The sequence below is a fragment of the Microcoleus sp. N9_B4 genome, from assembly GCF_036701635.1.
Classification (GTDB): Bacteria; Cyanobacteriota; Cyanobacteriia; order Cyanobacteriales; family Microcoleaceae; genus Microcoleus.
This window is the reverse complement of the sequence record NZ_JAUBRC010000010.1, coordinates 10,142-67,812: the sequence shown is the minus strand read 5'-3', so window position 1 is coordinate 67,812 and position 57,671 is coordinate 10,142. Positions and strand designations below refer to the sequence as shown.

Sequence of the window (57,671 nt, the reverse complement as noted above, 5' to 3'; positions counted from 1 at the left end):
ATATACCTGAAACTCACCTTGTGCCAAAGCGTGGCGCAGCAAAGCTTCGAGAGCAAACTTTTCAGGAGAGAGAGTCGTAACCTTGGTGGAGTCGTTAACTAAATCTTTGAGTCTGGCTTCTGCTTGGTGAAGCGCGACTGTCAAGGGTTGAGTAATAGTTTGCCGTTTCAAGACGCGAGAAGCAATGGCTCCGAGCAATTCAGCCTTGGTAAACGGCTTTGTCAAGTAATCGTCGGCCCCCAATTCCATCCCGCGACGAAAATCGGTTTTGTCACTTTGAGCCGTGAGGAAAATAAATGGAATTGTTCCAGCTAGCGAGTTTTGCCGGAGAGTCCGCAACACGTCATAACCGTCTACTTCCGGCATCTGCACGTCGCACAAAATTAAATCTGGTATCTCCGAAAGTGCCATCTGCACCCCAACTCGACCGTTTTCTGCCGCAATGACCCGGTAGCTGTGAGATTCCAGGAGTTGCAGAAGAGTTTCCCGGATTAATTCGTCGTCCTCAATTACCAAAATTTTGAGCATGATACTTAGATAACAGATGGCACTATATATCTGAACCTGACTAACTCTAGCATACTCAAACTAACGAATTACTGAGTCGGCCAATTAGCCAATAAACGATTAGCCAAATGGCTGAATATTTTCCCTCGGTTCTTAAGTCACCATAAAAGCACTGGGAAAATAGGGAAGAGTTCGATTTGTTTCAAGAGCAGAAAACTTCTGCGCCCGACTCGTTTGATAAATTTTCATTACAAAATAGCCGGTGTTTCTCATAAAAAAAATCAGCCAACAGTTTCAGTGCGCGGATGGGGGAAATCACTCAGACAATCACTTAATATTATAGCAATCCTTCCAGGAGTCGTAAAGTTTTTCCCCCACCCCCAACTCTCCCCGAACCTGCGGGGAGAAAGTAAGAAATTCACAAATTATTTACGATTGCTATATCAATAGTCCGGACAGTTTTTCTCTGGCCCAATGGCTTATTCTCGCTTGACTTTGAGGCGAGCGTGAATAATTAAATCAATGTCACCTCTACCCCTGACTTGCATTTAATTCGACTTTTTTATGATCCTTGCCCCGCGTAAGCTTGTAGTATCGTTCCAAAAACTGTCCGGAGTATTGCTATATGATGTGCGGTTAATTGTTCCTAATTAAGCCGTGTTTGTACCGACAACTAGAGTTTTATCTCTCTGGATGAATCAGGACGCTGCGTCCTGATTCATCCAAAAAATGGTACTTGCTTTCAGACAACAATCGTGGAGAGATAAAAAGTTTAGATGAAGGTTCAACCTGCCAGATTCATCTGTGAAGTGAATCTAAAATCGACTAAAGGAGAACTTAATTATGGTTCTATAACCGGAAATCATATTATCCACGGCCTTAATTCAGTGGCTTAGTGGAATTAGCGCAAAACTTTTCATCTACAATTGCAGAAGTGATACTCACAGCGTGCATTGATGATGACGGAATTATCCGGTCTTGCGGAACTACCACGGTCTTTTTACAAACCAGCTCGCTACTGCCTACAGAGGCAAAGTTCCAAGCATAAAATTCGGGAGTGCTGACTGTCGCATTGGCCGGATGTAAACCTAGTGCAGTCACTAATACTAATCCAAAAGTCACTAAAGCTACGATCGCGAATCTCAGCATATTCTTTGTTTGAACCCGACAACTTATCTGATTGGTATTACCTTATTATTGCCTGGGTTGATCGAGAGCGTCAATAGCAATTATTCCGCCGTCAGGTTCAACTCGTAAGCGATCGGCTCAGATGCTTGAGAAACTACCACGAATTCATAATAACCAGTATCATCCAGCAATCCCGACCAACTAAGCCCCTCTGCATCTTCCAGCAACGCTCGCGCGCCCTTTGTCCGCCCCGGAGTATAAATTGACAGTAGAGTAGATTGGCGCGGTGCTTGCAAATTCACGCGCAAAGTTTGATTTTGAGCGAACCGGGCAATGTAAGCTTTCCCTTCTCCGGGTTTGAGATTGCCTGTGAGGCTTTTGCTCTTCGATAGGCGGTCAAATTCAACGCTTTCGACAGTTGCTCCAGCTTGTAAGGCTTCGAGTTCGTCGGCAGTAATTGCTTGCCAAATTTGTCCGATCGGCAAACCAATGATATTGCGATCGCGCGGCTGTTGTGGAAACCAATAAAAGAACCTAGCATCAGCCAAATCGTACAAAGCCCGACTACTCAAATTCAGCTTGTTAACCTCAGTTTTCCAGCGATCGATATCTGTGGTGTCGTAACTGCCCAACCGCGCTCTAGCGTCGCTGCTGAGATTTTCCAGCTTGTCGAGCAACTCGTCGCCGATTTTCTGCCACCTTTCGCGCCACTGGCGATCTTCATCGCCTTCTTTTAACAATCGTCCCCCCAATTCCGGGTATTTGGCATAGAAAGTCTCGTCCACAAGGTTGACGTAACCGCTATAGAATCGATCGGCAATTTTGAGCTTTACAAAACGATCTTGCAAAGCATCTTCTTGCTGCTGCTTCGGGTTTGGAGACTGGGGAACTTTCTGCACTTTTGATTGCAGATTTAACAAAGAATTGCCCGCAAACCAGCCAACTCCCCCCATACTTAAGAGCACCGCCACCACAAACAAAACCATTTTCCAAGCAGGCATCTTTTGCTGATTGCCAATAGCAGCAACTCGCACCGGAGTTCCCGGCAGTTTTGGCGTGGGGGCGGGCACGGGTATAGGCGAGAAATCCGGCGGCTGCGTGATCCCAAAATCCGGGGCTGGCGGCAAAGGTGGCTGTAAAGGCGGATTGCCGGAGAGAGCAAGCATTACCTCGCGAGCCGAGGAGTAACGCTGACTCGGCTGTTGAGCAAGCATTTTATCCAGCACCAGGGACAAATTCGGAGACAGAGAACATTCCGCCCGCCAGTTCCAATTCAGGGTATGGCTGTCGAGCAATTGATGCGGTTCCTTCCCCGTCAGCAACACCAAAACCGTGGCCGCCAGAGCGTACAAATCGCTGTGGGGAGAGACGATACCCATCTGCATCTGTTCGACGGGAGCGTAGCCGAGCTTGCCGATGCGAGTCGCGGGGGCGGGAGTGCCGTTAGCCTCAGCGAACAGAGACTCTACGGTGGCGGCGACTTGTTTTACTCCGCCAAAGTCGATTAGCACGGGCATCCCGTCAGAACTCCGCAGAATCAGGTTGTCCGGGGAGATGTCGCGGTGAATCACTCCCAAAGAGTGAATGTATTCGAGCAGGGGCAAAATCTGCAGCAGCAATTGATTGATTTCTGCTTCTATAAACCGCAAACCCTGACGCTTGCGGGCGTCGAGCAAAAAGCGGTAAGTTTGACCGGGCACGTAGTCTTGGACGAGAAATAGGTAGCCTCGATCGCTGATACTGACGCGGAAGAGTTCGCGGAAGCGGGGGATTTGATTGTGTTGCAGCTTGTAGAGCACTCCCGCTTCCCGCTCGAACAGTTCCTCGGATTTTTGTAAAGCGTAACTTCCATGTACTTGGGGCGCAAATTCTTTTAAAACGCAGGGTTCGTTAAATCGGTGGGCATCTTCAGCGAGGTAGGTGCGCCCGAAGCCTCCGTGTCCCAATTCGCGGACGATGCGGTAGTGGTTGTTGAGAGTTATGCCGGGGTAGATGGGATTGTTCATGGGAACTTGCTGCGTCGGATTTTCACGCTTGACTGAGACTGGCAGTTTTGGACGATCGCTGAATTAATCTTGCCATAGTGTGTCAGTGTTTATTAGTCGATCGAGAGCTCGGTCATCACCTGTGATTGTTGTTAAAACAGCGGTTTCGTGCTATGGAAGTTTATCTACTGCACCATATTTTCGATCGACCTCAAAATGTGTTCAAATTTTTAGTGTCCAGCCCAATGTGCGATCGGGCGTTAGCGCTACTCATTGAATCTCGATCGAGGTGCAACATACCCATTTTAAGGAGCAAATAATGCAGCCAGAACAGCGTCAGCGAGCAATTGAGGCGTTTGAAGAGTTTTTGAGAGCGCCACTTGAGGAACGATTGCAACACCAGCAGAGTCGAGTTGCCGAAGCGGGGGCGATCGGGCTTTTTCAAAAAGTCGCTGCCACAGTACCAGCTTACCAGACTTTCCTAACTGAACATAACATCAATCCCGCCTCAATTAAAACCTTTGAAGACTTCCAAAAATTGCCGCTAATTACCAAAGAGAATTATTTACGCTGTCACCCGCTACCTCAGTTGTGCTACCAGGGCAAATTAGAAACTTGCGATTTCATTGCTGTTTCATCGGGTTCGACAGGAAACCCGACATTTTGGCCGCGTTTTATTAGCGACGAGTTGCAAATTGCCGCTCGTTTTGAACAAATATTTCACGACAGTTTTTACGCCGACAATCGCTCAACTTTAGCTGTCATTTGCTTTACGTTGGGAACTTGGGTAGGCGGAATGTACACGGCAAATTGCTGCCGCTATCTAGCGAGTAAGGGCTATCCAGTTACAGTTGTGACACCGGGGAATAATAAGACTGAAATATTCCGAGTTGTGCAGGAACTTGGGGAGCATTTCGAGCAAGTAGTTTTGTTGGGATATCCGCCGTTTATCAAGGATGTGATTGATAGCGGAATTGCTGGGGGTGTGGAGTGGCAAAAATATCGAATTAAGATGGTGTTTGCGGGGGAAGTGTTTAGCGAAGAATGGCGGAGTTTGGTGAGCGATCGCACTACTTCTGACAATCTATATTACAACTCGGCGAGCCTTTACGGTACTGCCGATGCGGGGGTTTTGGGCAACGAGACACCGCTGAGTATTTGCATCCGCCGCTTTTTAGCAAACAATCCCGAAGCAGCACGCAATTTATTCGGGGAATCGCGGTTGCCAACGCTGGTGCAGTACGATCCGAAAAGCCGCTTTTTTGAAGTTAATAATGACGGCACGCTGTTATTTTCTGGCGACAACGGCATCCCGCTAATACGCTATCACATCTCGGATAACGGCGGTTTAATTTGTTACGAAGCAATGCTCAATTTTTTGGCTGAATGGGGATTTAACCCTGTGGCACATTTGCAGCAAGCAGCAGCTATGAAAGTTTCTGATTTCCCCAGAGGCATTCGCTGCTTGCCATTTGTGTATGTATTCGGGCGATCGCACTTTACCGTTTCCTACTTCGGTGCTAACATTTACCCGGAAAATGTCACCGTAGGTTTAGAAGTTCCCACCATACGGGAATGGGTGACGGGAAAATTTGTACTGCAAGTCAAGGAAGATGCGGATCAAAATCGGTTTTTATCGGTGGTTGTGGAATTAGCAGCGGGGGTGGATGGCGACGAGGAGATGAAGCAGGCGATCGCATCTTCAATTCTCGCGCAATTGCGGCGGCTAAACAGCGAATTTGCTAATTATGTGCCACCAGAATATCAGTTACCTGTGGTGACATTAACTGCGATGGGCGATGCGGAGTATTTTCCGATTGGGGTGAAGCACCGATACACGCGGCAGTAAGTAGTTTGAATTGATGAGCTATCAGTTTGAAAAAGTCTTGTGTTATTCTATAAACAGGTGACAGTTGATGGTTCAGCTTAAAATATGCCAGCAAAAGACATCTACCACAATAGAGATTTAAACTAATAGTTTTTGATTCATTAAAGGAGAGAATTGTCACATGGATAGACTAGATGAATATCGCCAAATTGTTCGCAATGTTTTAGATAGTTATGCCCAGATTTCTTACCGACACGGAGAAATTAAAAGCAGCGTTATTGTTGACAGCGAACAAAACAATTTTTTACTGATGCACGAAGGCTGGCAAGGGCCTCAAAGAATTCACGATTGTATCGTCCATGTGGAAATTATCGACGGCAAAATCTGGATTCAACAAGATGGTATAGAAACGGGAATTACCGCAGAACTTGTAGAATTAGGAGTGCCTAAAGACAAGATAGTTTTAGGGTTTCATCCATATCATGTTCGGCAACATACGGGATATGCGATCGCCTAAACCAGCTTACTATAAAGGAAAATTGAATGAAAGGACGATCGCTAAATCGTATCGGGATCAATATTTAATTCTCGCAGTTTCGCGGCCAGGCGATCGGCTCGTTGAGCTTCTTGTCCGGCTCGTTGAGCCTCTTGTCCGGCCCGTTGAGTCTCGCATTCTGCAAATTCTTGAGGAGTAGGGACAAGCTCTCCTTCTGCTGTAAACAAACGCAATTTTCCCTCGCAAATTCCGAGACTCAAATCGAGTTGTTGACTCCGCAGATGCCCGAATTCGTTTGGTGCGATCGGTTGATATTCCCCGTCAACCAAATGAAACCCAGCTAATTCTAAAGTTTCTGGATCGAACCAAAAGTAATCGTGAGTGCGAAAAGTATCTTGATAGAGTTGTTTTTTAAAGTTTTTGTCTATATCCGCTGTTTTGGGAGACAGGATTTCAATGATAATATTGGGGTACTTTCCCTCTTCATCCCAAACTACCCAGCTTTTCCGAGTTTTGCGTTCAGTTCCGAGTACCACAAAAAAGTCTGGGCCTCGGAAGTCTTTCGATTTGAGTTGCTTGGGACTGTAATAAATGGTGAGGTTTCCAGCAGCATAGAAATCATTTCTATCTCGCCACAGCCATTCTAGACAGTTGAGGAGTAGGATTATTTGTCGGAGATGCAGTTCTGTTTCCACGGGAGGTTCGTCACTGTATAAATCGCCGGGAGGAAAGATAAAGTTTTCCGGTATCTCTTGTTCTACTATCTCTTGTTCCGGTATCTCTTGGGTAGTAGCTAATTCTGCGGTTGCGGACATGGCTGCTGGGTGAGGAGTAAGAGGTTGTGTGTCTATTTTAGCAAGCTTTTCATATCTCTGCCGAGGAGTATTCTCAAAGCCCGATCGCGCTTTTTGCCGAAACACGCGATCGAACACCGAACAGGTAGTCTTTAACTATTAGCAATTATCGTTTTATTGACCGTCAGTTTGTCTGAGAGCCACCAGAATTTCCGGTCGTTTCATCCGCGCGTAGCCCCGCACTTTCCGGTCTTTGCCGAGCGCCTTCAACCGTCTCAGCGAAAGACTTTCGTAGTCATCCTCTGGGGACGGGGACGGGGACGGAAACGGCAACTCTAACTGCAACTGCGGTAACTGAGGTTTTTGCTGTGCTTTCGACTGCTTTTTCGGCTGCGTTTTTGACTGCTTTTTCGGCGGTGCATCGGGCTGTATTTCGGAGTGAGTGGCTGCGGCTCCCAGTTGGCGGCGGAGCGTTTCAATTTGATTTTTCAGGTCATTTTCTACGTCTTCAATAGCGTCGAAAACAAACTGATTAATTGTTTGAACTGTGCGTTCTAATTTTATTGACAGCAGTTTTTCCAGTTCATCCAACTGTCTCAAAGCACCTTCAAGATTTACCTCAGAAATAACAGCAGATGTCGGCGGACGGTTGCTGCTCGATTGTTCAATTTTTTTAGCCATTTTATCTACCTTTTCATTAAATACTTTTTCCACTTGTTCGAGCAAATGCTTAATCTGTTCTATTTGGTTACGCTCAAAGTTCTGCTCAGTTAGAGCTTTTACTTGTTTTTTTAGTAGGTCTTCATTTTTTTTAACAGATTGTTCTATTTGTTTTGTTAGACTATCTACCTTTTTTTGAAATGATAGCTCAAATTGTTGCAGTAGAGTCTCAATTTGTGCCGTTTTATGAGTCTGTTGCGGAGCTAAATGTTCCATTTCTGCTTGAGCAACAGCTACCTCCTCGTCGGTCATTTCAAATACCCACGCCCACATTTGCTCGATGCCGAGTTCTTTAGCAACAATACACCAATCTGAGCCGCAAACAACTTCATATTCTTCTTCGTTGCTGTAAGCTTCTGTAGGGCGTACAATTAAAGGAATTAAGTTGCTGCCTTGCTCGATCAGACTTCTCCTGAGAGCTTCGCGGCGTTCGCGAGGAATTTCGCCCCCCTGAGCCTCTGGTACTGCTATTTGGGAAGTGTAAATCTGACTGTGACTAATTGGCTTTATCCGCAAATATTCAACTATTCGGTTTTGATCGGACGATCGATCCATCTTGTTACAAGTCCCCTTTTGTCATTAAAATCTGGTGTGTAGGTATTTATGTATATCTACGCGGCTTCCCGTGGGGTGACATCCCTGGCGATGGCGTCCCGCCCTCGCCCGTGCTACGGCAAAAGTTACTGCAATTCCTAAAAAAAGCGACTGTGATGAGTTTAACTGGCTGTGGGACACCAATGATCCACTGCTTTACTCATCTTTACTTTTTTTGGCGTCAGGGCGATCGGGCTGGCGTTGCGAGTTGCGATCGCAATTGCGATTATACGAAAGCCAGCTTTAATATCGCCCTTATTCTTTAGTCTCAAGCGAGAGGGGCGAAAGTTTCTCTAAGATGGGTTTCAACCGCCGAGTCATATCGGGTTTTTCAAATTTTGTCGGGCGGGCTTTGAGCGCCCCAAAAATGCACTTGAGATGGCTGAAAGCTTATAAATATTTTTGCCACTTGTCAATAAGCTTAATCATTGTTTTCTCGCCTAACCCTTTACCTTTCATGCGTTCCAACACATTTTCAAAAGATGCAAACTGTTGCAAATCTCGCTCTTTGATGATTTGTTCTATTGTTTGAGCTTTTATGCCAGCATTTTTCAAATTTGTAGCCAATTTGAATTTATCTTGAGTGTTGAGTGCTTCCAACAGCGGAACAGGTTTGGGAATCCGACTTTCAACATCTTTAACCCTCTCTATCAGCGCCTGTTTTTCCCGCGTATACTCGGCTTTCAATTCATTAATTCTGTTTTCCAATCGAGTTTCAATATTTGTCAGCCGCTGTTCAAAGCTGGAGGAGGGTTGCGGAACCACAGTCACAGTCGGATTGTCAATGATTGCGGTTTTTCTGAGAATTTCAAGTTGTTCGAGGAGAAGTTCTTCATTTTCTTCTTCCAGGATGAATGCTCCGATTGTCTCGCCTTTGAGAGGTTCTATTTCCTTTGCTCTCGCCGCTGCGTAGTATTCAAAATTTCCGTCTACTATTTCGTAAGCATCCATACCGTTTCGGCGGACAATTATCGGATTAATCAATCCTCCTGACTCTAAAATCAGTCGCGCTAATTTATCCAAATCAGCATCTGCAAAATTGGAACGGGGAACTGCGGATGTTATTTTTTTAACTGCAACCAGTGACGGAGATAATCTTTTCATTAGTTTTTACCTATTTTTTCCAAAACTTCGAGTGCTAGCATTTCAAATTCTTGGGATGCGATGCAATCAGGCTTAAAGTCTAGCACTGAAATGGGATCGGCGATTTCCATATTTCCCACGATTTGAAATTGTTCTGCACACTTTGCTAAATCGTCTCTCTCGTAAATTACGCTGTCCATGATTTCAAAGCCGTAACGTTTGGGAATTGCCTCCCTCCGCTTGGGCAAACTGTACTGTACAAATTTAACATTAGTTGAGATTTTGCAAGGGAGTACGCCTAAAACTTCTAGAGGTTTCTTGCTAATTTGTTTTTTGAATCCATTAACTTTTTTAATAAAATCCTTGACATTAATCAGTCCTTGATTGGCAAAAGGTTTTAAGTCAGAAGGAATAATTAAATAATCGGCCGCAATTAGGGCAACTCTAGCATAAAAATTCAAAGATGGTGGCGTATCAATCAGTACAATATCATATTTATCCTGTACTTCTGCTAGTTTCTGAATTAAAATCATTCGGCTGTAATCTAGTTGATTGAGTTCCGTTTCATATTGCATTAAATCAATGTGGGAAGGAATCACATCTATTTCGGGATTGCAAAAATTAGACTTGCGAGCTACTTCTGCGAGCGAGAAAAACTCTTCTGATTGCAAAACTTGAAGAATATTATTATCTTTCAAATCATCTTGTTCTTCATCCTCAAATTTTACTAAACCTGTCGCAAATGTTGTATTCGCTTGACTGTCTAAGTCTATCACCAAGACTCTCTTACCTTTCTTGCTCAGCGCGGCGGCTAAATTGACTACTGTTGTAGTTTTGCCAACGCCGCCTTTATTGTGGTAAACTGCAATAATTTTCATAGTATTTTGGCTTTTTTGGGGAACGGTTACATCGGATTTAACTTGAGGCTTAACTGGATAAGTTTCAGGTATTTGTTCCGGTTCAGAGATTTGACTTGGCTCAGGTTTTGCGGTGGCGGGATTGTTTGGCTGTACTGGGACTTCGCTAACTAACTCAGGACTAACCAAATTAATTTTACTATCTTCCAGTTTGAGATTATCGGGATTTTTTCTAAATTTTAAACGATCTCTGCCAATTAAAGCGATAATTTCATCAATTCTATTTTCAAGGTCTTTTCCAGCACACTTAAAGACTAGCTGAATATCATCGGCGACTCTTTCGTAAATTCTAATTTCTTTACCGTTAGTTATGAGTCCGTAGCGGATGCTCAAACTTGTTAAATAGCGATGGAGTTTTCGCAGGTGGCGGTCTAAATTTTCCTTCGGATGTTTAGCCTCCATAACTACACTCATCGGCGAGTCTGCATCGACAACTATGGGAATAACTTGGGTGGCAAATGAGAGGAAGTCTAGACGAATATTCCCAAATGCGATTTCTTGGTGCCAAGTGTCGGGGGTATAGCCTAGTTTTGGTAGCAGATAGCTGACAATGAGTTTGCTTTCTACTTCGCTTTCGTTGCGACAGTTATTGGGATTGAAAGTCATTCGATTTTAGATTTTAGATTTTAGATTTTAGATTGGGAATGACTGATTTAATAATGGTACGGATTGTGATATTGACAGTAGGGTACGTATTCCGCACCTTACAAAAGCTACGGATTGTAATATCGAAAAACCCGGTTGTGTTTGACAAACCGGGTTTTTCGGGCATTTATCGCGTTAAAAATTTACTTTGTTTTAGCGTTAAATTCCTGCAATGTTTGATAGCCGCCAGCGGGATTGTACAAGTGACAGTTGTCGGTTATCCGCTTCATCAAAGACCAAGAAAACTCGGTTTCGTAGAGATGATCTTGCCAATTTTCCTTTAAGCTGCTGTGGGCGAGGCGCAAATTGTACCAGGGAATAGCAGTTGAAAGGTGGTGGGGAACGTGCACGTTAATGTCGTGGCACAGAAACTCTACCCAGCGGGGATAATCGCAGTGAACTGTTCCTGATAGTTGCGCTTGGGCTTCGTTCCATTCTTCCGGTTTTTTAAAGGAAATATCTGGTGCTGTGTGGTGAACCATCGTAAAAGTGCTCATCCAGAAATGGTAAACCAGCCAGGGCATCAACCAAAATTTGACAAATCCCCAAATGCCTGTGGTTGCAATTAAAATCGGGAATCCGATCGCAGCACCGATTAAAACGACAAAAACTGAAAACCGCACTTGTTCTTGTTTCTGTTGGCCTTTGAACCGCCACCACATAAAGTGCACTTTTGCCCAGTGGGCGATCGAGCCGATCCACCACATCCGACCGAAAATTAAACTATAAGCTATTTGTAAAGCCTTGGGCGCGCCAGTGTAGTCTGCTGCTGTCATCGGGTGCCAAGCATTATCCTCACCAAGTTTATTGGTGTGCTTGTGGTGATAATTGTGGCCGTGCCGCCATGCGTGAAACGGATAAATTAACGGCAGAAATGCAATATGTCCGACTAAATCGTTTACCCAGCGGCGGTTAGCAAATGACCGGTGCCCGCAGTCGTGGCCGATCACAAAAAAACCGGTTAATCCGGTACCTGTGAAAATCCACATCAGGGGTAGTAGAAACCAAGGAGATACTGCTATGCCCCAATAACCAACAGCAACGAGTAAAACGTTGACGATTACTTTTGTCCAAGCTTTGCGGGGGTTTTTGACGAATACTTCCCGCGGCAGGGTTTTGAGAATATCTTTGAGGCGCAGGTTGGAGGTGTCACTTGCGGATGTCAAATTTAGTGGTTTTTCGATCGATGCTGTCATAAATTGATTTCGATTCTCCGTATGCCATGAGCATGGCTTAACAAAATTAGCGCATAAAAAAGCGCAGTAAAAGGTCAGCTCGTTGCCAGCAAGCAGCAGACGAGTTGAGCTGTAGGCAAGCGCGTTTTAGCAAATGCTAGCGATCGCTATCCGCAGTTAGGAATTTCTGGCACTTTCGGCAAAAAATACTGCGGGTAGCAAAACCTTTGTTTTTATAACACAGGGGCAGCAACAGCAATTAGCGACTGTTGTCTGCTAATTGCTGTTGCTGCCAGAAATAGGGTCGAGAGCCGGCAAGCCAGCGATCGAGCGTTGCTGTTTGAGGCTTTGCACTTCCAGCAGCAAGGATTCGATTTCCGCTTGCAAGTGCAGGAACTTAACTTGCTGATCGGCTTGGTAGGGGCATTTCACCGAATCTACTTTGCGGGCAAAACTGGTCGATAGGGTAGAAGAACTAGCCATTTCGGGGTTGCTCGCGGTAACTTGAGGCCGGGAAAGAGTGGATGAATTATTTGACATTAGTAATTGGGTAGACATATCTACACATTCACACCATTAAGTTACTTTAACCTGAACCGATCGTATTAAACATCAAATTAACCGATCGAGCTAAAATTAGTGTAAATTCCTTGGCCATTGCCTAAAACCATTGACATCGTGACCCTGATTCTACCTGCTACTGACTCTGCTCCTAACTCTGCTGCCCGCGCCGCCGAGCCGAAACGCTACGGCTGGCCGGGCTTGATCGAAGCTTATCGCCCCTACCTGCCGGTGACGGAAACCACGCCGGTAGTGACCCTCCAAGAGGGCAACACTCCCCTAATTCCAGCACCTGCGATCGCCTCTCTCATCGGTAGAGACGTGCGCGTCTTGGTGAAATACGACGGCCTCAACCCCACTGGTAGTTTCAAAGACCGGGGGATGACAATGGCGATTTCCAAGGCGAAGGAAGCTGGTGCCGAAGCTGTCATTTGCGCCAGTACGGGCAATACTTCGGCCTCCGCCGCCGCCTACGCCCGACGCGGGGGAATGCGAGCTTTCGTGTTGATTCCCGAAGGTTACGTGGCTTTGGGCAAGCTGGCGCAAGCTTTGCTTTACGGTGCGGAAGTAATTTCGATTGGGGGAAATTTCGATCGAGCCCTAGAAATTGTCCGCGAAATGGCTGTCAATTATCCGGTGACATTGGTCAACTCCGTGAATCCTTACCGCTTGGAAGGCCAAAAAACCGGAGCTTTTGAAGTGGTGGACGCTTTAGGCGACGCCCCAGACTGGCTGTGCATTCCGGTGGGAAATGCGGGAAACATCACAGCATACTGGATGGGTTTTTGTCAATACCACCAAGCCAAAAAATGTTCGCGCTTGCCGCAGATGATGGGATTTCAAGCTGCCGGGGCTGCGCCGTTGGTAACGGGCTCACCGGTATCGCACCCAGAAACCCTGGCGACAGCAATTCGGATCGGCAACCCCGCTAGCTGGAAACAGGCGATCGCAGCTTCCGAAGCCAGCCGCGGCAGTTTTGCCGCAGTCACCGACGCCGAAATTCTGGACGCTTACCGTTTGTTAGCATCACAGGAAGGAATTTTCTGCGAACCGGCGAGTGCAGCTTCTGTGGCCGGATTGCTGAAGGTAAAAGACCAAGTTCCGACTGGGGCGACGGTAGTTTGCGTGCTGACTGGTAACGGTTTGAAAGACCCGGATACCGCAATTAATCACAGCAACAATCAATTTAAAAGTGGCATTGCTCCGACTTTGGATGCAGTAGCTGGGGCGATGGGGTTTTAGAAGAAGGAAGAAGGAACAGGGAAGAAGGAAGAAGGAAGATAGAGACAGGCAAGATGCCTGTTCCACTCTTAGTTAAAATCTCTTGTGGGGAGTAGGGTTTGGGCATCTTGCCCGCCCGTAAGCCCATCGAAACAGGCAAGATGCCTGTTCCACTCTTAGTTAAAATCTTTTGTGGGGAGTAGGGGTTGGGCCGGAGAGCCCGCCCCTAAACCCATCGAAACAGGCAAGATGCCTGTTCCACTTTTAGTTAAAATCTCTTGTGGGGAGTAGGGGTTGGGCCGGAGAGCCCGCCCCTAAACGCGACATCCTACATTTTATCCTGACATATCTATGCACCCCAAAAATCAGGATGAGATGACAATTTATGATCGGAGTTAGTATCAATAAAATTCTATAATATAACTTTTTTATCCATAAACTCAGCGAGACAGTTTTGTTATTATACCATGACTAGCCCTACTGCAACCCTGTTAATTGCCTGTCCCGATCGCAAAGGACTCGTCGCCTTACTTGCCAATTTTATCGCCTCCCACAACGGCAATATTATCCACGCGGATCACCATACAGATTTTACCGCCGGATTATTTCTGAGCCGGCTAGAATGGCAATTAGATGATTTTGACTTAACCACCGAAAAAATAACACCTGCTTTTAGTGAAATTGCCAAAAACTTACAAGCCAATTGGCAATTGCATTTCTCTCATAAAATTCGACGCATCGCAATCTGGGTAAGCCGTCAAGATCACTGTTTATTAGACTTGATTTGGCGACAGCGAGCGCAAGAAATCAGAGGTGAAATTCCGCTGATAATCAGCAATCATGAAAATTTAAAGCCCATTGCCGCACAATACGGTATCGACTTTGAGTATATTCCCATTACTAAAGACAATAAAGCTATTCAAGAAGCACAACAGTTAGAACTTCTTAAAAAATATCAGATTGATTTAGTAGTTTTGGCTAAATATATGCAAATTTTGAGTCAAGACTTTATCATGAAATTTCCCAATGTGATTAATATTCACCATTCATTTTTACCCGCGTTTGTGGGTGCAAATCCCTACGAAAGGGCTTATGAAAGAGGGGTAAAAATTATCGGTGCAACAGCCCACTATGTTACACCCGATTTAGATGCTGGCCCGATTATCGAACAAGATGTTGTGCGCGTGAGTCACCGCGATGAAGTGTCCGATCTCGTTCGCAAAGGTAAAGATTTAGAAAGAGTTGTGTTAGCAAGGGCCGTGCGATATCATTTACAAAATCGTGTTTTAGTTTACGGCAATCGGACTGTGGTTTTTGCTTGAAAAGTAGGCTTCATACCAAATCCGAGCGCTCGTTCATATTTATTTTGGAGTGCGAGCTTCTAGCTCGCGAGCTAGAAGCTCGCACTATATAATAATTGCGATGCTACCGGATTTGATATTGCTAACTTCCAAAAGGTGGTAGCTGAAGTAACTGATTTTTAGAAGCCGGAAGTTGGGCGGGATTGTGGCGGATTTCGATCGCACTTTCGCCCGAATTTTCCCTGGTAACAGGTACTATCTCTAAAGAGTATGCTGTCTCGGTTTTTGCAGGGGCAGGATTTTGGGCTTTCGTGAGCAAGTCAACAGCATCTCCGAGGGCGCTAGTTAAATTTTTGCTAGTTTCGGCGTGACGGGCTTCTTCTTGTTTGAGGGCTTGAGTGAGTTGTTTAACTTGTTCGATCGCCCGATCGCGCTCTTGAAGAACTTCTGCTAACTTAGCTTTAAGTTCGCCTACTGTTTGCAGTTGTTCGACTTCCTGCTGGCGAGCAACTCCAGCATCGTCGCCTTCGGGCATAATGGGGGAAAAATTTTGTAATTGCTCTATTTGTGCTTCCAGAGAAGCGATGCTTTGCTGAGTTAATTTAGCATCATTCCGCCGCTGTTCGGCTTCGGTATTGTAGAGTTGGCGCCACTGAGCGGCACTTTCACCTGCCTCATCTCGATCGCGCGAAACTTCTGTTAACTGCTGTTGCAGCCGCTTGATTTCATCTAACCACTGTCTGACATCCTGAGCCATAATATTGATTTTAGATTTTAGATTTTAGATTTTAGATTGGGGAATTGGGAATTGGCAATTGGGAATTGGCAATTGCGAGTTGATAATGGCTTAATTAATTAACGACTTGTGTACCTCATCTTTCGCCCCGTTGCCTGTGCGCTATGAACATTTTTTACTGGTTGCGCTACCTGATTTTAGCTTTGTTTAAGGCGCTTTTAAGGCTGCTTCGAGTTCTCAAACGGAAATTTGGTGGTTTTTGGCTGTTTTGTCGGTGTTTGACTTGGGGCACGCTCAAGGAAGTCGGCGCGAAGGCAGGAGAACAGCGCTTGCCGGGGCTGTCTGCGGAAATGGCCTACAATTCTATGCTGGCGCTGTTTCCGGGGCTGTTGGCTATCTTATCTGCGATCGCCCTTTTTGAACCTTTGCAGTCAACACTGTATCAAATCGCCCGTCTTTTGGGCGAAGTTATACCCGATAACGTTCGGAATTTGATTGGTGGCTTAATCAAAGAAATTCTGTTAACTCGAAGTAAAGGGCTGTTTTCGGTGAGCTTTCTTGGGGCGATTTGGGCATTTTCTGGAGTAATGAGCGCGGCGATGGCTGCACTCGATCGCATCCATGAAATCCCCAGCGCTCGAACTCGACCATTTTGGAAAGCAAAACTTATTTCTCTGGCGCTGAGTGTCGGCACAATTATACTATTGATTCTGGCATCGGGAGTAGTATTTGTCAGCGACTTAATTGTGCAAGCTATTGCCCGCCAGAGTTGCTTGCTGGAGTCCGTCGCCAATTGCGATTTAAAAGATGTTCAAAGTTGCTTGCTGCTCGCCGACAATTGCCCTTTGGAGTCGCAATTGTTAGGTGTTTGGCGGCTGTGGCGGTGGCCGATTTCTTTGGGAATTGTATCACTGGCTTTTGCCTTTGTTTACCGCTACGGGCCGAGCCGCCACCAAGCAGATATTCCTATTTTGTCGGGAGCAGTTTTTGCTGCTATTTTGTGGGCGCTGTTTTCAGCTTTATTTCGGTTTTATGTTTTGCATGTGGGCAATTTTAGTTGGGCTTACGGCACGATCGGAACTTTTATTGTGTTGCTGCTATGGCTCGATCTTTCTTCTTTGGTGATGCTGATCGGCGCTCAGTTCAATGTGACAGTGGGGAAGGCAATGAACCAATCAAAATTAAAATAATTTGTTAAGTTTTAATTGTTAATTCTTATTTGTTACTTGCCGGATGCTGGCTTACCGACGGAGTAAAGTGCTGAGGATACCCGCAACAAAAGACAGCAAAATCAGTATCCAGATAACACCACCGGGAATGAATGTCAATATTCCAACACCTCTGAGAATCCAAACTAGGAGGGTGAGGCCCAGGATAGTCAAAAAGATGCGGGTAGATAGTCGCATTTGAAATCTAGGAGAATTAGTCATGTTGAATCTTAAAGTTTTGTCTGGATCAATGATAGCTGCTTTGCTGGCGATCGGCAGTTACCTGACTTTAATTTCGGTTCCGGGTTCCGCTGTTGCGCCTGGGGGTGCAAATAAGCTGGGGGAAGCGGCAAATGCGGCTCAAAAAACACCTGCTGCAAGTTTAACAATTTCCGATCGCACAATTGGAGCAGCCAAGGTAGGGATGACTTTCGGACAATTGAAAAAGGCTCTGGGTTCGACGGCGCAGTTTAAGGTAGAGTCTCCTTTTATGGTAGACTTTGATTCTGTGGCAGTTAGCCAGTCGCGAAAAGTGCAATATCGGATTATCTACGCTGCGGGTACAAAGCTAAAAGATACGGATGTCATTGAACTTTTGATGACTGACAATGCTAATTATAAAACAGTTCAGGGCGTTGGGCCGGGAATGACTCTGAAACAAGCTGAGGCAATTTACGGCAAGGCTACTTTATCTTATAACGTGGATAATGAAATGAGAGAAAATGTGGTTTTTGCCAAGCAACCCACTAGAAACATTATGTTTGTTCCCAAGGCTGAAGGGAAACAATTTGCGGGAGTTTACGGGGCCGGTAAAGGGGGATTCTATCAGACTAATAAGTATCAGCCGAATGCTGTAATTAAGTCTGTGATGGTGCGGAAGTAGCCTTCACATCATTCCCAGAAACCGGGTTTCTTCCGAGATATCTCGCCACCCTACCTAAATCATCCGAGAAACCCGGTTTCTTAGCCTAAAATTAAGGATTACCTGTAGTTACTTCCAAATACTCTTCATTGTCAAGATAATCTCTGATATTTTCCAGTATTTGCGTCAAATACTCTACGACTTCTTCCTTCATTTCTAATAGTTGCTTAATTGTCTTATCTCGCCCAACTTCCTCAAAAGACTTAATGCCGTGCGCTAAGTCATTTCTATTACTTTTAATCACTACAAGATTTTGCCCGTTTTTTGTCTTAGCAAAGTCTGTTTGATATGAAAAACCGTATTTGTCTGCTATTTCTTTAATTAACCTAGCATCCACATTCCCCGAAAACAGTTCTTCACGTTCAAATTTAGCTGTGATGATATCAGTAGAGAGTTGATTAATTGTTAAATAAATTTTCTTAGGAGAACGATTTTTAAGATTTTGGAGGACGATCAGTTTAATTTCAGGTTGGAGTTGGTCAAAGGAGATGGATTTATTTTTAAACTCCTCAAATATGGCTTCAATCGCATTTCGCATAGTGGATTCAACTAAATTATACAGCAACAAAAAAGCATTAGCTTTGAGAGTTTTTGCTAACTCTGGATCGAGGCTTTGAATTTGGTATTTGCCACGAGTATCGAATAAAGCTAACTTCGTTGTCTGTTTTTCCAAGCTTTCCAAAAAAATGAAGTAATCGTTCACCTCTTTGGCGCGTGTATTAAAGTCTAAAATACAGTATTCATGAGTGTGACATGGCAGTTAATTGCGGAAATATTCAATACGCGCCACTACATTTATTAAACGGGTTGCCTCGGGTTTTGTACAGTAGGTAAAATGAATTTACATTGCCATTAAAAGGATTGTATCCGTTCAAATAAATCTCTTCGGACTTCCTCATTCGCAGCTTCAGTTAATTGGATAGTCCGAACTGTCTTTCGGTTGAAGTTCCTCTGGCGAGGCATGAGTAAATCACTAAACTTAAATCCATTTAACTGCTCTATTTTTTTGAGTCCAATTAAGGTTAATTCGTTGTTAACAAATCTAGTTAGGGTAAGAATGCGTTGTGCACCGTATACGATCTCTAAACGTGGTTCATCATTTTCATCATGGCCGATATCAACAACGAATATAGAAGGTATTGGCAGCCCCCAAATTACCGATTCGATAAACTTTGATTGCCTTGCTTCATCCCAAACAAGTTCGCGTTGGTAGTCGGGAATAAACAACTTATTAGTATCATCGTTAATTCCTTCCATATATTTTTGAACAAGTATTTCGAGGGGATAGTCTCTCGTATCGTAATTAATTTGCTTCTGCTTGTCGCGAATTTCCATTTCAGCAGCATTTCTGTCTTGAAGCGTAATTTCTTCGAGTTTCGATCGCATATTTTTAAGTAACGAGAAAGTGTTGTGGATACGATAATTTTACCACAGCCCAAGGTTGATAAATTCCTGTTCGGAGAATTTTAGTCTTGAGGCCACCCCAGTATAAATTCTGATTTGGCTGAGAGGGTACGGCCGATCGCACTTATTAAAAAAAAGTGCGATCGCCAACTTGAGCTAACAGAAACTAGCGGATAAATTACAATCTATAACGCGCTAGTGAGGATATTGTCAGGGCGATCGCCCGGTGCAGCTAAACGGTGACGATCGCCAGTGCGATCGAACACAACCTCAAACTTAACGTGGGGTATAGTTTGACGCAAAAACTGAAAATGCCCGTCTGCATCTGAACGACTGCGGAAGCGGGCAACAATTATCCATTGCTTAGAGGGTAACAAACGGGCGATCGCCCAACAACACAAGCGGTCTTTGTATGTCAACATAGAACTCGTCTCCATTGATATTTTTGGAGCCAGAGCCAGCCCGGAACCTTCCACAGTAAGGGGCTGGCTTTTGACTGTTTACAGGTATCATTATAACACACAATGACGTACAATAATATAGATTGACTTAAAACGAAATATTTTTATCGGTCTTAACTCAAAACAGCGTAAGATGGACTGTGTTGAGATGTTTTGTAGTGCAACGAATGGCTTCACGGGGAAGAGTTACCGCATACCTACCAGAGGAGATTCAAAAAGCTCTGGAAGAATGGGCAGAAGAAGAAAGCAGATCCGTTAGCAGTTTGACAACTTACCTGCTGACGAAATCTGTTAGAGAGCGCCAAGAGCAGAAAAAGGACGAATCGCGGAGCGATCGCCCGAGTTGAATTTGGGCGATGCTGAAAGGTGTTGGAGTGTAAAATTTAAGACAATTGAAGTAAAACCATGCCTGCCAATGCCTTCACGTATGCGAGTCACAGTTACACTGCCAGAAGACGTTCATCAAGCCTTGTCCGAATGGGCCGAAGAAGAAGATAGAACCCTCGCAAACCTGCTTTCCCATGTGGCAGCTAAAGCAGTCAGAGAACGCCACGAACAGAAAAAAGATAAATCAGAAAGCGATCGCCCTTAAGAACGATCGCCCGCAATCCCATCCGCGTCCATCCGCGTCCATCCGCCTACATCTGCGGTAAAAAAAAAGAACCATCGCCTCAAAAAAATAAGGTGGGCCGCAGCCCACCCTACTCAAATTATTTCGCAGTCACCAACTGTGCCGGCAGCCGCTTAAACGCCAACCTTTCATTCTCGATATCCACAAAAATCGTATCCCCGTCAGCAAAATCTCCCCGCAAAATACCCTTCGCCATTTGCGTTTCCAACTCGCGTTGAATTCCCCGCTTCAGAGGGCGCGCACCGTAAACCGGATCGTAACCAATTTCTGCTAAGAAATCGATCGCAGATTCCGACAACTTCAGAGACATTTTGCGATCGGCTAACCGTTTCTCCAAACGCTTGATTTGCAACAGCACAATCTGCCGCAATTCGCGCTTGCTCAAACCGTGGAAGATAATCATCTCATCAATCCGGTTCAAGAATTCCGGGCGGAAAGTTCCCCGCATCGCTTCCATCACCCGACTCCGCATTTGTTCCTCATCTCCCGCCACATCTAAGATGTATTGAGAGCCGACATTCGATGTCATAATAATCACAGAATTCTTAAAGTCTACTGTGTGACCTTGAGCATCGGTAACGCGGCCGTCATCCAGAATTTGCAGCATGATATTGAATACATCCGGGTGCGCTTTCTCGATTTCATCGAATAGAATTACCGAATAGGGACGGCGGCGGACAGCCTCAGTTAATTGTCCGCCTTCATCGTAGCCAACGTATCCCGGAGGCGCACCGATTAAGCGCGAAACTGCGTGTTTCTCCATGTATTCCGACATATCAATTCGCACGATCGCCTCTTCGGTGTCAAAGAGATAAGATGCTAATGCTTTCGCCAACTCGGTTTTACCTACACCAGTGGGGCCGAGGAAGATAAAACTCGCAACGGGACGATTTGGATCGGCTAAACCCGCGCGCGATCGTTGAATTGCATCTGCAACCGCCGTCACCGCTTCATTCTGTCCGATTACCCGTTTGTGCAGTTCATCTTCCAAGTACAAAAGTTTCTGCATTTCCGATTCAACTAACTTGCTGATCGGGATTCCCGTCCACTTAGAAATAATCTCGGCAATGTCAGATTCCGTGACTTCTTCCCTGAGTAAAGTTTTACCAGTAGTTTGAGTTGCTGTCAGTTGAGCTTCGGCTTCTTGCAATTGTTTTTGCAACTCGGTCAACTTGCTATATTTCAACTCAGCAGCGCGGTTCAGGTCATATTTTAATTCAGCTTGTTGAATTTCAATATTCACTTTGTCCATCTGTTCTTTGATTGTTTGAATGCTACCGATGACACCTTTTTCTGATTGCCATTGGGCGTTCAAACCGCTTTGCTGTTCCTTGAGATTGCCTAAGTCTTTTTCCAGTCTTTCCAAGCGTTCGATCGAAGCTGTGTTGCTTTCTTTTTGCAGCGACAGTCTTTCCATTTCTAGCTGCAAAATCCGGCGGTCGATTTCGTCTAATTCTTCCGGCTTGGAAGTAATCTCCATTTTAAGTTTAGCGGCTGCTTCATCCACTAAGTCAATAGCTTTGTCGGGCAGGAAGCGATCGCTAATATATCGAGTAGACAAAGTAGCCGCAGCCACTAGCGCGCTGTCAGAAATTTTTACACCGTGGTGAACTTCATACCGTTCCTTCAAACCCCGCAGAATAGAGATAGTATCTTCTACTGTCGGCTGGTCAACATACACTTGTTGAAAACGGCGTTCTAAGGCAGCATCTTTTTCGAGATATTTGCGGTATTCGTCGAGAGTTGTAGCACCGATACAGCGCAATTCTCCCCTCGCTAACATGGGTTTTAGCAAGTTGCCGGCATCCATCGAGCCTTGAGTCGCGCCGGCCCCGACAACGGTGTGAATTTCATCGATAAATAAGATGACTTTGCCGTTGCTGTCCATCACTTCTTTGAGCACCGCTTTCAAACGTTCTTCAAATTCTCCCCGGAATTTTGCACCGGCAATTAACGCGCCCATATCTAAGCTAATTAATTGTCTGTCTTTGAGAGATTGCGGCACATCTCCGGTGATAATTCGCTGGGCGAGTCCTTCGGCGATCGCAGTTTTTCCTACTCCCGGTTCCCCAATCAATACCGGATTATTTTTGGTGCGGCGGCTCAATATTTGAATCGTGCGGCGGATTTCGTCATCCCGTCCGATAACTGGATCGAGTTTGCCTTGACGTGCGGCTTCTGTCAAATCTCGGCCGTATTTTTCCAGCGCTTCGTATTTGCCTTCTGGATTTTGGTCTGTCACTTTGTTGTTCCCCCGGACTTGGGTAATAATATTTTTGAGCTTGGCTTCATCTAGTTTAAATTCTTGCAGCAGATTTTTGCCGAAGCGATCGTCCTTAACGTACCCTAGTATCAAATGCTCGATCGAGATAAATTCATCGCCGTACTCTTTGCGATAAGCTTCAGCCCTGTCTAGCAGGGTATCTAGGGAACGACCGAGATAAACGTTGCCGCCAGCGCCAGTGATTTTCGGCTGGCGGCTGATAAACTCATCAGTGCGATCGCGCAATTTGGCGATAGTCACTCCAGCTTTATTAAATAAACTGCTAGCCAGTCCCGATTCTTGTTCCAGCAAAGCTTTCATCAAATGTTCGCTTTCTAGCTGTTGCTGTTGGGCTGCTTTGACAACTTCTGGGGTGCGCGCGAGGGCTTCCCAGGCTTTTTCGGTAAATTGGTTTGGATTATTCGGTTGCATAAATTTTGATTCCCTGAATTGAAAATGATGAGTGCTGTAGAGGCAATTGCTCGATCGCCCGTACAATTCTCATTGTAGGGAGTTGCGAAGGGCGATCGGATCGGTGTTCCCCTATCTTTAGATAGGTATTTCCGTCCTTTGTCGCAGTCTCTGGCAGCGAAAAGCAAACTGTCGCCCCTAAAAGTTGCACTCTTGGATAAAAGCAACTCTCACCTTAAAAATGCTTGCTAGTGCCACTTGAAAAAACGGCATATTCTTAAACAGTTTCCTGCGGAAAATGGAGAAACATCTATGTAAATAGGAGAGAGGACTTGAGAAGCGTCACAGTCCTATAGCTAAACCCAAAGCGTTATTGTTTTACTCATCAATAACAGCCGCTATAACTCTCACACCTGGAAAATATAACTATGAAAATTTTACCTTTAATTTCGTTAGGTATTATAGCAAGTGCCGCGATCGCAGTAGCCCCTGAAGCTTGGGCAAATACCTGGCGTGCCGCACACCGGATGTCGGGTTTTTCCGCCGACAGCAATTACTACTTGTATTTAGAAAGTTCCAGAGATACAGGAGCGGGAATTCCCAAAGCAGAATTACAAATTGTTCGAGTTGCTGCAAATTCCTGCATCAAAAATGGGTGTATCGAAACTAAATATGGCGAGCCAGACTCGAATAAAAGCACTAAAATGGCAGAAGATGACTTGCTTAAAAAAAGTTGGAATAACAGGCAAACTTTGAAGTTAACTCCTCCCAAAGCTGGAACTAAACTGAACATTATTTCTCGTACTCCCGGAGCCAATAGAAGCGAGACCGTCGCCGTCAAAGTCAATACAGCAAAGCCTTTACAAATTCGTCTGGAACAGCGGCAAAAAAATGCTTCGGCTGGCAAAGAAAGCGCGGCAATGCGTCTTGTAATTAATCATAACGGTCGGCAGCGTGTCCTCGGAACGCTGAACAATTTTCAAGATTGGGTGTTCTCTTATTCAATCCGAGAAGTTCGTTTGTCTCCGAACAGGCGCAATGTCGTTGTGCTGGTGGACAAGACAGAACGCACTTTTGAAGGAGTCTTGAAAACTACTTTTGTACAAGGCTTTGTTCTTTAAGATTGCTATATTCCCAGGTCAAAACCTGGGAATTATCAAAACTTACGCATAACCCCTATATGTAAGTTGCACACGGCGCACCTACAGATAGAGTCTGTGCGTTAGTCCGGATCGGGTTGTTAATTAGACTTCTTGCAAAAATCCTTTTCATCAATTGATGGGATGGGCCCCAGAGTCCGTTCTAATTATTTTTGCAAGAGGTCTATTATTCTTTATTTTGATAATTAATATATCAATAGATTTTAAAATTTATCTATTCCTTCCTCCCTCTTTCTTTTTCCTTGAATATCTGCCAACTGCCAACTGCCAACTGTCAACTGCCAACTGTCAACTGTCAACTGTTTTCAAGCCTGCATCACCACCCGTTCCGGGAGACTGACAATAAAAGTTGAACCTTTACCGTCTTCGCTTTCGACGCTAATTTCGCCGCCGAGAATTTGACACAAACGCTGGCTAATTGTCAATCCCAAACCAGTGCCTCCGTACTTGCGGGTAGTCGAAGCATCAGCTTGGGTAAAAGGTTTGAATATCTGCTCTAATTGCTCGTCCGTCATGCCGATGCCGGTGTCGCTGACTCGAAACATTAAAACTTGAGAAGTGTAGTTTGAACCCGATTGAAAATCATTATTTTTATTTTGTTTCGCCGATCTTGATTTTTCAATTTTGATTCTTTCGACGGCGATAGTAATGACGCCTTTTTCGGTAAATTTGGCAGCATTGCTGAGCAAATTGAGGAGAATTTGCCGCACTTTGGGTTGGTCGGCGTACATTGTGCCGAGTTCGCCTTTTGTTTTCAATGCTAAAGCATTGCCTTTTTTTTCTACTAGCGGTTGAGCCGTAGTCATCACTTCTTCAATCATCGTTGCCACGTCGAAGTTTTCCAAATAAAGCGTGACGTGACCGGCTTCTATTTTGGAAATGTCGAGGATGTCGCTAATCATATCCAGCAGGTGTTTGCCTGCGGTTTGAATTTTTTCTAAGTCCGGGAGAAAGTCTTCTGAACCGGAATCTTGAGCATCTTCTTGCAGCATTTCGCTGTAGTTAATGATGGCGTTGAGGGGGGTGCGTAGTTCGTGGCTCATGTTGGCGAGAAATGCACTTTTGGAGCGGTTGGCAGCTTCGGCTGCTACTTTTGCTTCGTGCAAGTCTTCTGTATATTCTGCTACCCGCTGAATCAGTTCGTTGAGAGCAATTGCCAGCATTCCCACTTCGTCAGAGGTAGTGACGGGTACTTGCAAATCAAAGTTTGATTCTTCTGTCACTCGCTGAGCGATGAGGGTGGTGGCTTCTAAGGAGCGAGCGATCGCCCGGCTGGTGTATGCTGCAAGTACGGCTGCCAGACCAGCGGATACTGCTAGAGAGCCAACCAGAATCAGAGTTCCAAGTTTTTCTGCTTGCTCGTAGGTTCTAAATGCCTCATCTGCTTTATCGCGAAAGTTGGTGGCCAGTTGGGCTGAATCCTCGGAAAACTGTTTGAGTTTCAAAGCAGTTTCGCCCGCCACAAAATTGTTCAAGTTCTGCCCCAAAGCCTGCTGCTGCTTCGGATTCAAAGCAGATAATTTCGCAGTAGCCAACAATTTTTGTACTTGTTGAAAGTATGATTCTACGGTTTTGCCGTTGACTTGAGCGAACTGTTGAAGCTGTTGGTAGTCTTTGGCAATCTCGGCATTCTTCGTCGGCGGTAGGGTTTGCAGTTGTTCGAGGATGCCGCTCATCTGAGCAACGCGAGTCAGGAATTCCGATCGTTCGCGATCGAAAATTTGCGGTTTGGTCGTCAGACTCGCGAGCTCTTGCTGCTGAATTCTGACTTCCTGCACCGTGTGATTGAGGTTTGTTAAGATTTCCGCTTTGTCTCGGTCGATCGCTAGTTTTTCTCTAACTTGCTGTTTGTGATAGGATTCTACTCCCCGTCCCGCCACAGCACCCAAAACGGCAATACTAATGACCAAGGCGTATCCGCAGCCGATTTTCTGCCTGATACCCAAGCGGCCCAACAGACTTTTCAACCCTATTTGAGGACGGTTCTGCAGTTGATTTTTCAAAGCTAAGGTTAAAGACATGGGCAATGTACTCGTCACCTTTGAGAGGCACCATCTATATTCTAATTGATGCCTGCCGGAGGGTAAATAAAGTTCTGGCTTCGGACTAGGTTTCGGTAGTTATTGGGTCTTTGCAGGGTTCCACAGCTCGATCGGCTTGACAGTTTGGACGAGTTATGCGTCACAAATTATAGCAGAAGCAAGAAGGAAGAACCAGTCAAAGGCATGGTTTCAGTAATAATTAAGAACGTACTCACCGTCGGGCGTGGTTGCGATCTAAGTCGCGAGTTATAAGTTGCAAGTTACGAGTTAGATTTCTGATTGAAAACTCTACTCTACTCGCAACCCACAACTCTATCGCTGTTCCCCTACTGGCAAAGTCGAAATTGTGCTATCTCAGCAGGAATTCTTGAAGCATTAGGTACGTTTGCAGAGGCAGGAACGAAGATTCCCAGGCCGTAACTGCAACCCTCCGCCGTCGTGCATTCCCCAGGCTTAGCACTGATTTGATATTCGCCTTGGGATGGGGGAGTAAAAGAGATTGACGCCAGTTCGCCTGTTTTTTGACTCACAGCGATTTCCTGACCGCTGGCATCCTTGAGAGATAAGTTTAAATCCTGACAATTTCCGTCGCAAGTGGCAACAAAAACATACTCCACATTAGGATGCAGCGTTGCTCTAAAAGGAGATGAAACTTGCTTGCGAACTTGGCCCAGCAACGGCACAAATACTAATTTTTGACCGTTGCCTTTCCGCTGGTCAACTTCTGTTTTTAAGCGACAAATAACCGTTTTTTCGTTTTCGGTCAGTTCTTGAGCAATCGCATTTCCTACAATTGCAGTACCGAGGATCAGCGCCAGGCCGGAAATAACCAGATGTTTGAAATTCATTGATGTCCCTTAAAGTTAATTTTGGGTGATTGCAATAGACCGCTTTTGTCAGCAGTCTATTAGTTTATCTGGAGCCTATCACATTTGTTGACTTTTCCGAAAAAACAGGTCGGAGAAAAGTGCGCTCGAACTCATGTCTGGTTTTAGATGAATCTGGCGTCAGCTATCGCCGAAACTCCACAGATTGCAGACCGTAGGAGCAGAACCTCGTCCTGATTGTATTGTACTAAATTAGGGCGGCATCCGCTGAGCAACCAGTTTCTGGGCGGACGCGGCGCAGCTAAACCTAAAATTTATAGTATAGACCGGGTTTAACAAGACCTGAGTGAGTCCAAGACTGTAAATCTCTGATACAGGTTCGCAGATTCCAGGTAAATAACATAATTCAGTCCCTGTCCATATACAAATAGGCTGAAACTTGTGGCTATACTAGACGAACAAAACTCCGAAGGCAAGAGTTAGTTCGTACTTCTACCCTCTTCCTTCTTCCGGCTTCCATCGGGCTTCTTCCTGCTTCCGATCATTTATCACTGTTCCGAAAATTCCAAGCAGGAACAAACTTAGAATCTCCCCAAACGCCGCGGCGATTTTTCTTAGCTTCGGCTTCCGCTTGTTCCAGAATACTTGCACTCGGACAGTTTTTCAAGTAAGGACGGTAAACCATTGCTAATCCTTCGCGGATCAAAACTTCTTGGGCAAATGTGCCGTTTGGCAAGCGAACTTCGCTAACTTTGCGACCGTAGCGGTCAGTATCGGTGACGGTCAAAACAACGCGGTCGCCCCCTTGATTGACAAGCTGCTGCATTCTTTGGTGCGCTAGATTTCCCCACTTAAACTGATTTTTTTTTGCTGCTGCTTTGCTATTTTTTTCAGCATTGGTGTGCGCGACTTCCGGTGCATCTATGCAGGCAAAACGCACTTTGATATCTTTGCCGGCGCTATCGCTGGCGACAAGGGTGTCGCCGTCGCTGACTCGCTTGACAGCATAGTTATTCGGTGCAAACTTTTGCGGACAACCAAATAGTAGCAATAGCAGAGCAACTGCACTTAAGGTTTTTATTTTGGGGAAAATGGCGATTTTAGTTTGGCTCATATTTCTGTGTTTTATTTAGTTTCCATCCAATTTTGCCCAGCGTGGATGTCAACTATCAGCGGTACGCTAAGTGGCAGAGCATTTTCCATCGCACTTCTAATTTTCGGCTGCAATTCTTCCCATTCATCGGGAGGTACTTCAAAGATTAATTCATCGTGAACTTGCAGCAGCAGCCGCGCCTGATAGTTTTGCAAAATTTTGTGTACCTCAATCATGGCAAGTTTAATGATATCAGCACTGGAACCTTGAATGGGAGCGTTGGCTGCCGCCCGCAAAGATTGGGCGTCATCTCTGCTGAGAGATTTAAGTTCGTTTGAGCGAATGTCTTCGGGATTGCTGCCTTGTAAGCGGCGGAGGCTGCCATTTTTGTCAAAGTTTAGATAGCGGCGGCGGCCTAGAATTGTGGTAACATAGCCGAGGGCGATCGCCTCTTTTTTTACTTTCTCCAAAAATTCAAAAACCTTACTGTAACGCTCGTTAAATCGCTTAATAAACTCTTTGCCGTCTGCGGGCGTTTTGCCCATCGAGCGCCCGAACTTAATCGCCCCCATACCATAAACTACCCCAAAATTAATCGTCTTGCCAAACCGTCTTTCATCGGGCGTTATTGTTTCGTTTTCAAACAACAGTTGAGCCGTCAAGGTATGCACATCTTGATTATTTTTGTAAGCTTCTACCAGGAGAGGTTCTTGACTCAAATGAGCCAAAATTCGCAGTTCGATTTGAGAATAGTCAGCCGACACCATCAGCCAACCTGCTTCCGGTAAAAAAGCCTTGCGAATTTGCCGCGAAAACTCGGTGCGGATGGGAATATTTTGTAAATTGGGATTGGAAGAAGAAAGCCTTCCCGTACCCGTTGCAGCTTGGTTGAAATCTGTATGCACTCGCCCGGTATCCGCACGCACTAACTGCGGCAAAGCATCGACATAAGTTGATTTCAACTTGGATAATGTTCGGTGTTCTAATAAATCGTCTACAATCGGGTGGTCTCCTTGCAATTTATCCAAGACAGCCGCGTCTGTAGAGTATCCTGTCTTAGTTTTGCGAGACTTTTTCTGAAACTGAGCCGGAATTTTTTCTAACAAGATTTCGCTGAGTTGTTTCGGGGAACCTAAATTAAACTTTCTCCCCGCGGCTTGATAAGTCTTTTCTTCTATTTCTGTTAAGCTCTTTTCTAGCTGTTGTGAAAGTTCTTGCAGGTAAGCTGAATTAATGCGAATTCCGCAGTATTCCATTTCGGCTAAAACTGGTTCTAACGGCTGTTCTACTTCCAGCAATAACCCCTCCAAAGTTTTTTCGGGAAAGCTAGATTCATCAGCTTCCTTCAATTTGGCTTTAAGTTCCCCAACTAAGTGAAATGTAGTGTAAACATCCATGCCGCAGTAGTCGGCTACTTCTCGAATGCTGATGTCAGCAATTGTTTTGTTTTTTGGTACTAATTGATTATAATTTTTGGGATTATTGCGTAAGTATTCCCTTAACGATTCGCTGACACTGTGATTGTCTTCTGACTCGACTAAGTATTTCCTTGACAATTCGCTGAGGCTGTGGGTAGTTTCTGGGTTGAGTACGTAACTGGCTAGCATGGTGTCGAAGACGACTCCGGCTAGTTTAATTCCTTGACAGCGCAGGATCGATCGATCAAATTTAGCATTTTGCAGCGCCTTCGGATAATTCTCACCTTCCAAAATCGGACGCAAAGCATTTAAAACTGTGGCTTTGTCCAAGTTTGTGCCCGTTTTGTGTCCCGTGGGAATGTAAGCTAAATCTTGTTCTCCGGTTCCCCAACAGCAGCCAATTCCGACTAATTCGGCGTCTCGCGGTTCTAAGGCGGTGGTTTCGGTATCCCACGCCACGGGTGAGGCTTTGTCCGTGTAGGTTTCCAGCAGTTGGACTAATTCGTTTAACTGTTCGGTTGTTTGAATTATTCGGGGTTTAATTGGCAGTTGGTTTTCCTGCTGGGCGGCTTTGGTGTCATCATGAGTCCAAAACCACAATTCATCTGCTTCTGAACTTTCAGAAGTTGCAGGTGACTTATCTATTGTGGGGTGGGCATCTTGCCCGCCCAAAGCAACAGGCAAGATGCCTGTTCCACTGTCGGCAACAGTCAAGATACCTGTTCCACTGTCGGCAACAGTCAAGATGCCTGTTCCACTGTCGATTGAATTGATTGTGGGGTGGGCATCTTGCCCGCCCTTTGCCAATGGTTCTTCTACGCCACCAAAACGCTTTTGAATTTGTTTAACTTTGTTTAAAAATGTCTTAAATTCCAACTTTTCCAGCATGGGAATCAAGGCTGATTCGTCAAAACCTATCAACTGGCAATCTTCTAAGTTGATTTCTAATGGCACGTCTTGGACAATTGTCGCCATGCGTTGAGAATGATAAGCAGCTTCTTTGCCTTCTTCTAGCTTTTTCTTAGTTGCTCCTTTAATCTCGTCTATGGCTGCATAAATTCCATCAAGGGAATTGTAAGCTTCCAGCAATTGCAGGGCGGTTTTGTCGCCGATGCCTTTGACTCCGGGGATGTTGTCGGATTTGTCGCCGCAGAGGGATTTGTAATCTATTACTTGTTCGGGCAAAATACCGAGTTTGGCTTTGACTTCTTCCGGGCCGTATTCTTGGGATTTGCCTTTGCCCGATCGCCTGAGTTCATCGGTACTCAAATATAATACGCTGATTTGTTTTTCGGTTTCTACTAATTGAAACAAATCTCGATCGCCCGTGAGGATTTTAACCTGATAACCCGCCGCGCTGGCTTTGTTTGCCAAAGTTCCCAAAACATCGTCCGCCTCGTAGCCGGGAGCAGTTATTGCTGGTAAATTCAAATAGGTGAGGAGTTCTTGCAGGTTTTTGATATCGGGAATAAAATCTTCGGGAGTTTCCGCACGACCGGCTTTGTAAGTTTCGTCTGCTTCGTGGCGAAATGTGGGTGTGGCGAGGTCAAAGGCGATCGCCATGTACTGGGGGTCGTGGGCGGCCATAACTTCCAGCAGCGACTTGAGAAAGCCAAAACAGACGCTGGTGGGAATGCCTGTCGTAGTTCGCAAGCCTCCGTCTCGACTTTTGGCAAAGGCGAAGTAGGAGCGAAAGGCCAGGGAGTGGCCGTCAACTAAGATGAAGATGGGAGCTTGATTTGCCGACACAGACACAAATACCGATCGCACGAAAGGATTTTCTCATTGTACTCAGTTGTCCGCCTGCATTGATCGACCGGAAGGATGGCCCGCAGACTTGAGGACGCTTGACACTCGATCGGATCTCGGCTTACTGTGCAGCTTGGCTGAGAATAGTAGAAGATGTTAAGTACGATTCCCTAGGGGATAGCTTCGCTTCACGCGAATTTACAAACACCTGCCCGAAGCCTATGGCTGACATTAATCGATGCTACGAAATCCTCGAAATTGAGCCTGGAACTTCCTTAGAAGAAATTAAGCGCGCTTACAGGGATTTAGCGTTTGTGTGGCATCCCGATCGGTTTGCCCACAACGATCGCCTGCAACAAAAAGCTCAACAACGATTAACAGAAATTAATCAAGCTTACCAGCAGTTGGTGTTGTTTCTGAGTCAGCCTGAATCATCGAGGTCGATAGAAAAACAGTTTCAGCAGCCACCGCCCCCTGCGCCGGAAAAGCCGCTGAGAAGGCGTTCTGGAAAATCAGCGGCCAGGCCTGGTTCCCAGCGCCGTCAAACCCGCCCAAAAGCCACCTCCCAAAAATTTCAAACTCAAAAGAACTCTTCAAGCAAGAAACGATTTACCACTCAAAATCGGGCAGCGCGGCGGGGAAGAAAGCAACCAGGGCGAAGCGTTGCGAGGGAAGCAGGGCCATCTCAACACTATCGAAAGCTTACCTCGAAAAGGAAAACTGAATTTTCAACTCAATACTCAAAACCACGAAGCGCGCCGAGGGAAGTGCGGCCATCTCAACACTATTCAAGCTTCCCTTGGTGGCCGCTGGCAATCGCTGTGGCGAGTTACGCTTTGACTGGTTGGATTTTGACAAAATCTCAGGCCCCGCTGTGGATGTGGGCTTTAATCTGCGGTGCAGATTGGCTGTGGGCCGCGATTTTGCTGGCGGAGGGTTCGGCAACGCCTAGAGTGTGGCTGGCAGCGTTAGTTTTAGCTGGGGCGGTAGGGGGGTCGATCGCCGGTTTTCAGGCTGGAGGAATGGTAACAGGGGCTGCTTGGGGCGCTGTTGGAGCTGGTTTGGGGGCGATCGCCAGTTCTGAGGCCGAGTCGCGGGCTGTGGCTGCTGTTTTGGCTGTAGGGGGAGTGGTGACAGTGGTGGGATTGATGGCGGGAACGGGTTCTGGGAATTGGGTTAAGGCGTTGGTGGCGGCGGTGTGTTGGGCGATTGTCGGCTTGACGTGCGGGCTGGCGACGGAACTAGGGGTGAATTCTGGCGGCCCCGTCGGGCTCCGAGGTGCGATCGGGCTGGGGATTGGGGCGTGGGCGGGGGTTTTGGCTGGGGCTGGTTCGGGGGCGATCGACCAAGCCTTCGGCCTCACCGGGAAGAGTGTTTATGGGGCTTGGGCTGCGATCGGCATTATTGCTGGAGTTGTGGCGCGGATGGTAGCTGCAGAAAGGTTTAGCCACAACGGCAGCGGGCTTTATACGGTTATCCTGTTGGTGGCTACTTCCGGTTTCGGGCTGTGGCTGGGAAGTTGGTTGGGCGATCGTATCTTTTAAATTACTTAGTTGGCAGTTGTCAGTGGGCAGTTGTCAGTTGTCAACAGTCAACAGTCAACAGTCAACAGTCATGAGGATTGCAACCGGAATCGATGTAAATCCCAGCACTTATCGCTTTTCAGCAGCGCTTCAAACTCAGCGCTTGGCAAAGCCTGACTGAAAAGATGGCCTTGAATTTCATCGCATTCGTGATCGCACAAAAAATCAAGTTCCTGCTTATTTTCTACCCCCTCAGCCACCACCGTCATGTTCATGCAGTGTGCCATTTGAATAATCGCTATTGTTATCGCTGCATTTTGGCGATCGTCTGCAATATCGCGAATAAAACTCTTGTCAATTTTGATCGCATCAAACGGAAAGCGTTTTGGATAACTCAAAGAAGAATATCCAGTCCCAAAATCATCAATTGCTATCCTAATCCCCTGATCTTTCCACACCCTAAAAGCTTTAGCTGCGGCAATTTCGTCTTGCAAAACCAGACTTTCCGTCAGTTCTAATTCCAAACACTTGGGTTCGAGATCTGTGTCTGTTAATATCTCCCTGACTCTTTCCGTGAAATTTTTGCGCTCGAATTGACGGGCTGACACGTTAACTGCCACTCGCAGGGGCGGTAAACCTGCTCTTTGCCATGTTTTAGCTTGCCTGCAAGCAGTCTCTAATACCCATTCGCCTAACGGTGCAATCAAGCCCATTTCTTCAGCCATTGGAATAAATTCCCCCGGGGAAACTCGCCCTCGTTCTGGATGATTCCAGCGCACCAAAGCTTCAGCACCAATAATTTTACCTGTTTTGATTTCTATTTGCGGCTGATAGTATACTTCAAATTCTGAGCTTTTTAAAGCCTGGCGCAAGCAACTTTCTTGAAGAAGTGTATTGATAAAAAAATTAGCATTTTTTGCTGTATAAAAATGATAAGTATTGCCGCCTTTCTGCTGAGATTGATACATTGCTATATAAGCATTTTTCAGTAGTTCATCTCCGTCGGTGCCGTCCCCGGGATACAAGCAGATCCCCATACTAGCAGTGACATAGACTTCGCAATCTTTGACAATCATAGCTTGGGATACAATATCTAAAATGTTTTGAGCAATCTTAGCCACATCCTGTTTTTTTGCAACTGGTTTGAGAATCAGCGCGAATTCTGCCGCTTCCAAACGAGCAACAATATTAATGTTTTCCATGCAGTTAGTTAGCCGCTGGGCGATGGTACAAAGCACTGAGTCGCCGATATCGTGTCCCCAGGTACTGTTAATGCGGTTGATTTTATCTAAGCTAAGCGTGACAACTGGAACGACTCCAGACAATTCTTTTTGACCATCTAATACTTGACTTAACTTTTCTCGCAAAAATGAACGATTCGGCAGGTTGGTCAAGCTGTCATACTGATGTCGGTAGAGTGCCAGTTGAATAGTTGTGTGCAAGTTTTTTTCTTCAAATGGCTTGACAATATAGCCGAACGGTTTTGTACTATTGACTCGTCGTAAAGTAGTTTCATCGGCATAAGCTGTCAGATAAACTACCGGAATTTGAAAGCGCAAGCGAATTTCTTCGGCTGCTGTAATGCCGTCGATTTCTCCTTGCAGGTTAACATCCATTAAAACTAAATCAGGGCGCAACTTTGCTGCCGATTCAATTGCTTCTTCTCCCGAATAGACCATGCCAGTTATTCTATATCCTAAAGATATCAAACTGTCGGAAATGTCTTCTGCAATGATGCTCTCGTCTTCAACTATCAGAATTTTTTTGTTGGACACTAATTTTTCTCCTCAGAGTGCAATTTAGGTTGAGAAAAGGTTATTCTAAAAGTCGTGCCAGCAGTTTCTAACAGTTCTATTCCCCCCCGAATTTGCTTGACTAAAGACCCGACCAATCGCAAACCCAACGTTCGGGCTTTTCGATAATCTAAGTCTTGAGGAAAGCCAATTCCGCTGTCGCTCACAGTTAGCACGCAAACTCTCTTATTATCTAAAGTGAAATCTATGTTAATTTTACCTTTAACTTGTCCTTTAAAAGCATATTTTAAAGCATTTGTCACAAGCTCGTTGATAATTAATCCGCAAGGAACTGCCGTATCAATATTGAGAGAACACGGCGCAATATTTGTTTGCAACTTAACGCCTTCTGCATGATTTTCATAAGCTTGGAATAAATTGTGGGCGAGATTTTGGATGTATTCAGCAAAATCAATGTTTGACCAGTCTTTGGAGTGATATAATTGTTCGTGAACCAGAGCCATTGATCTGACTCGGTTTTGACTTTCTTTTAACATTTCACTAACGCGGCTGTCTTGAATGTAGCGAGACTGAAGTTTCAGCAGGCTAGAAATAACTTGGAGGTTGTTTTTGACGCGGTGGTGAATTTCTTGGAGAAGGACTTCTTTTTCGGCGAGGGAGGCTTTGATTTGATCCTCATCCCGTTTGCGATCGGTAATGTCGCGTACTACTGCTTGGAGAAATTTTTTTCCGTTAATTTCCATTGCGTTTAACAGAACTTCTGCGGAAAATTCTGAACCGTCGAGTCGTTGGTGTACCCATTCAAATCGACAGCTACCTATGAGCATTGCTATGTTCATTTTCTGTGAAGCTAAACTGGCTGAATCTTGTCCGTTAGGCTGAAATGGCGGAGAAAATTCCCTCGGATGCTTGCCGTAAAATTCTTGTTTGTTGCTACAGCCAAATATTTTTAAGGTGGCGGGATTGCAGTCAAAAAACTCCTTTTCGTCAAGCAACATTACTGCGTCGCTGGTGGCTTCATAAAGGCTGCGAAATTTGTGTTCTGATTCTTGCAACGAGCAGATCAATTGGTTTTTGAGAGCTTCCGCCCGCTTGCGGTCGGTAATGTCTATTCCTACAGAAACTGCTGCGGTTCCCTGATTATATTTCTGAGCTACGATCAAATAGTTGCGGACGAAACCGTTAATTTGTAGGTCTATTTCTTGGCAGGTTTGCTGAGATGAACTGTCAAAAAAAATTCGGATCAGTTCTCCGAAAGTCGAGCCTTTGTCGAGAAAGTTGATTTCTTGACCGACAAAGCTTTCAGGAGACAGGTTAAATGAGGTTGCTAAGTGCTGGTTGACTCCTATATACCGCAAATCTGAACTGATCCAAGAAATCAGTCCGGGTACGGCATCCAAAACGGCGCGAAGTTGGTCTGTAGCTTCTTGGAGTGCTTCTTCCGATCGCTTGCGATCGCTAATATCTGTCGCCGTTCCGCACAAGCCTAAAATAGCGCCGTTTTCAGCTTGGTTGACGATGCTGTTGACGCGCAGGTGAACGGGAGTACCGTCTTTGCGAATGTGTACTGTTTCGTAAGGAGAATTAGCGGTTTGTGGCTGAATTCTGGTTCTCGCTAAAAGTTGGGCAAATATTTCTCTTGGTCTACTTTCTTGATCGGGAACTAAAAAATCGGTGAAGCGTCGTCCGATCATTTCTGGCGGTTCGTAACCATAGATGCGTTTGGCGGCGGAATTGACAAAAGTCAAGAGGCCTTCAATATCGATCGACCAAATCAATTCTTGGGATGTTTCTACGAGGTTGCGGTACTTTTTTTCGCTTTCAGCAAGTGCTGCATTGAAGACTGCCGTCTGCTGCTGCAGTCTCTCTTCTAATTCTTGATTTGCCGTTTCCAGAGTGGCAATGAACTGCTCGCGCTCGGTAATTTCAGTAGAAACACCCACTGCGCCGACAACTTCGCCGTTTCCATCTCGCAGGGCTGCCGATCGAATTTCGTGAATAAAATGCCTCTCTCGGACGTTCCAAGTGCGATCGTTTCCTGCTAATACCTCGGCAATATTTTCTAAGATATCTGGCTGGCTGCTGTAAACTTCAAAAATCGATCGCCCGACAGTTGCACCTGGTTTGAGTCCCAAATTTTCTAATCCTTTCCCTGCTGCAAGGGTTAACTTGCCTTCTCTGTCTGTTGCCCACAGGAAAATTGGAGCACAACTGACAGCGGCGTGAAGGGTTTCGTTGGCTTGTTTGAGCCGATCGATTTCTGCGTGAAGCCGATCGCGCGTGCTGTTTAATTCTACCGTTAGTCGATCGGCTTTTTGCTGCCAACTGGCAGTAGTGTCGCACATTTCTGCGAGATTGCGGGAACGACAGATGGATTGGTTGCAGTGTGACATGGTTACTCTGGAAGTGCACTGTATATTTAACCCCAGCCTATCTTTTAAGCATAAACTTTTTCAGTCAAATATTACAGTTAGCTGCGATACTCATTTGAGCAATATGCGATAGTTTAAACCTCGTTTAAATGATTCAGGAATTGCAGCTCAATCACGCTTTCTGGCTACTGTTCAAAACTTGACAACAAGCTGAATAATGCCTGCGAATCGGTACTTTCACTGTAAGTATACGTAGTAGTGCAAAAATAATTTCCGCAATCCTCGGCTTGCACAAGAACTGGAATTGTAAATTTATTATATTTGTTTGCGTAGATTCACGCACCGAGGAATCGGGAATCGGGAATTTGGAAATATTAAACAGTCCAGGACGCACTCTTGATATCATATCCGGTCAATTACCAGTCATAAAAGGTGCTTGTAGTTAGGAAGTCCGTCCGAGCGAGTTTTATGATAATAGTCCTGGACGCAGGCTTGCCTTGCTAAACCGGGGTTATACGAAAAAAACTGGGTTGAGGGATAAAAAATATAAGAACAATATCCTTTCTGTTGGCATTGGAATAATATTTTTTTAGTCTGATATTCGCGGGAATTAAATTAATAGCCGTCAATAAAATTGCAACTCTAGGCAAGATCCAAACCCATAGCCGATCAGTCATTCCCTATTCTTCAATCTAAAATCTAAAATCTAAAATCTAAAATGGTATAACTCCCCAAATTTTGACAGTTTTGTCTAAGCTGCCACTGATAATACTTTCACCATCGCTGCTAAAAGTAAGACAAGTAACAGAGTTTTGATGTCCGCTGAGAGTGTGAATATTTTCGCCTGTACTGGCATTCCAAAATTTGATATTACCATCCGCACTAGCACTGACAACAGTTAGTCCGTCGGGACTAAAGGCGATCGCATTTATCGAGTTAAAATGCCCTGCCAAAGTGATTGAACTATCTGGATTCGATAGCTGCCGCAGTTGAATGTTTCTGTCCCAGCCGCCAGTAGCCAAAGTCTGCCCGTCTGGGCTCAAAGCCAGACAATTCGCGTAACCCTTAATTGTTTGGGAGCATTCTCTGCTGCGGAGGTTCCACAGTTTAATTGTACCGTCAGAACTGCTGCTAGCGAGAGTTTGTGCGATCGGGCTAAAAGCAAGACTAACAATTCCTGCTTTATGAGCTCCCCAAGTTAAAAGACTGCCAAAGGTACAGATTAACTTTCCCGTCTCTAAATTCCATATTTTAATAGTAGTATCTGCCGAACCTGTGGCGATAACTTGACTGTCGGGACTGATGACAATTGCGCTAATTTCCCCTTCATGTCCGAGGGAAGTATGCCGCAATTCTCCTCCTTGCCAAATTTCGATCGCACGATGTTTCGGCGTATTTCTGATCCTCACAAAAACTTCGCTTTCTTGGCAAAGTACAAAAGTTTCTTGAGCGCGGGGATACTTGTCAACAGTATAGAGTATTTCTCCTGTATCTACATCGCAAATTCTAATTATTTTCCCGTGCAAACTCGCCGTGCGATCACCTCCGGGACTAATCGCCAGATTTGTCCCTGTTTTGAGCGTCTGGATGCAGTCAAAAAGCTTGTAAGGCACGAAGTCTTTTAAAGCTTGGCGCACTAGAGGTTCTGTCCTCGATCGCAAAATTAAATAAGCAACTCGCTGCACTTCTGCTGCGGGGTCAAGCAGCGCCTCAATTGCTAAATTTAAACCAGCGCCTCCGTATTTAGGAGCATCTTTAACAGCGGCAATCCGAGCCTCGATACTAGGACTGTTGAAGCGCTGCTTGACCCCGGCGATGCCTCCCAAAACTGCGCCGGCGATCGGGATTTGACTTTGGCCGCCGAGGACGGCATCATATTCTCTGGGTTGGTTATAATTGTCGGGCATCATAGGATTTTAGATTTTAGATTTTAGATTTTAGATTGCATAATTGGAGGATTGAAGAAAGCGACCTCACAGATGAATCCGGTGGCTTTTCCCTGGCTGCTTTCTGTCACGCGAAAACCAAGTTTAAGAGCGCAACTTATAACTTATTGACTGTTGTTGTTTATAGTATTATAATCAAATCAGCGTTTCACACAAAAATCCGAAAGTGATATGTCACACTTCACAACGATCAAGGTTCAGATCAAGAACGGCGAACTGCTACATCAAGTGTTGGAAGAGTTGGGTTATCAAGTAGAGTGCAATGTGCAGGTACGGGGTTATCGGGGTGACAAAACTAATGCGGAGTACGTGATTCGGCAATCCAATGGTTACGATTTGGGTTTTCGCCGCAGCGGAGAGGATTATGAATTGGTGGCGGATTTTTGGGGCGCTCGAATTAACCAGCAGGATTTTGTCAATTCAATTAGTCAAAAATACGCGCGCAAAAGTTTGATGGCGGCGGTGCAGTCAGAGGGTTTTCATGTTGAAGAAGAGGAAACTTTGGCAGATGGAACGCTGAGAGTTGTAGTCGGTAGATGGGTTTAAGACTCGCGCTTGATTAACTCGTTTTTAGGTATCAAGAGGAATCACCATGTGGCGATCGCCGATCGTACTAATCATCCTGGCGCTTGTAGTTGGCATTGTTGGCGCGATCGCCCTTGGAGCATACCGCTGGCATCTCGGTACCAAGGAACTGCGAGCCAATCTCGAAGCTGCACGCTTACCGATTAAACCTCTCACATTTGATGCGCGGGAAATCGCCGATTTACCCCAGCCAGTGCAGCGCTACTTTCGCGCGGTGCTCCAGGATGCACAACCGCTAATTGCAACAGCGCGGGTTTCCCACCAAGGCACGTTTAACATGAGTGAAACCGCAGAAAAATGGAGCGCCTTCACTTCAACTCAACTCGTAATTACTCAGCGCCCTGGCTTTGACTGGGACGGGCGAATTGCCATGATGCCCGGTATCAATGCGTTCGTTCATGATGCCTACATTTCTGGCGAAGGCATCCTCCATGCGGCGCTGCTTGGCCTGGTGACTCTGGCGGATATCCGCGGCACTCCAGAAGCGGCACTTGGGGAACTGATGCGCTTTTTCGCGGAGGCGGCTTGGTATCCGACGAGACTGCTGCCAAGTCAGGGTGTTCGCTGGGAGGCGATCGACAATTCTTCGGCCAGAGCAACGCTACAGGATGGCGACACCGCTGTTTCCCTGGATTTCCGCTTTGATGAAGCAGGGCTAATCGCCAGTATCCGCGCCGAGGCCCGCGCCCGTACAGTTAACGGGGGACTGGTGTTTGCGCCCTGGCAGGGCCGCTTCTGGGACTACGAATTGCGAGACGGTATGCGGATTCCCCTCTCCGGCGAGGTGGCGTGGCAACTGCCTGATGGCTCGCTATTGCCCTACTGGCGCGGCCGCATCACGAATATTGCCTATGAGTTTGCACGATGATTCTAGTTTGTGTTGTAGGGTGCGTCTGAGATTTTCTCCCCTATTTCATGGGAACAATTTGATCGTTGGAGTACACATAGAAATCCTTGCAGGAGTCGTAAATTTTTTACCCCACCCCAGCCCTCCCCTTACTAAGGGGAGGGAGTAAGAAATTCACAAATGATTTAGGATTGCCATAGGTAAACGGCTATTAGCAAAAAAAGTTAATTACCCATGAACATTTCAGAACTCAAGACAGCAGTAAGGGAACTTCCAGAAAATGAACTCGCAGAGTTTCTCGAATGGCTTGATGAGTTCCAAGCAGCTCTCGCCGATCGCCAATGGATCGATACTGTACGAGTTAAGATAGATGCTGCTGTTGCCATGTCCGAACATACTCCACCGATTGACGGCGAAACCTTTATTGCAGAGATTTGCGATCGTTTCCGGCAAGCGCGCGATAGTAAACAAGGCTATACTAATTGAAATGCTTGTATGATAGTTGCATTCAATTGCTGCATTTGCTGACTTCCTAACTCGCCCAATCGTCTCAGTATTAATCTCTGTTCAAGGCTGACAATCCGAGTCACTCTAACTTTAGAAGATACTCTTAATCCCGTGCTGGGAAATTCTGGATCTGAAGCATTTAAAGCAAATTCATCTAAACTTAGGCTAGAGACATTTTGCGAAGAAATGAAGCATATCGTAATTTCATCTATGGTTGAACTTGCCCACAGCACTAAAGCCGGACGTAACTTTTTCTGACTCAAATCTGTAAAAGGAAATTCAGCTAAAACAATATCTCCTTTTTTTAGCTTCACTAAATTGGCTCTCCATCTTCAAGGGTGTAAATATCAGGTTCGTCGTGCAGGAATTGAAATGCTCCTCCGCTTTGGGCTAACTGGGTTAGTTCCACAGTAGAAGGATAGGGGATGTTATTAAATAGTTTTGCTTTTATTAGCAATTGCTCGTCTTCTGAGAGAGTCTGGATGATTTGTACTAAGGATTCAATGAGTTTTGTGTTCATAGCTGAAAAAATCTGGGGATATTTTATTTTACTTCCAAAAGGCAACCTTCGATGATTATAACAAAACAACTAAGAGCGTGAAGCGAAGCTATCCCGTAGGGAATCGCCCGATCCAGTAAAATTCGGAGATACCACAGATTTACTCCTCCAAGTCCACCTGCTTAACCTGCTCTAAAGGTATATCTAGCGCTTCTGCAATTTGCTCGTCGCTCAAGCCAAACTGCCGTAATTTATCAATTGTTTCCATCTTAGTCTGATTTTTGCTTTCCTCCTGCAAGTCGGGATTTTTCGGCTGACTTTTATCGGGGGTAGGAGTGGGTTCTTCGGAACCCATGTTTACACAGCCGATTATATTATTATTACTGTTAAAGCTTCGAGCGCCCAAAGAAATATTGAGATTACCTTGCCGTTGTACGACGGATTTAAGATTTTTTTTATCAACTTCTTCATCAAAGATATCAGATAACATTTGCAAAAGTTCGTAACCGACATCCTTAGCATGACCCGCTCAACCACCACAATTTTCTGCAATGTCAACAACAATCATCACAACTGCAAAGCCCCAGACACCTTGGCATTTTTAACACTTGAAATCCGAATCAAAGAGCCTAATTTTACCGCAATCTTAGGTTTCCATTCATAAACCCCATCGCTAGTCGCGCGGTTGGCTATGCTTTCAACCAACTTCTTCTCTTGATACAGCTCAATCTTGACCTCCTCCTGAATATTGTCTCTCCACAAAATCAAATAAGGTTTATTTGCTTCCACCTGCACTTTTCCTGCTGGTTTAGCCACCAATATTTTTGGTGAAGCTGTCTGAGATTTTCTATTCCTAAACCCTAAATAGTGCGGCAGTTCCCGAGTGGCAATATTATTTGATTGAGGCAACATAATCTCGCCGATTTTAGGATTGAATAGATAAGTTGAGAGTCCGCCGTCGATCGTCACTATATCTCCTTTCACTCCGAATTCTCGCATTAACTTAGCTGCTGCATCTAATGTCGCTTCATTAACTGTGATAATTGCCAGCAATTCATTACCCTTGCGACCATCTTTGTCCAGCGTACCGATGACGTGATACCTATTTGCTGGATTTTTAGATATGAGTTTAGCTGGATGGTCCTTGTATTCGTAAGTAACAACTGCATTTTGTACCTCTTTTTGATTCAATGGCTTTCCTGTTTGCGGTTCGTAATTTGTGATATATGCTTCTCGATCGTTCCAGACCAAAGCTTTCAATCGAACATTTTTATACTTCCCATCTTTGGGCTTCTTGACGGGGCCGTAGATGCCGTTACCGCCAGTAATCACTTGACCGTTGAATTTGATAGGAAAAGATAGCTGCGTGCTGCGTTCGTATTGTTCAAAAAAAGAACAGTTAATCACGGAAAAAACACCATTGCCGTAAAGCTTTTTGTATTCACCTGTAACTTCAGAGAACAACTTGCTCTTAAAAAAAGGACTGTAATATTTGTTTTCTCCCTGATAATACAATCCTTTATTGAAAGCCATCCGATCGACCTCTCCAATTAGCTGGTCTATTTGCATTTTTGGGACGTTAATAACTTGCAAATAAGCCAGATTTCCGTTGGGTAGTTGTTTTTTGTACAACTCTGCACCATCTCTGGTATCCACAGGTTGAAAATAACTGACTGGGCTGGAAAGTTGTTCGATCGCAAAATGTGCAACTGCTGCCACAACAGCAACAGCAAAAATCATCAAAAAAAACGGCAATATTTTTTTGATCCTGTTCATAAATATTAATTTGTTTCAAGACCACAAACCAAACTATCTTAAAAATAGCTTATACGCCGGATTTTGACTCTCATCCCCATACTGATAGCCCAGCGTATCCAAAAAAGCCTGCCACTCCTGCATCTCATCGGGCGGTACCTGAATTCCCACCACAATTCGCCCGTAATCTGCGCCGTTATTTCGATAGTGAAAAACGCTGATATTCCAGTTAGGGCTCATCGAACCGACAAACTTCATCAACGCACCCGGACGTTCGGGAAATTCAAAGCGATAAAACAATTCATGATCGGCCAGCATCGAACGCCCGCCCACCATATGCCGCACGTGCAATTTCGTTAATTCATCATCAGTTAAATCCAAAGTCTTGAAGCCACAATCTTCAAAACTTGCGGCTATCTTCACCGCATCCGCACGGTTTTGAATTTGTACACCAATAAAAATATGTGCTGCTTTTTTATCCGCAATTCGATAGCTAAATTCAGTTAAATTGCGCTTACCCAAACATTCGCAAAACCTGCGGAGACTTCCCGGTTGTTCGGGAATTGTGACTGCAAAAATGGCTTCGCGGCGTTCGCCAAACTCGGCTCTTTCTGCTACAAAACGCAGCCGATCGAAATTCATGTTCGCGCCGCAAGCAACAGCAATTAATGTTTCTCCTGCGATTTGTTCCCGTTCCACGTAAGCTTTGGCACCTGCGATCGCCAAAGCGCCAGCAGGTTCTAAGATCGATCGCGTATCTTCAAAAACATCCTTAATCGCGGCGCAAACATCATCCGTATGCACCAAAATAATCTCATCCACATACTCCTGACACAACCGAAAAGTTTCCTCCCCCACTTCCCGCACAGCAACGCCGTCAGCAAATAAACCCACCTGCGACAAACGCACCCGTTTACCCGCTTTCAGTGATTGATTCATTGCATCGGAATCCACCGGTTCGACGCCAATAATCTTAATTTCCGGCCGCAACCGCTTGACATAAGCCCCAATTCCCGAAATCAATCCACCGCCGCCAATTGCCACAAAAATCGCGTGAATTGGTTTTTGATGTTGCCGCAGAATTTCCATGCCGATCGTACCCTGTCCAGCTATCACGTAGGGGTCATCAAAAGGGTGAATAAAAGTCATACCTTTTTCCGCCTCTAATTGACGCGCAAAAGCGTAAGCATCGTCGTAGGTATCCCCATGCAAGACTACCTCTCCACCACGGGATATCACCGCATTTACCTTCACCTGCGGCGTCGTTACGGGCATGACGATAATCGCGCGAGTTCCCAGGTGGCGGGCGGCGAGGGCGACTCCTTGGGCGTGATTGCCGGCGGAAGCTGCAATGACACCTTGTGCTAGCAAATCCGGCGACAGTTGCGCCATTTTGTTGTACGCACCCCGCAGTTTGAAGGAAAACACCGACTGCATATCCTCTCGCTTCAGCAAAAGTTTATTGTTGAGCCGTGCTGATAGATTGGGGGCGACTTCTAGGGCTGTTTCTTGAGCAACATCGTAGACGCGGGCGGTGAGGATTTGTACTAGGTAATCGCAAAGCATGGGGTTAGCAGGTTGGTTGATGCCGGATGGTGGGATAATTGTACGGTATTTGTGTTAGTATTTTGCGGGGAATTGGCGATCATCTTCCAGGGATTCGCTAACGGGCGATTCCCTGCGGGATAGCTTCGCTTCACGCAAGTTTTCAATAATAACTTTTCGCTTTGGGAACATAAGGAGCCTGAAGACTATGAATAATATTTCGTTTTGACCGTTTCCCCGGTTATAAAATCTGGTTTGTGAGCGTATTAGTCCGTAATCCTTGATTTAGTATGTAAAATCATGAACGTACAAATTACAGATTTGCGTGCGGTTGACGAGCCAAAAATTCAACAGGTAGCTAAATTAATAGTTGAAGGTTTTAAAGAGCATTGGCCCGATGCTTGGCCCGATCTAAATTCTGCTTTGCAAGAAGTGCAAGAATCTTTAGGAGCCGATCGCATCAGTCGAATTGCTGTCGGCGACAGCAATCAAGTTTTGGGATGGATTGGCGGAATTAAACAGTATGACGGTAATGTTTGGGAACTGCATCCGCTGGTAGTGGGAACAGAATTTCGCGGACAAGGAATTGGTCGATCGCTCGTAGCTGATTTAGCAACAGAAGCTAAAAACCGGGGAGGGATCGTGCTGTGGGTGGGAACCGACGACGAAGACAATCAAACAACTCTTTCAGGCATCAATCTTTATCCTAACGTTTGGGAACACGTTGCCAAAATTAGAAATTTGCGCGGTCATCCCTACGAATTTTATCAAAAAATGGGTTTTGCGATCGTCGGAGTAATGCCCGACGCGAACGGAATTGGCAAGCCAGATATTTTCATGGCAAAGCGGTTGTAAAGTTTAATGTTGGTTCTAAATTTACTGGCCGATGGCTTACCAATTCAACACTTAGCAAAATTAGTTGTTGAAAGTTTCCCAGAAAATCGGTCTAATCTGGCCGTGCGAACCCCGTTCGAGGGTCGCTAATAAACAAACCCAGAACTAACGAATCCATCACCGTATCCCAGACAGGAGTCAAATGTTCAGCATCGTCAACCCAGTAATCAAAAGTAATCAAACACTGAACATTAGAACCCAATCCAATACAGATTCGCGAATAAGCTTCCCGCTGTTCTGGAGGGTCGATAAACTTAAATTCAGTCCAAACAATGCGGGCAGTTTGCCGCTTCAATTGGATAATGTCCCCAAAAGCGATCGGATTCCGCGTATCATCTTCAACCACCTTCTGTAATAGCGGCACCAGCGGAAAATCTGCCCAGTTATTAGGTGGTAGCAAATTAAACGAAACCTCCAAACAACAATCATCATCCGGCGGCTTTTTATCCGTAAATCGGAACGACTTAGTATCCGGTTCAAAATGCCAATCTTCCGGGACATCAAAGCGGACTGCACCTCTTCCTGCTACAAAAATTCGAGTTCCAGGCTTTGACTTCCAATTGTGGTCTTCTTTAAGCTCTAAGGTTTCCTTGAGCCATTCTTGCTTTTTGCGCTTAGACATAAACAGAACACCAAATTGCTGCTAATGTGTAGTTTTAGACCTTGCAAACACATTTTAACTCTATTTTGCTCGCCGTTTGCTCAAATATAACAATCCTTACAAAAATTATGAATTCCTCTCTTCTCTATACCTCTGTGTTCTCTGCGCCTCTGCGGTAAAAAATAAGTTCTTTGACAATTGGCTAACTTTTATTTTTCACTCTTGGGAATCACATACCTAATTCCGCCTTTATTCCCCGCCGCATCGCCATGGTAACGGGGGATAACATGAATAGCCGCGTGAGTGCGACTTTGACCAGCCTGTTTATTAATATTGATTCCCACATTAAACCCGTCAGGCTGAAATTCTTTACTTAACATTTCTTGCACCTTATTAGCCATAAACCAGCAAGCCGATTGCTCTCGAAAAGGCAGTTCAAAATAATTAGCAACGTGACGTTTTGGGATGATTAAAACATGACCTTTGCTGGCGGGATAACCGTCAAACATCGCAAAAGCTGTTGCTGATTCAGTTAGCAAAGTTAGGTTTTTGTAAGGATTGCAGAATATACAGTTATTAGTAGAATTTCTTTGATGGTTGTAATGAACGTATTTGTAAATTTCGCAAGACTCATCTAGGTGAACTGGCTTAAAGGGAAGTTTGACAATGCACTGATATGTAGGTTTTTTGTGGACATAATGTTCTCGAAAGCCTTCTTTTTTGATATCCCTTCTCACCGCAAAATACGCATTCCCTCCCGGTTTCAACAGGTGCGACACTTCCATCAGGACATTAGCTTGTTCTTCGGGAAACAAAACATTTAAAACATAAAAGCAAATAATGGTGTCAAATTTATCTTCGGGGAATTCCGGGAAATAATAAGGGTCATAACCCGTAATATCGAAGCCTTTTTGCTGCAACAATCTCACATCGCTGCCCAAGCCGCAGCCAAAATCTAAGACTTTGCCTTGCAGCAAGTTTTTATCCAATAAAAATCGGGCTGGAAATGACAGATAAATTCTCTCGATGGCCGTCAGGTGGCTGAATTTATTTTGTTGCTTTTTCATGGCGGCATAAATTTGATTTAAATCGATATTCTTCAGTCCGCGCACCATCCGGGCGAGAGTTTGTGTAGTACCGATTTCAAGATCCGAATGTTATCTAAAAATTTTATCATTATTGCAGTTTGGCGATCGCCCCTTTTTCCACCAACACCTTACCAGTCACCAAATCCCGCACCGTCGCCAACAAAACCCGCCTCTCATCCACCTCAAAACTCACCGAAACCCTATCAATTCCCAATACCCCAGGCGGGTTCAAATGCGCCACACAAACCTGCTGGTGGTGGCTGTCCAAAGAGCGAAAATCCGTCTGTTTGTTGAGCCAACTGCTCGTCATTTGCCCTTTTTCATTAAAAATAACCTCCGCTTGCGATACCTCCGCAACTTCCCCAATATCTAACCGAATTTCCCTTTGCCCTTCAATTGCCACTTGCAGCGTCAACTCTTCGGAACTTTGACAGGGATACTTCATTTCCTTGCTAAATATCGGCGAATAAGCATAAGCTTTAGCATAAGGTTCCCAAAGGCGAATTGCATAGCTGTGGCGCAAATAATCGTCAACACTCGCTAATTGTGTCAATACTAAAGCACCGTGCGCCACTGCTTCAAAAGGCTTGTCTCTTTGGACTTTTTGCCGCCCAAAATACGAAACCACTAAATTAGATACAGCCGGAATTAGAGAAGTTCCTCCTACCAGCAAAACCTGTTCGATATCTGCTTTGCCGATACCTTTTCCCAGTGCAATACTCAGAACTTCATCTAAACTTTCCCGCAACTGTTCTAACAACTGCCTAGATTCCAGAATTTCCTCAAGCTTGTCTCGGTTTAGCTGCAAGTCATAAGACATAAAATTTTCATCGTCAAACCAGCTTTCCTTCGCCTCATTAACTTGAGAAAGTTGAATTTTTAATTTTTCTGCTATTTCTAATAAATTCTGCCAGCCAACTGGGCCGACTTCTGCCCGCGACGAACCAATTTGCCGCAAATAATCTTCGACAATCCAGATGTCAATATCTTCGCCGCCGACATAAGCATCCGATTTTGCCAACACTTCGGCACGTACCCCCCCCAGCCCCCCCTTGGTAAGGGGGGGAGCAAGATTTCTCCCCCCCTTGGTAAGGGGGGAAGCGAGATTTGTCCCCGCGTTGCTAAGGGGGGAAGCGAGATTTCTCTCCCCCTGGCTAAGGGGGGAAGCGAGATTTCTCCCCCCCTTGGTAAGGGGGGGTAAGGGGGGGGTTAGAGCAGTACGAACTAAACTTAAATCTAAAGTTCCGCCGCCAAAATCAACTACTAAAACTAGAGAGCCAGGGCGTTTTACTGCATATCCCAGGGCGGCGGCTGTGGATTCATCTATTACCTGAACTTCCGCAACTCCCAAACTTTCTCCTAAGTCGCGAAACCAATCTAGATATCGCTCAAAGGCTCCAACGGGGACTGTAAAAATTACTTTGTCTGGCTGTATATTTTGTAAATATAATTGTTTCCAAATAGTTTTGATAAACTGTTCGGCTACTGATTCGGCTGTGTAGGTATCGCCGTCGATATTGCGGGGCGGTGGCTGAAAGTCCGCAGCTAAATCGCGTTTAAAAGCTTGGAAAAAACGGTCGGGATGGGATTGCCCCAAACGCTGCGATCGCACTTTTTCTCCCAACACCAACTCTCCGGCATTTTGCACAAAGACTAAAGTCGGCACTACAGATATTTCTCGAACATCTCCGCTCGAATTCTTCGTTTTAAAAATGCGTGACATCTCGCCGAGTCTCAAAGTTTCTGGTGTTTGCGTATCCGGGTTGAGAATGCAGACAACCGTATTGCTGGTGCCGAAGTCAATGGCAACTGTAGTCATGGTGATTTTAGATTTTAAAGTTTAGATTTTAGATTTAATTTTTCATGCGGCGCTGGGTGGTGCAGCTAAGTTTATAGGACTTACGCATTTACTCTATTTGTAGGGTCGCATTGCGCCCCTTACTTAATTTTTAATTCCCGCTGGAAGGGTGCGACTAACTTTAGCCGGAGTAAGAATTCGCTCTCCCTCCCGATAGCCGACAAACCGAATATAAACTAATTCTCCTTCTGTTATATCCTCAACATCCGGCTGGTGCAACTGCGGATTGTAAGCAGTTTGTTCCCAGGCAGAACCAATCGTTTCAAAATCCCAGCTTGATAACAGGTTTTCTAAGGGAGTAAACAAAGCTGAGAGATTTTTGGCGGGCATATCCGGCTTGGCTTCTGCCATTTTGCGGGCGGCGGGATAGTTTGTTAACAAAGTTTGCAACTGTTCAAAGGTAGCGCGGCGAAAATCGGCAGTTAGTTGAGCTTTTTGCTGCTGCAATTCTGATCGCAGCCGGAAACACTGCTGCCTCAATTCTTCAATTTCGGTGGGATTAGTTGTGATTGTAGCCGACATTGGCAGCGCGCTCAAAGTGCGATCGAACTCTTGGAAATTCAAATTCAGCACTGTTGCCAGCCGTCTCAGTTGGTCTACCGTGAGTTTTCCCACGTCTCCCTGCCGCACTAAGCGCACCCCAAAGCGACTTAAGCCTGCTTTTTCGCCTAAGTCTTGCCAATCGAGTATGTCTAGCTGATTCATGCGTTCCCGCAGAATTGTATCGTACTTAAACTCGATCGCATCTCCCGCCTCAGATGCAGCATAAAGGTAGACTAAAATGAGAAAAATGCCCCCGATAGCTAGCGCGAAGCTGAAGGCAGGCAGTGTTGTTACATCAACTGTTGCACCGAGGATCTCAAACATCTTTAACTCTTCTAAACTTGTTTTAAAGTCTGCGTTTGTTCAACGATCAAATTTTCTTCGCCTTCGTAGTATTCTGGCAGCAAATCTTGAGATTCTACTTTTCCAAGAGCTTTTTCAATTCCGGCGGTGGTTTCGGTGCAACTCGAACCGGTGGCGTTGAGGACGGTTTCGGTAATTTTGCCGTCTTTGCCGATGCGGTATTCTATTTGACGGTATTCTGCCATAATTCTGCCTCTTGGTTTAATGCTTGAGTGTTGACTGCTGAGGGTTGAGTTATATTATAGATTCTATTTACCAATTATTCTAATGAATTTTTGTAGCGACAATGCAACCGGGGTTTCGCCGGAGATTATGGCGGCGATTGCAGCGGCTAATTGCGGTGCTGTGATGTCTTACGGAGATGATGAATATACGCAGCGTTTGCAAGTTAAATTTTCGGATTTGTTCGAGACATCGGTGACTGTTTTTCCTGTAGCAACCGGTTCTGCTGCTAATGCGCTAGCCCTTGCGGTTGTTACTCCTCCTTACGGCGCTGTTTACTGTCACGCGGAATCTCATATTAATTTAGATGAATGCGGGGCGCCCGAGTTTTTTACAGGCGGTGCAAAGTTAGTGACAGTAACAGGAAATCATGGTAAAATAGAGGCAGAGACTTTAGCAAAAATGCTCGATCGCGCTGGTGCAGGTGTCGTCCACCACGTACAGCCCGCAGCCGTCAGCATCACTCAAGCAACCGAAGCCGGCACAGTCTACAATCCAGCGGAAATTTCCCACATTTCGGAAGTGGTTCGCGCTCACAATTTGCACCTGCACATGGATGGAGCTCGCTTTGCCAATGCTGTCGCCAGTCTTGGCTGTTCTCCGGCGGATGTCACTTGGCGCGCCGGTGTAGATATTCTCTCGTTTGGAGCGACAAAAAACGGCGCGATGGCTGCGGAAGCTGTGGTTTTTTTTAATCAAGAATTAGCAAAGACTTTCCCTTTTTACCGCAAGCGCAGCGGGCATCTTTTCTCGAAAATGCGGTTTTTGTCGGCGCAGTTGGAAGCGTATATAACGGATGATTTGTGGCTCAAGAATGCGGCTCATGCAAATAATATGGCAGCCCAATTAGCAGAAGGTTTGGCGGGACTTGAGGGAGCGAAGTTTTGCCATCGGGTTGAAGCCAATGAGATTTTTATTCAACTTCCCGAATCGGTAATTACAGCGGTTTTAGCTGAGGGCTTTCTGTTTTATCGGTGGGATGAATGTACTGTTAGACTGGTAACGGCTTTTAATACTCTGGAAGCCGATGTTGTTGCTTTGGTGGAAGCAGTTAAACGACATCAGCGATTATTTTGTAAGGGCGTGTTGGACGAATAATATCTGACGAGTACCAACAATCTAGATAAACCCGCCACCACAACAGATAACCCACATCAACATTAAATTTGGCTCGAATGCGGAAAATCTACATTCTGATTTTTCGTTTGATGGGGGCTGGTTTGAGAGATTGTTGGTTATTTACAATTATTGTTGGTGAAACCAGCCCCTACAATTTAATCGGTTCAGGAATAGGTTCTGCAACTGCGGCTAGTTCGGGTTCAACTGCTTCGAGGTGTGCTTCTAAAAGCGCCAGATTTCTCATGTTTGATTTATAAAAAGCATCGAAGATATCTCCGATTAAAGGTACTGAACCAACAACGGCTTCTAGACCGATATTGTAAATCATTTTTCCTAGAGTTTTTTGGGGGAGGTTGAATCGAGTTGCTAAATAAATTAGGTAGGCGGAAAACGCGGTGTCTACGATATCCCCAGCACCCGGAACTAAACCGATAATGGGGTCTAAACCAATGCGAAATTTAGTGCCGGGGATGCCAATGGCGGTATCCATCAGGCGGCTGAGTTTGCGGATGCGGTTGAGGGTGGCGAGTCGCTCTATGTTGTTCATATTATTATTGTTGAACTAGGTTGAAAATTTGAAATCTGTCGGAAGACGGAAAAAACCATTTAGAAACCGCTCATTTTCCATCTTCGCTAATATGCTGAATTCCCCATTCGTGCATGGCATTAATAATCGGTTTGAGACTTTCGCCCAAAGGCGTTAGCGAATATTCAACTTTTGGCGGCACTTGCAGGTAAACTTCCCGATGCACAATCCCGTCTGATTCCATTTCCCGCAGTTGCTGCGTCAGCATCTTCTGAGTAATGCCGTTGACAGCTCGTTGCAGCTCGTTAAAGCGCTTCACTCCTGGAAACAACTCCCGCAGAATCAAGACTTTCCAGCGCCCGCCAATCACCTCTAGAGTTCGTTCTACAGGGCAATTTGCTCGATCGACTTTTACTTCTTGGACTTGCATAGTATATTTGTGGTAAGTACCGCACTTTTAAGTGCGTACTATCCATAATAGCTTGACTCGGCTTAAAATAAAAACATCAAAGAAACACCCGATAAATTTCACTGAGGATTCAGCAAATGATTACCGTTAGAAAAAGTGAAGCAAGAGGACACGCTAATCACGGTTGGCTGGACAGTTACCACACATTTTCTTTTGCAGGCTATTACGATCCAAATTATATGAATTTTCGCTCTTTGCGCGTAATTAATGAGGATGTCGTTAGCCCCGGCAAAGGTTTCGGCACTCATGGACACAGCGACATGGAAATCATTACTTATGTATTAGAAGGAGCATTAGAACACAAGGACAGTTTGGGTACTGGTGCAGTGATTAAACCCGGTGAAGTACAGCGGATGAGTGCAGGTACGGGTATCCAGCACAGCGAGTTTAATAACTCGCAAACAGACCCGGTTCATTTGCTGCAAATCTGGCTGTTACCCGATACAAAAGGCTTGCAGCCGAGTTACGAGCAGCGGGAGTTTCCCCTAGCAGAAAGGCACGGAAAACTGCGTTTAGTGGCGGCGCGAGATGCGAGAGATGGTGCGGTGAAAGTGCATCAAGATGTGGATTTGTATGCGGCTGTTTTGGATAAAGACTCGCGGGTTTCTCATGCTTTGCAGCCGAATCGCCATGCTTGGGTGCAAGTTGCTCGCGGCTCGGTTTTGCTCAACGGTTTGCCTTTGAAAAATGGCGACGCTGCGGCGCTTAGCGGGGAGTCTGAGGTGGTGATTGAAGCTACGGCAGATGCTGAATTTTTGCTGTTTGATTTGGCCTAAAATTGGGCATCCTAGATACTAAGTAAGGTGCCCAATCCGCACCTTACTTAGGGTGGGTTACTACTTAGGAAATAAGTAAATAGGAGGAAGACAGTAAATTTTCTTTGTGGTATTTTTGCTAAGGTTAAGTGTTTAGGATAAATTTTTATGCAACAAAACCCGATCGCCAGAAAGCATCTTATTGGGAGCCTGATCACTGGTTTAGCAGTTGGCGCGATCGCGGGCGCACCTATCGGCTGGATGGCTAATGGGTATTATTCCGAGCAGCGTTTGGCTCAAATTCTGATTTGCCGAGAAAAGAATAGAGATCAGCCAGTTGCGATTGTTGAGGCTAGGTGCGGTTCCCGATTCTAAATTTTTCTGCTAGCCAGAGGGCTGTGTAAAATATTTTTAGGCTTGTGCGAATGTCGAAAGTTCGATCGCGCAGGCATTTTGGCGTTGTCAACCGTCAATATGCCACAAACCGGAAAAGTTATCCGTCAGTTGATATGTGGATATGTTAAATTGACACAATAATGAATTACAGCAGAACAATTCCGGCTATTTTGAGTGCTACGATCGCCCTGAGTTCGATCGCCCTCATCCCACTCACATCACCTCAAATTGCCCTCGCATTAACCGCCGACAAAGTTAAAACCGTTGCCCAACAAATTACTGTTCGCATCCAGGGGCCAAAAGGCGGTTCAGGAGTAATTTTAGAGAAACAAGGCAGCACATACTATATTCTCACAAACTGGCACGTTGTCGATAAAGCAGGCGATTACGAGGTCGTAACTCCCGACGGCCAAGCTCACTCTGTATCATACAGCCTCGTGCGGCGAATGCCCGGTGCGGATTTGGCGATCGTGCCATTCAGCAGCACTCAAAGCTACCCCTTGGCTCAATTAGCCAATTCCCCAGCAACTAAGGGAAACAAGGCTTATGTGGCGGGCTGGCCGATATCCGGCGGTTCCCTGAGACAGCCGATTTTCATCGCCACGGAAGGCTTGCTCACCGGCCGCCAAACTCCCTGGAACGGCTATACTTTGGTCTACAACAACTTAGTGAGAGCGGGCATGAGCGGGGGGCCGGTGCTCGATGATGCGGGGCGAGTTGTCGCAATTAACGGCATTGTTAGGTTAGAGGACAACTCTGATAAAATCGTGGCGGCGGGGATAGAAATCAATACTTTCATGAAATGGCGATCGACTATTTCCCTGCCAGTAGTTCCCCAATCTCCTACTGCCGGAAACCCGAAAACTCCGGCGAATAATGCGCCCCGCACGCCCGCAAGTGCGATCGCCTTTGCTGCCACAAATACCCTCAAAGGGCCTTCCGAAGTTGTCAGTTCCCTTGCCCTAGCTTCCGCTTATTTTACCACAGGAAATAGCAACGGCACAATCTCAGTTTGGAATTTTCCCAGCGGGCAATTAAAAACTACCCTGCAAGGTCACACGGAAGCAGTAAACGCATTGGCCGCGAGTGCAGATGGCAAGGTGTTAGCTAGCGGCAGCGACGACAAAACTGTGAAAATTTGGAATTTAGAAACTGGCGCGGTTGTACGCACTTTGAGCGGACATTCCAATGCAGTTTCGAGCGTTGCCGTTAGTCCTGACGGTCAATTTGTAGCCAGCGGTAGTTGGGACAAAACGATTAAGATTTGGAACGCTAAAACAGGAGAGTTGCTGCGGACTTTGACCGGGCATTCTGGGTTGGTGAATGCTGTTGCAATTAGTCCTGACAACAAAACTTTAGCTAGTGGCAGTAAAGACGGTTCAATTAGGTTGTGGAATTTAGTTACAGGTCAAGCAATTCGCACGATTAGCGGCAAAAACTTGGCTGTTTTGTCGCTAGCTTTTACTCCTGACGGCAAGAGTTTAGCTGCGGGAAATAGCAATGGTACAATCGGTTTGTGGAATGCCGGAAACGGGCAGTTAATTCGGCGTTTAAGCGGGCATACCGACGGGGTTTGGTCGGTGGCATTCAGTCGGGATGGCACTACGCTGGTTAGTGGGAGTTGGGATAAGAGTGTGAGACTTTGGGATGTGCGATCGGGGGAATTGAGAGGTAATTTGAGCGGGCATTCTGGCTATGTTAGTGCTGTGGCGATTAGCAGCGATGGGAAGACTATTGTTAGTGCGGGTTGGTTGGGGGAAATAAAGATTTGGAAACGGGGCAGTTGAGATTTTTTTTAACGAACCGCGAAGGCGCGTTACGCGGACGGGCGCGTAAGCGCTACTCAACCGAGAAGCAGCCCCGCGTCTCTAGCGAAGGCAGCTAGTTGAGGGTTCGGTTAGGCACGGACTCTACTGGTAGGGTGCGTCAGTTGGTAGCGATTCGATGTACATCGGCTAATCATTTCCCCGCGCCGCACCCTACTACCTAGCATTTTGCTTCAAAGTCCGATCGACACTTATGATAGATTTAGTTCTTGCCAGACTACACTGGAAGACAAAATCAAATTAAAAATTTCGCCATAAATTCGATCGACCCGCCGATCGGGCGGGACTCTCCAGTTCGTGGAACAGGCGTCCCGCCTGTGGTTGGTAAAGTAAATCTAAAATCTAAAATCTAAAATCGCGTGACTTCTGACAAATGATTGAAGTAGAACACTTAAGCAAAACTTACGGTTCGACCGCAGCGATCGCGGACGTGTCTTTTTCGGTCGAATCAGGAGAAATTCTCGGGTTTTTGGGGCCCAACGGTGCCGGCAAAACCACAACCATGCGGATTTTGTCGGGATATTTGCCAGCATCCAGCGGTACGGCCCGCATCGCCGGCCTCGATGTTCACGAAAACTCGATGGCAGTCAGACAGCGCATCGGTTATCTGCCGGAAAACCCGCCACTGTATCCAGAAATGACTGTGGAAGGGTTTCTGTTTTTTGTGGCCAGGATTAAGCAAGTACCTGCGGGCGATCGCGCGCGACGAGTTACGTCCGCGATCGAACGCTGCGGCCTGGTTGATAAACGCAAAGTTTTAATCCGCAAGCTTTCTAAAGGATTTCGTCAGCGTGTCGGTATCGCGCAGGCGATCGTCCACGACCCACCGGTCATTATCCTAGACGAACCAACCGTCGGCCTCGACCCCCGACAAATCATCGAAGTCCGCAATTTAATCAAAAGCCTTGGCGGCCAGCACACAATTATTCTTTCCACGCACATTCTGCCGGAAGTCAGCATGACTTGCAACCGCGTCACCATCATCAATCGCGGTAAAATCGTCGCTGCGGGTACTCCCGAAAATTTGATGGGAGAGTTGGCTGTCGGAGAGGGTTACGAACTCGAAGTGGAAGGGGAGGGGGATTTGGTAAACAGTCTGCTGTTGCCTTCTTTGGAAAATTTGCCGGGAGTTCGATCGGTGGAATTGATTCCAAGCAATCAATTTTTAGTGAGTCGCTACCGTCTGCGGGCATTGTGCGAACCGGAAAGAGAACCCGGACGAGAAATTGCTACAGCTATCATTGCCTCTGGATTTGGGCTGTGCGAAATGCGCCGCTCTCGCGCTACTCTGGAAGATGTGTTTTTAAGGCTGACAGCGGCTGAAAAGAAACCGGAAGAAAATCTGGTTCACAGCGAACCGGAGGTCGATCGAAATCTGCAAGAAGTGGCAGAAACTCAAGAGTCGATCGCGGATACTAATCAATCGGAATCGCAAGCGATAATCGCGGATATTCCACAATCGGAATCGCAACCGATTGTTGTGGAAAATCAGCCAGTTTCCGATCGGCAAGAGTTGATCGAGCCTTCTCAGTTAGAATCCGAACCAGTTGTAGAATTATCAGAGTCGATCGAGCATTCTCAACCAGAATCCGAACCAGTTGTCGAAACCGTCGAGTCGATCGAGCATTCTCAACCAGAACCAATTGTCGAAAATCTGCAAGTTGCAGAAACCGTAGAGTCGATCGAGCATTCTCAGTCAGAATCTGAACCAGTTGTCGAAACAGTAGAGTCGATCGAGCATCATCAACCAGAACCAATTGTCGAAAATCTGCAAGTTGCAGAAACCGTAGAGTCGATCGAGCATTCTCAGTCAGAATCTGAACCAGTTGTCGAAACAGTAGAGTCGATCGAGCATCATCAACCAGAACCAATTGTCGAAAATCTGCAAGTTGCAGAAACCGTAGAGTCGATCGAGCATCATCAACCAGAACCGATTGTCGAAAGGCAAGAGTCGATCGACTATTCTCAACCAGAATCCGAACCAATTACAGAAACAGCAGAGGAAATAAGCGATTTAGAACCAGGAATGCAACCAGTCGCAGAGTTTCTGGAAACTGTAGAAAGACAAGAGTCGATCGAGCAACCAGAACCAGAACCGATTGTCGAAAATCTACTCATTGTAGAAACAGTAGAGTCGATCGAGCAACCAGAACCAGAACCGATTGTCGAAAATCTACTCATTGTAGAAACAGTAGAGTCGATAGAAGATCCTCAACCAGAACCGATTGTCGAAAATCTACTCATTGTAGAAAGACAAGAGTCGATCGAACTTTCTCCACCAGAACCGATTGTCGAAAATCTGCTAGTTTCAGAAACAGTAGAGTCGATCGAACTTTCTCCACCAGAACCCGAACCGATTTTAGATGCGCCAAAGTCGATCGAACTTTCTCCACCAGAA

The 57,671-nt window shown here is 45.7% G+C and carries 52 protein-coding genes and 1 pseudogene (1 of these 53 cut by a window edge); 19 read left to right on the top strand and 34 right to left on the bottom strand.

The window, feature by feature from the left end:
• The 3 genes from QUA43_RS09205 to QUA43_RS09195 all read right to left on the bottom strand — a co-directional run.
• Positions 1 to 528 carry the 5' portion of an EAL domain-containing response regulator gene (locus tag QUA43_RS09205; protein ID WP_333373061.1) on the bottom strand. The gene continues 819 nt to the left of window position 1, outside the view, so 528 of the gene's 1,347 nt are visible here — the first part of the coding sequence; the start codon lies at positions 526 to 528; its stop codon lies beyond the left edge, outside the window.
• A gap of 858 nt (positions 529 to 1,386) precedes the next feature.
• Complete coding sequence (locus QUA43_RS09200) at positions 1,387 to 1,656, bottom strand: hypothetical protein (protein ID WP_333373057.1); 270 nt, start codon at positions 1,654 to 1,656, stop codon at positions 1,387 to 1,389.
• Positions 1,657 to 1,736: 80 nt separating this feature from the next.
• Positions 1,737 to 3,641, bottom strand: a complete 1,905-nt coding sequence (locus tag QUA43_RS09195) for a serine/threonine-protein kinase (protein WP_333373054.1) — start codon at positions 3,639 to 3,641, stop codon at positions 1,737 to 1,739.
• Positions 3,642 to 3,939: 298 nt separating this feature from the next.
• Between QUA43_RS09195 and QUA43_RS09190 the strand changes: the two genes are divergently transcribed.
• Positions 3,940 to 5,469, top strand: a complete 1,530-nt coding sequence (locus tag QUA43_RS09190; RefSeq protein WP_333373051.1) for a phenylacetate--CoA ligase family protein — start codon at positions 3,940 to 3,942, stop codon at positions 5,467 to 5,469.
• A gap of 160 nt (positions 5,470 to 5,629) precedes the next feature.
• On the top strand, positions 5,630 to 5,965 hold the full coding sequence (locus tag QUA43_RS09185) for a XisI protein (protein ID WP_333373049.1): 336 nt from the start codon (positions 5,630 to 5,632) through the stop codon (positions 5,963 to 5,965).
• A 41-nt stretch (positions 5,966 to 6,006) separates the two neighbouring features.
• Here QUA43_RS09185 and QUA43_RS09180 read toward each other — a convergent pair whose 3' ends face one another.
• The 6 genes from QUA43_RS09180 to QUA43_RS09155 form a co-directional block, all read right to left on the bottom strand.
• On the bottom strand, positions 6,007 to 6,759 hold the full coding sequence (locus QUA43_RS09180; RefSeq protein ID WP_333373235.1) for a Uma2 family endonuclease: 753 nt from the start codon (positions 6,757 to 6,759) through the stop codon (positions 6,007 to 6,009).
• A 153-nt stretch (positions 6,760 to 6,912) separates the two neighbouring features.
• A complete protein-coding gene (locus tag QUA43_RS09175) occupies positions 6,913 to 8,013 on the bottom strand; it encodes a Rho termination factor (modular protein) (protein WP_333373047.1) in 1,101 nt (366 codons plus the stop codon).
• Positions 8,014 to 8,442: 429 nt separating this feature from the next.
• Complete coding sequence (locus tag QUA43_RS09170; protein WP_333373044.1) at positions 8,443 to 9,156, bottom strand: ParB N-terminal domain-containing protein; 714 nt, start codon at positions 9,154 to 9,156, stop codon at positions 8,443 to 8,445.
• Positions 9,156 to 10,658: an AAA family ATPase gene (locus tag QUA43_RS09165; RefSeq protein WP_333373041.1), complete on the bottom strand. Its 1,503-nt coding sequence runs from the start codon at positions 10,656 to 10,658 to the stop codon at positions 9,156 to 9,158. The genes QUA43_RS09170 and QUA43_RS09165 overlap by 1 nt, the downstream gene beginning before the upstream one ends.
• A 182-nt stretch (positions 10,659 to 10,840) precedes the next feature.
• Positions 10,841 to 11,893 (bottom strand): fatty acid desaturase, encoded by a 1,053-nt coding sequence (locus QUA43_RS09160; RefSeq protein ID WP_333373037.1) that lies wholly within the window; start codon positions 11,891 to 11,893, stop codon positions 10,841 to 10,843.
• A gap of 255 nt (positions 11,894 to 12,148) precedes the next feature.
• Positions 12,149 to 12,355 carry a hypothetical protein gene (locus QUA43_RS09155; protein WP_333373035.1) on the bottom strand — a complete coding sequence of 69 codons (207 nt, stop codon included), beginning with the start codon at positions 12,353 to 12,355 and terminating at the stop codon, positions 12,149 to 12,151.
• Positions 12,356 to 12,550: 195 nt separating this feature from the next.
• Here QUA43_RS09155 and thrC point away from each other — a divergent pair, with 195 nt between their 5' ends.
• A complete protein-coding gene (thrC, locus tag QUA43_RS09150; RefSeq protein ID WP_445301957.1) occupies positions 12,551 to 13,675 on the top strand; it encodes a threonine synthase in 1,125 nt (374 codons plus the stop codon).
• A 446-nt stretch (positions 13,676 to 14,121) separates the two neighbouring features.
• Positions 14,122 to 14,976 (top strand): formyltetrahydrofolate deformylase, encoded by an 855-nt coding sequence (gene purU / locus QUA43_RS09145; protein ID WP_333373032.1) that lies wholly within the window; start codon positions 14,122 to 14,124, stop codon positions 14,974 to 14,976.
• 121 nt (positions 14,977 to 15,097) lie between these two features.
• On the opposite strand, the gene QUA43_RS09140 is transcribed toward purU, so the two are convergent.
• On the bottom strand, positions 15,098 to 15,712 hold the full coding sequence (locus QUA43_RS09140) for a hypothetical protein (protein WP_333373029.1): 615 nt from the start codon (positions 15,710 to 15,712) through the stop codon (positions 15,098 to 15,100).
• Between the two features lie 143 nt (positions 15,713 to 15,855).
• Here QUA43_RS09140 and QUA43_RS09135 point away from each other — a divergent pair, with 143 nt between their 5' ends.
• On the top strand, positions 15,856 to 16,881 hold the full coding sequence (locus QUA43_RS09135; RefSeq protein WP_333373027.1) for a YihY/virulence factor BrkB family protein: 1,026 nt from the start codon (positions 15,856 to 15,858) through the stop codon (positions 16,879 to 16,881).
• 51 nt (positions 16,882 to 16,932) lie between these two features.
• Here QUA43_RS09135 and QUA43_RS09130 read toward each other — a convergent pair whose 3' ends face one another.
• Positions 16,933 to 17,121: a hypothetical protein gene (locus QUA43_RS09130; protein WP_051041528.1), complete on the bottom strand. Its 189-nt coding sequence runs from the start codon at positions 17,119 to 17,121 to the stop codon at positions 16,933 to 16,935.
• Here QUA43_RS09130 and QUA43_RS09125 point away from each other — a divergent pair.
• A complete protein-coding gene (locus QUA43_RS09125) occupies positions 17,120 to 17,782 on the top strand; it encodes a hypothetical protein (protein WP_333373024.1) in 663 nt (220 codons plus the stop codon). The genes QUA43_RS09130 and QUA43_RS09125 overlap by 2 nt on opposite strands.
• Positions 17,783 to 17,873: 91 nt before the next feature.
• Here QUA43_RS09125 and QUA43_RS09120 read toward each other — a convergent pair whose 3' ends face one another.
• The 3 genes from QUA43_RS09120 to QUA43_RS09110 all read right to left on the bottom strand — a co-directional run bounded on the left by QUA43_RS09120 (position 17,874) and on the right by QUA43_RS09110 (position 19,662).
• A complete protein-coding gene (locus QUA43_RS09120) occupies positions 17,874 to 18,554 on the bottom strand; it encodes an MAE_28990/MAE_18760 family HEPN-like nuclease (RefSeq protein ID WP_333373233.1) in 681 nt (226 codons plus the stop codon).
• Positions 18,555 to 18,673: 119 nt separating this feature from the next.
• A complete protein-coding gene (locus QUA43_RS09115; protein ID WP_333373022.1) occupies positions 18,674 to 19,207 on the bottom strand; it encodes a DUF262 domain-containing protein in 534 nt (177 codons plus the stop codon).
• A 203-nt stretch (positions 19,208 to 19,410) separates the two neighbouring features.
• Entirely contained in the window at positions 19,411 to 19,662 is a 252-nt protein-coding gene (locus QUA43_RS09110) for a hypothetical protein (RefSeq protein WP_333373019.1), read from the bottom strand.
• Between the two features lie 191 nt (positions 19,663 to 19,853).
• On the opposite strand from QUA43_RS09110, the gene QUA43_RS09105 reads away from it, so the two are divergent.
• Together QUA43_RS09105 and QUA43_RS09100 are read left to right on the top strand one after the other, a co-directional pair.
• A complete protein-coding gene (locus QUA43_RS09105; RefSeq protein ID WP_193973468.1) occupies positions 19,854 to 20,033 on the top strand; it encodes a ribbon-helix-helix domain-containing protein in 180 nt (59 codons plus the stop codon).
• Between the two features lie 68 nt (positions 20,034 to 20,101).
• On the top strand, positions 20,102 to 20,278 hold the full coding sequence (locus tag QUA43_RS09100; protein ID WP_333373016.1) for a ribbon-helix-helix domain-containing protein: 177 nt from the start codon (positions 20,102 to 20,104) through the stop codon (positions 20,276 to 20,278).
• Positions 20,279 to 20,396: 118 nt separating this feature from the next.
• On the opposite strand, the gene clpB is transcribed toward QUA43_RS09100, so the two are convergent.
• Positions 20,397 to 23,012, bottom strand: a complete 2,616-nt coding sequence (gene clpB, locus QUA43_RS09095; protein ID WP_333373014.1) for an ATP-dependent chaperone ClpB — start codon at positions 23,010 to 23,012, stop codon at positions 20,397 to 20,399.
• A gap of 407 nt (positions 23,013 to 23,419) precedes the next feature.
• Here clpB and QUA43_RS09090 point away from each other — a divergent pair, with 407 nt between their 5' ends.
• Positions 23,420 to 24,112 (top strand): DUF2259 domain-containing protein, encoded by a 693-nt coding sequence (locus QUA43_RS09090; protein ID WP_333247783.1) that lies wholly within the window; start codon positions 23,420 to 23,422, stop codon positions 24,110 to 24,112.
• Between the two features lie 344 nt (positions 24,113 to 24,456).
• Here the strand turns inward: QUA43_RS09090 and QUA43_RS09085 are convergent, their stop codons facing one another.
• The 4 genes from QUA43_RS09085 to polA form a co-directional block, all read right to left on the bottom strand.
• On the bottom strand, positions 24,457 to 26,172 hold the full coding sequence (locus QUA43_RS09085) for an ATP-binding protein (protein ID WP_333247781.1): 1,716 nt from the start codon (positions 26,170 to 26,172) through the stop codon (positions 24,457 to 24,459).
• A gap of 347 nt (positions 26,173 to 26,519) precedes the next feature.
• A complete protein-coding gene (locus tag QUA43_RS09080) occupies positions 26,520 to 27,041 on the bottom strand; it encodes a hypothetical protein (protein WP_333247779.1) in 522 nt (173 codons plus the stop codon).
• A gap of 520 nt (positions 27,042 to 27,561) precedes the next feature.
• Positions 27,562 to 28,134, bottom strand: a complete 573-nt coding sequence (locus tag QUA43_RS09075) for a thermonuclease family protein (protein ID WP_333247777.1) — start codon at positions 28,132 to 28,134, stop codon at positions 27,562 to 27,564.
• Between the two features lie 11 nt (positions 28,135 to 28,145).
• Positions 28,146 to 31,301, bottom strand: coding sequence for a DNA polymerase I (gene polA, locus QUA43_RS09070; protein WP_333247776.1), 3,156 nt, complete (start codon positions 31,299 to 31,301; stop codon positions 28,146 to 28,148).
• Positions 31,302 to 31,501: 200 nt separating this feature from the next.
• Here polA and QUA43_RS09065 point away from each other — a divergent pair, with 200 nt between their 5' ends.
• Positions 31,502 to 32,824 carry a J domain-containing protein gene (locus QUA43_RS09065; RefSeq protein ID WP_333373011.1) on the top strand — a complete coding sequence of 441 codons (1,323 nt, stop codon included), beginning with the start codon at positions 31,502 to 31,504 and terminating at the stop codon, positions 32,822 to 32,824.
• A gap of 68 nt (positions 32,825 to 32,892) precedes the next feature.
• Here QUA43_RS09065 and QUA43_RS09060 read toward each other — a convergent pair whose 3' ends face one another.
• The 3 genes from QUA43_RS09060 to QUA43_RS09050 form a co-directional block, all read right to left on the bottom strand.
• Positions 32,893 to 34,578 carry an EAL domain-containing protein gene (locus QUA43_RS09060; RefSeq protein WP_333373007.1) on the bottom strand — a complete coding sequence of 562 codons (1,686 nt, stop codon included), beginning with the start codon at positions 34,576 to 34,578 and terminating at the stop codon, positions 32,893 to 32,895.
• Positions 34,578 to 36,950 (bottom strand): PAS domain S-box protein, encoded by a 2,373-nt coding sequence (locus QUA43_RS09055; RefSeq protein ID WP_333373004.1) that lies wholly within the window; start codon positions 36,948 to 36,950, stop codon positions 34,578 to 34,580. Before QUA43_RS09055 ends, QUA43_RS09060 begins: the two co-directional genes overlap by 1 nt.
• A 692-nt stretch (positions 36,951 to 37,642) precedes the next feature.
• Positions 37,643 to 38,839: a WD40 repeat domain-containing protein gene (locus tag QUA43_RS09050; protein ID WP_333373001.1), complete on the bottom strand. Its 1,197-nt coding sequence runs from the start codon at positions 38,837 to 38,839 to the stop codon at positions 37,643 to 37,645.
• A gap of 207 nt (positions 38,840 to 39,046) precedes the next feature.
• Between QUA43_RS09050 and QUA43_RS09045 the strand changes: the two genes are divergently transcribed.
• The 3 genes from QUA43_RS09045 to QUA43_RS09035 all read left to right on the top strand — a co-directional run bounded on the left by QUA43_RS09045 (position 39,047) and on the right by QUA43_RS09035 (position 40,793).
• Positions 39,047 to 39,421 (top strand): DUF1257 domain-containing protein, encoded by a 375-nt coding sequence (locus QUA43_RS09045; RefSeq protein WP_333372998.1) that lies wholly within the window; start codon positions 39,047 to 39,049, stop codon positions 39,419 to 39,421.
• A 46-nt stretch (positions 39,422 to 39,467) separates the two neighbouring features.
• On the top strand, positions 39,468 to 40,328 hold the full coding sequence (locus QUA43_RS09040; RefSeq protein WP_333372996.1) for a DUF6920 family protein: 861 nt from the start codon (positions 39,468 to 39,470) through the stop codon (positions 40,326 to 40,328).
• Between the two features lie 213 nt (positions 40,329 to 40,541).
• Positions 40,542 to 40,793 (top strand): hypothetical protein, encoded by a 252-nt coding sequence (locus tag QUA43_RS09035; RefSeq protein ID WP_333372994.1) that lies wholly within the window; start codon positions 40,542 to 40,544, stop codon positions 40,791 to 40,793.
• On the opposite strand, the gene QUA43_RS09030 is transcribed toward QUA43_RS09035, so the two are convergent.
• From QUA43_RS09030 to ilvA, 5 genes are all read right to left on the bottom strand, one after another.
• Positions 40,781 to 41,128 carry a type II toxin-antitoxin system PemK/MazF family toxin gene (locus tag QUA43_RS09030; RefSeq protein WP_333372991.1) on the bottom strand — a complete coding sequence of 116 codons (348 nt, stop codon included), beginning with the start codon at positions 41,126 to 41,128 and terminating at the stop codon, positions 40,781 to 40,783. The genes QUA43_RS09035 and QUA43_RS09030 overlap by 13 nt on opposite strands.
• Complete coding sequence (locus QUA43_RS09025; RefSeq protein ID WP_333372989.1) at positions 41,128 to 41,334, bottom strand: hypothetical protein; 207 nt, start codon at positions 41,332 to 41,334, stop codon at positions 41,128 to 41,130. Before QUA43_RS09025 ends, QUA43_RS09030 begins: the two co-directional genes overlap by 1 nt.
• Before the next feature lie 139 nt (positions 41,335 to 41,473).
• Positions 41,474 to 41,803: a hypothetical protein gene (locus tag QUA43_RS09020; RefSeq protein WP_333372986.1), complete on the bottom strand. Its 330-nt coding sequence runs from the start codon at positions 41,801 to 41,803 to the stop codon at positions 41,474 to 41,476.
• Positions 41,804 to 41,880: 77 nt separating this feature from the next.
• Entirely contained in the window at positions 41,881 to 43,089 is a 1,209-nt protein-coding gene (locus QUA43_RS09015; RefSeq protein ID WP_333372983.1) for a hypothetical protein, read from the bottom strand.
• A gap of 33 nt (positions 43,090 to 43,122) precedes the next feature.
• On the bottom strand, positions 43,123 to 44,655 hold the full coding sequence (gene ilvA, locus QUA43_RS09010; protein ID WP_333373230.1) for a threonine ammonia-lyase, biosynthetic: 1,533 nt from the start codon (positions 44,653 to 44,655) through the stop codon (positions 43,123 to 43,125).
• A 258-nt stretch (positions 44,656 to 44,913) separates the two neighbouring features.
• Here ilvA and QUA43_RS09005 point away from each other — a divergent pair, with 258 nt between their 5' ends.
• Complete coding sequence (locus QUA43_RS09005; RefSeq protein ID WP_333372980.1) at positions 44,914 to 45,468, top strand: GNAT family N-acetyltransferase; 555 nt, start codon at positions 44,914 to 44,916, stop codon at positions 45,466 to 45,468.
• A gap of 91 nt (positions 45,469 to 45,559) precedes the next feature.
• Here QUA43_RS09005 and QUA43_RS09000 read toward each other — a convergent pair whose 3' ends face one another.
• From QUA43_RS09000 to QUA43_RS08980, 5 genes are all read right to left on the bottom strand, one after another.
• Entirely contained in the window at positions 45,560 to 46,129 is a 570-nt protein-coding gene (locus QUA43_RS09000) for a hypothetical protein (RefSeq protein ID WP_333372977.1), read from the bottom strand.
• A 188-nt stretch (positions 46,130 to 46,317) separates the two neighbouring features.
• A complete protein-coding gene (locus tag QUA43_RS08995) occupies positions 46,318 to 47,175 on the bottom strand; it encodes a bifunctional class I SAM-dependent methyltransferase/HIT family protein (protein ID WP_333372974.1) in 858 nt (285 codons plus the stop codon).
• Positions 47,176 to 47,284: 109 nt separating this feature from the next.
• Entirely contained in the window at positions 47,285 to 49,015 is a 1,731-nt protein-coding gene (locus QUA43_RS08990) for an Hsp70 family protein (protein ID WP_333372972.1), read from the bottom strand.
• Positions 49,016 to 49,138: 123 nt separating this feature from the next.
• Positions 49,139 to 49,921, bottom strand: a complete 783-nt coding sequence (locus QUA43_RS08985; RefSeq protein WP_333372968.1) for an XRE family transcriptional regulator — start codon at positions 49,919 to 49,921, stop codon at positions 49,139 to 49,141.
• Between the two features lie 11 nt (positions 49,922 to 49,932).
• Positions 49,933 to 50,145 (bottom strand): DUF2997 domain-containing protein, encoded by a 213-nt coding sequence (locus tag QUA43_RS08980; protein ID WP_015177420.1) that lies wholly within the window; start codon positions 50,143 to 50,145, stop codon positions 49,933 to 49,935.
• 82 nt (positions 50,146 to 50,227) lie between these two features.
• Here QUA43_RS08980 and QUA43_RS08975 point away from each other — a divergent pair, with 82 nt between their 5' ends.
• Positions 50,228 to 51,280: a low specificity L-threonine aldolase gene (locus QUA43_RS08975; RefSeq protein ID WP_333372965.1), complete on the top strand. Its 1,053-nt coding sequence runs from the start codon at positions 50,228 to 50,230 to the stop codon at positions 51,278 to 51,280.
• 169 nt (positions 51,281 to 51,449) lie between these two features.
• Here QUA43_RS08975 and QUA43_RS08970 read toward each other — a convergent pair whose 3' ends face one another.
• Both QUA43_RS08970 and QUA43_RS08965 read right to left on the bottom strand, forming a co-directional pair.
• Positions 51,450 to 51,848 carry a DUF4112 domain-containing protein gene (locus QUA43_RS08970; RefSeq protein ID WP_333372963.1) on the bottom strand — a complete coding sequence of 133 codons (399 nt, stop codon included), beginning with the start codon at positions 51,846 to 51,848 and terminating at the stop codon, positions 51,450 to 51,452.
• A 70-nt stretch (positions 51,849 to 51,918) separates the two neighbouring features.
• Positions 51,919 to 52,257 (bottom strand): helix-turn-helix domain-containing protein, encoded by a 339-nt coding sequence (locus QUA43_RS08965; protein WP_333372961.1) that lies wholly within the window; start codon positions 52,255 to 52,257, stop codon positions 51,919 to 51,921.
• 116 nt (positions 52,258 to 52,373) lie between these two features.
• On the opposite strand from QUA43_RS08965, the gene QUA43_RS08960 reads away from it, so the two are divergent.
• The 4 genes and pseudogenes from QUA43_RS08960 to QUA43_RS08945 form a co-directional block, all read left to right on the top strand.
• On the top strand, positions 52,374 to 53,072 hold the full coding sequence (locus tag QUA43_RS08960) for a pirin family protein (RefSeq protein ID WP_333372959.1): 699 nt from the start codon (positions 52,374 to 52,376) through the stop codon (positions 53,070 to 53,072).
• A 147-nt stretch (positions 53,073 to 53,219) separates the two neighbouring features.
• Entirely contained in the window at positions 53,220 to 53,426 is a 207-nt protein-coding gene (locus tag QUA43_RS08955) for a hypothetical protein (protein WP_333147644.1), read from the top strand.
• A 161-nt stretch (positions 53,427 to 53,587) separates the two neighbouring features.
• The gene (locus QUA43_RS08950) at positions 53,588 to 55,234 is read left to right on the top strand and encodes a WD40 domain-containing protein (protein WP_333372956.1); all 1,647 of its coding nucleotides are present in this window, start codon (positions 53,588 to 53,590) and stop codon (positions 55,232 to 55,234) included.
• 412 nt (positions 55,235 to 55,646) lie between these two features.
• Positions 55,647 to 56,672: pseudogene (locus QUA43_RS08945) on the top strand (ABC transporter ATP-binding protein); the annotation flags it as partial.
• Positions 56,673 to 57,671 lie beyond the last annotated feature (999 nt).

Excerpts from the sequence above, each read along its gene's own strand:
- QUA43_RS08975 (WP_333372965.1), top strand. The coding sequence starts at position 50,228 with ATGAATTTTTGTAGCGACAATGCAACCGGGGTTTCGCCGGAGATTATG.
- QUA43_RS09015 (WP_333372983.1), bottom strand. The coding sequence starts at position 43,089 with ATGAACAGGATCAAAAAAATATTGCCGTTTTTTTTGATGATTTTTGCT.
- QUA43_RS09110 (WP_333373019.1), bottom strand. The coding sequence starts at position 19,662 with ATGGAGACGAGTTCTATGTTGACATACAAAGACCGCTTGTGTTGTTGG.
- QUA43_RS08980 (WP_015177420.1), bottom strand. The coding sequence starts at position 50,145 with ATGGCAGAATACCGTCAAATAGAATACCGCATCGGCAAAGACGGCAAA.
- QUA43_RS09140 (WP_333373029.1), bottom strand. The coding sequence starts at position 15,712 with ATGGCTCAGGATGTCAGACAGTGGTTAGATGAAATCAAGCGGCTGCAA.
- QUA43_RS08970 (WP_333372963.1), bottom strand. The coding sequence starts at position 51,848 with ATGAACAACATAGAGCGACTCGCCACCCTCAACCGCATCCGCAAACTC.
- QUA43_RS09190 (WP_333373051.1), top strand. The coding sequence starts at position 3,940 with ATGCAGCCAGAACAGCGTCAGCGAGCAATTGAGGCGTTTGAAGAGTTT.
- QUA43_RS09085 (WP_333247781.1), bottom strand. The coding sequence starts at position 26,172 with ATGTCTTTAACCTTAGCTTTGAAAAATCAACTGCAGAACCGTCCTCAA.
- QUA43_RS08985 (WP_333372968.1), bottom strand. The coding sequence starts at position 49,921 with ATGTTTGAGATCCTCGGTGCAACAGTTGATGTAACAACACTGCCTGCC.
- QUA43_RS09100 (WP_333373016.1), top strand. The coding sequence starts at position 20,102 with ATGCCTTCACGTATGCGAGTCACAGTTACACTGCCAGAAGACGTTCAT.
- QUA43_RS09180 (WP_333373235.1), bottom strand. The coding sequence starts at position 6,759 with ATGTCCGCAACCGCAGAATTAGCTACTACCCAAGAGATACCGGAACAA.
- QUA43_RS09075 (WP_333247777.1), bottom strand. The coding sequence starts at position 28,134 with ATGAGCCAAACTAAAATCGCCATTTTCCCCAAAATAAAAACCTTAAGT.
- QUA43_RS09160 (WP_333373037.1), bottom strand. The coding sequence starts at position 11,893 with ATGACAGCATCGATCGAAAAACCACTAAATTTGACATCCGCAAGTGAC.
- QUA43_RS09165 (WP_333373041.1), bottom strand. The coding sequence starts at position 10,658 with ATGACTTTCAATCCCAATAACTGTCGCAACGAAAGCGAAGTAGAAAGC.
- QUA43_RS09080 (WP_333247779.1), bottom strand. The coding sequence starts at position 27,041 with ATGAATTTCAAACATCTGGTTATTTCCGGCCTGGCGCTGATCCTCGGT.
- QUA43_RS08955 (WP_333147644.1), top strand. The coding sequence starts at position 53,220 with ATGCAACAAAACCCGATCGCCAGAAAGCATCTTATTGGGAGCCTGATC.
- QUA43_RS09000 (WP_333372977.1), bottom strand. The coding sequence starts at position 46,129 with ATGTCTAAGCGCAAAAAGCAAGAATGGCTCAAGGAAACCTTAGAGCTT.
- QUA43_RS09195 (WP_333373054.1), bottom strand. The coding sequence starts at position 3,641 with ATGAACAATCCCATCTACCCCGGCATAACTCTCAACAACCACTACCGC.
- QUA43_RS09155 (WP_333373035.1), bottom strand. The coding sequence starts at position 12,355 with ATGGCTAGTTCTTCTACCCTATCGACCAGTTTTGCCCGCAAAGTAGAT.
- QUA43_RS09040 (WP_333372996.1), top strand. The coding sequence starts at position 39,468 with ATGTGGCGATCGCCGATCGTACTAATCATCCTGGCGCTTGTAGTTGGC.
- QUA43_RS09005 (WP_333372980.1), top strand. The coding sequence starts at position 44,914 with ATGAACGTACAAATTACAGATTTGCGTGCGGTTGACGAGCCAAAAATT.
- QUA43_RS09045 (WP_333372998.1), top strand. The coding sequence starts at position 39,047 with ATGTCACACTTCACAACGATCAAGGTTCAGATCAAGAACGGCGAACTG.
- QUA43_RS08960 (WP_333372959.1), top strand. The coding sequence starts at position 52,374 with ATGATTACCGTTAGAAAAAGTGAAGCAAGAGGACACGCTAATCACGGT.
- QUA43_RS09020 (WP_333372986.1), bottom strand. The coding sequence starts at position 41,803 with ATGTTATCTGATATCTTTGATGAAGAAGTTGATAAAAAAAATCTTAAA.
- QUA43_RS09050 (WP_333373001.1), bottom strand. The coding sequence starts at position 38,839 with ATGATGCCCGACAATTATAACCAACCCAGAGAATATGATGCCGTCCTC.
- QUA43_RS09185 (WP_333373049.1), top strand. The coding sequence starts at position 5,630 with ATGGATAGACTAGATGAATATCGCCAAATTGTTCGCAATGTTTTAGAT.
- QUA43_RS09055 (WP_333373004.1), bottom strand. The coding sequence starts at position 36,950 with ATGTCACACTGCAACCAATCCATCTGTCGTTCCCGCAATCTCGCAGAA.
- QUA43_RS08950 (WP_333372956.1), top strand. The coding sequence starts at position 53,588 with ATGAATTACAGCAGAACAATTCCGGCTATTTTGAGTGCTACGATCGCC.
- QUA43_RS09125 (WP_333373024.1), top strand. The coding sequence starts at position 17,120 with ATGTTGAATCTTAAAGTTTTGTCTGGATCAATGATAGCTGCTTTGCTG.
- QUA43_RS09115 (WP_333373022.1), bottom strand. The coding sequence starts at position 19,207 with ATGCGATCGAAACTCGAAGAAATTACGCTTCAAGACAGAAATGCTGCT.
- QUA43_RS09090 (WP_333247783.1), top strand. The coding sequence starts at position 23,420 with ATGAAAATTTTACCTTTAATTTCGTTAGGTATTATAGCAAGTGCCGCG.
- QUA43_RS08995 (WP_333372974.1), bottom strand. The coding sequence starts at position 47,175 with ATGAAAAAGCAACAAAATAAATTCAGCCACCTGACGGCCATCGAGAGA.
- QUA43_RS09175 (WP_333373047.1), bottom strand. The coding sequence starts at position 8,013 with ATGGATCGATCGTCCGATCAAAACCGAATAGTTGAATATTTGCGGATA.
- QUA43_RS09105 (WP_193973468.1), top strand. The coding sequence starts at position 19,854 with ATGGCTTCACGGGGAAGAGTTACCGCATACCTACCAGAGGAGATTCAA.
- QUA43_RS09200 (WP_333373057.1), bottom strand. The coding sequence starts at position 1,656 with ATGCTGAGATTCGCGATCGTAGCTTTAGTGACTTTTGGATTAGTATTA.
- QUA43_RS08965 (WP_333372961.1), bottom strand. The coding sequence starts at position 52,257 with ATGCAAGTCCAAGAAGTAAAAGTCGATCGAGCAAATTGCCCTGTAGAA.
- QUA43_RS09130 (WP_051041528.1), bottom strand. The coding sequence starts at position 17,121 with ATGACTAATTCTCCTAGATTTCAAATGCGACTATCTACCCGCATCTTT.
- QUA43_RS09170 (WP_333373044.1), bottom strand. The coding sequence starts at position 9,156 with ATGAAAAGATTATCTCCGTCACTGGTTGCAGTTAAAAAAATAACATCC.
- purU (WP_333373032.1), top strand. The coding sequence starts at position 14,122 with ATGACTAGCCCTACTGCAACCCTGTTAATTGCCTGTCCCGATCGCAAA.
- QUA43_RS09135 (WP_333373027.1), top strand. The coding sequence starts at position 15,856 with ATGAACATTTTTTACTGGTTGCGCTACCTGATTTTAGCTTTGTTTAAG.
- clpB (WP_333373014.1), bottom strand. The coding sequence starts at position 23,012 with ATGCAACCGAATAATCCAAACCAATTTACCGAAAAAGCCTGGGAAGCC.
- QUA43_RS08990 (WP_333372972.1), bottom strand. The coding sequence starts at position 49,015 with ATGACTACAGTTGCCATTGACTTCGGCACCAGCAATACGGTTGTCTGC.
- QUA43_RS09035 (WP_333372994.1), top strand. The coding sequence starts at position 40,542 with ATGAACATTTCAGAACTCAAGACAGCAGTAAGGGAACTTCCAGAAAAT.
- QUA43_RS09065 (WP_333373011.1), top strand. The coding sequence starts at position 31,502 with ATGGCTGACATTAATCGATGCTACGAAATCCTCGAAATTGAGCCTGGA.
- QUA43_RS09025 (WP_333372989.1), bottom strand. The coding sequence starts at position 41,334 with ATGAACACAAAACTCATTGAATCCTTAGTACAAATCATCCAGACTCTC.